Here is a 57,671-nt window from a genome sequence, read left to right as displayed (position 1 = left end):
AGCATCGACCGGCTTTTGAGACCCGGTCTAAGGAGTGTATCCCCATACAGAAGACGGTCAACGTTAACCCTCCCCCGTTAGCAAGCAAACCACGGCGCAAGGGTTCGACACAACGCACGAATTTATCGATTGCAACATGGGAGGGTGTACCGGCAATTATTTTACAGACCTTGCTGGGAGGCCCGTTCTTAACCGGGTTTCTGCTGTACCTTGGGGCCGGGTCGAGACATATCGGCTTTGTGCTCGCGATTACGACGTTTGTAAACATTGCCCAGATCGGAGCAGCTTACTGGATGCAGCGTATTCGCAGCCGTAAACGCATGCTGCTGTTATTTGTGGGCACTCATCGCATGTTATGGAGTGCAACGGGACTGATCCCGTTTATAGTTCCCAAAGAGTGGTGGGTAAGTGTATATATTGGCGTGTATACGGTTGCTTTTATATCAAATACCATCGGCGGTATGATCTGGACTTCACTGATTGGCGATATCGTACCTGCTAAGGTGAGAGGGCGTTATTTTGGAATTCGAAATACGATTCTGAATGCTCTTGGAAGCGTATGTTTATTTGCAGGCGGTATTGTTTTGGATCGTTACCCTGGAGAAATGGGCTTTCTGATCCTGTTTATTCCGGTGTGGATCTGTGCTATTGCCAATACAGTCATCTATTTTTTCTATCCGGACGTTCCCTTTGAACGTTCTACCGAAAAGGTTTTCTGGCGCATGTTCATCAAGCCGTTCCAGGATCGTTCTTTCCTGAAAGCAACGCTGTTCCTGGCTTCATGGTTATTGATCCAGACCTTGATTGTTCCGCTTTATTCCTATGTTATGCTCGATTTATTGAACATCAATTATCAGACGGTATCCCTGATCACGGTAATCCAGACGCTGGTTATGATGGCTGGTTTCTATGTTTGGGGCAATCTGAATGCCAGATTCAGTAACAAAACCCTCCTATTTTGGACATTGCCAGTCATTGCACTCTCCTGTTTGTCATGGGGTTTAATGTCGTTCATGCCCGTATTGATCGCACTATTTCTATCTCATATTTTCCTTGGGATCGGGGTAGGTGGATTCAACCAGCTGGCGTTTAACTTTACGATTGGAGACACACCCAAAAGTGAAAGACCGATGTTTGTCGCGGTGTATTCGGCTCTGACCGGAGTCACTTCGTTTCTCGGGCCGTTGTTGGGAGGCTGGTTGTATGAAAAGATGGAAACCTGGTCCGATGCGCTGGCCTGGATCTCAGCCTATGGATTTCAGATGGGGGTTGGTGTCGTGATGCTGATTCTGACATTTACCCTTGGACGTCGTGTACTGTTAAAATAGAAACGATATAATTTCAACTAATGAATATTTACACTGGCACTTCGATGACAGAACAACCTTCCGATCGCTGTTATCCCCAGATTTTTTTGATTCCTTTTAGAAAAGGGAAAATCCGGGGATAAAGGCGAACACTTCGCTTCTTCAGGTTATTTCTGTCCTCTCCGTTATCGTGTAAATGATTAGATTGATCATATCTATCTGGTATGACTTCAAAAAAGATGGCGAAGTGGAGGGATGTATTTGAATCGTCTCGAACGGAAAGCCATGGTGATTGGAGCCACCGGGCTTGTAGGTGAATTACTGGTTCATAATCTGCTGGAGCACCCAGCATACAGCTTGGTTCGCGTTCTGGTTAGACGTCCGCTTGAGCTGCAACATCCCAAACTGGAACAGCATGTGGTGGACTGGGAACAGCTGGAGAGCCAAGACCACTTATTCGATGGAATCGATGACCTGTACTGTTGTTTGGGGACAACGATCAAAAAAGCAGGCAGTCAGGACAATTTCCGTCAGGTGGATTATCATTACCCGGTTCGTGCAGCTACGATTGCGAAGCAACATGGTGTATCACAGATGCTGGTGATCTCCTCCATGGGAGCGAGTGCAGATTCCCGGGTCTTTTACAGTCGGACCAAAGGGGAAATGGAGGATGCATTGTCCGATATCGGTTTTCCGTCACTGCATATCTTCCGCCCTTCCCTAATTCTGGGAGATCGAAACGAGAAGCGGTTTGGTGAGCAGATGGCTGCCTATGCCATGAAGTTTCTGGATCGCTGGATGAAAGGCAGAGCGGACAAATACCGGGCGGTCCACGCCGCAACTGTTGCACAGGCCATGACCAATATTGCACTGGTGCAAGCCAAGGGAAACCATGTGTATTCAAATGAAGTCATTCATGTCCTTGGTGTGGACGGGGGCTAAGAAACCTTTGAACAAGCTGTTTACTTCATGTGGCTAGTGAGGAGCGTTTCTCGCTTGAGGTAGATCGTGGTATAATAGGCAACAAAAATGAGTTCGAACCCTGACTCCATGCGGCAGCAGGATAACGAACACAAAGGAGAACTCGTCCATGAAAAAACCAATCTCTACCGATCATGCGCCAGGCGCCATTGGTCCATACAGTCAAGCCGTTGATGCAGGCGATTTCATCTACACTTCCGGACAGCTTGGTCTGAATCCCCAAACAGGAGAGTTCGGCGCAGATGTACAGGAGCAGACACGTCTGTCTTTGAGCAATGTGAAGGCTATCCTTGAAGCAGCAGGTACAAGTATGGATAAAATCGTGAAAACGACGGTGTTCCTGAAGGACATGAACGACTTCGTTCCTGTGAATGAAGTGTATAGCACGTTCTTTGAACAGCCGTACCCTGCACGCAGTGCTGTGGAAGTTGCTCGTTTGCCAAAAGATGCACTGGTGGAGATTGAAGTTATTGCCCTGAAATAGGACAACCTTACTCGTTCTTTTATACATAAACAGCCGATTTCAGGTCGAAGACCAGAATCGGCTGTTTGCTTTTATGTTTTTTCGTTATATTTAAGCGTTATATATGATGGAAACTACTCAATCGCGATCCTGATTCCGGGCGAAGAACAACCATACCGCGTAGATGGCCAGTACGATCGCAATGATGATTGCCGTATAATATACGGAAGTGACATCCTTTTGTTTAAGTGCAATGGCGATATACGCCCATGTGAATACAAGTGGGTATATGCTATCGCGATAACGGAAACTAACGAGGACAGCCAGCACCATACCGACAATCAGCATAATGATCGTCCAGGTTGGTTCGCTGATACCAAAACCATCCCAGCCAATTTTATATAACAGTACAGCTGCATTGACAATCGTTGCCACGCTAATCCATCCGAGATAGATGCTGAATGGCAGCTTCACAAGCCAGATCTCAGCAGTGGTTGGAACCGTAATGGTACGTGTTTTTACATACAGCATGATCAGGCACAACAGAAGCAGTACAATAATCAGTAAAGCGAGACCGGTCTGCAAGTTTTGAAAAGCAAAAATCCAGGCTACGTTGAAGGCACAGCTTGCCAGAAACCAATACCCGAGACGGGTAATCGAATCCCTTTTCCAGGAAGCGGGCACGAACTGATAGATCACAAACCCTGCTAACAGCAAGTAGATCAGACCCCATATAGAGAAGGCATAGCCAGAAGGTGTGAGCAGCACAGGGTACATATCCGATACTTCTTTATTGGTCTTGCCTCCGATCGGCAGCGCGTTGGAGAGGTAGTTCACGATAATTACAGCGATAAAACCAATGGCGTTTAACCACTTGTACGGATTGTTACGTGACATTGTGTTTCCTCCTTGGTTTAACGATTGAATGAACCACGGGTCAGTCTACAATGAATATACCCAGTTCTTGCACATTCTAATAACAGCCGCAAAAAATTCACAAGTTGATCCTTCAGATCCTTGTGCTCTGCCGCTTATGTTGGAACGGCACTCTGTCCCAATGTACGCGAAACGAAGCAGAAATATGTCCATGCCCACGATGTCCCACTAGAAGAGGAGGAAGAGAAATGCTCACAAGAGAAACGATGGAGCAACAGCAAACCTGGTTCTATGTAGTTGCACTGTTCGTAGGGGCAGCGATAGGGCTGAGTAATCCGGTATGGGGGAATGTTTTACACTACACTGTGTCCCCGGTTCTTGCCGTTCTGTTATACAGCATGTTTGTACAGATTCCCTTTTTACAGTTAAAAGAGTCCTGGTCGAATCTTCGATTTATGGTGGCGCTACTGGTGGCTAATTTTATCGTAGTACCTGTAGTTGTATGGTTGCTCACACTTGTCTTTCCGCAATCACCAGGCGTTCTGATCGGAGTCTATCTGGTACTGTTAACTCCCTGTATTGATTACGTCATTGTGTTCACACAGCTCGGCCGGGGCAATGAGAAGCTGATGCTCGCCGCAACACCTTTTTTATTTGTTATACAAATGATCCTGTTGCCGTTTTATTTATGGTTATTGATGGGTACCGAGATAGCGCAGATCATGCAGGTAGGGCCGTTTGTAGAGGCTTTTTTGTTCCTCATCGTTATTCCACTGCTGCTCGCTGTTGTTACACAAGTTTTCTCCAGAGGTAAAGCGAGCGGGGAGCGGGTCATAAATGCGACGGCATGGCTCCCGGTTCCGATGATGGCACTCGCGCTGATCGTGGTTGTCGCTTCCCAGATTGGCAAAGTCTACAATGATATGGCGATTATCGTAAACGTGATCCCGATCTACATTGCTTTTCTGATCATTATGCCTTGGATATCTCGGATCATTGCTAATTGGTTTGGATTGAATACAGGCGCAGCGCGTGCGTTAATTTTCAGTTCAGCCACAAGGAATTCGCTGGTTGTTCTGCCGCTGGCGCTGGCACTCCCGCCAGAATGGGCAACTATCGCTGCGGCTGTTATTGTTACACAGACGATGGTGGAGCTTGCAGGGGAGATAGTCTACATTCGACTTGTACCTGCGGTGATTTTGCGGGATCGGTGAGCGTACTAGGGTGTATCTATGTTATGATCTAATATAATGAATAAAACCATTTTTGGTAAATAAAAGGGGGTTATGAGTATCCTTACTTACCGGAAGATCATGTTCTATCTGGATATTATACTTGTACCGTTCATCATTATCTTCTTTTCCATAGCAGCTCATACAACGGGAAATAAAGTTTATTATCTCTACTTTGGTGTAGCTGTAGCCGCAATCTTTCGGAGCGTATCCTATCTTAGAAAAGAAAGAGCCAACAAATCGTCATGATATAGGTTATTTTCTGTAAAAGTAAAATTAAAAAGAGTACTTCCGATGGGTCATGCCAGGAGTACTCTTTTTGATTCGATCAGGTACTCGTTACGTACCCGCCTCCAATAATGTTTTACGATATTCCGCTGGCGTGATGCCTTCCATCTTTTTGAACACTTTGCTGAAATACTTTTCGTCCTGAAATCCAACCATCTCCGAGATTTTGGCGACACGCAGGGAAGGATTTTGCAGTAACAGCTTGGCGTTGTTGATACGCAGTTTGCCCAGATATTCCGACCAATTCAGACCAAATTGCTGTTTGAATTTACGGGAGATATACTCCCGGCTCAGATAAAAACGTGCGGCAATCTGCTGTAAGGACAGGTCCTCCTGATAATGGGCGTCCATATAACGTGCAATCTCACTCATGGGATCAGGATTGGCGTGGTGATGAGCGGTGAGCGCCTTACCGGCCGCAAGCAGTCGTTGTTCCAATGATGAACGAAGCAGGGGGAAGGATAACAGTCCTTCAGCGTCCAAAGGTAACTCGGCAAAGGGAATAGACTGTTCCCCCGTCACTTCTTCCTCATGGAATGACGAACCTGCCGTATCATCAAGCCAGCGGCTCAGCATCCATTCCAGCTCATCGATCCATTGCTGGATCTGCTCAGCACTGACAACCTCAAGATCAGTAATCGGGTCAAGCCACTCGGCGACCGCAGCAGATACACTGGAAGCCCGGCAACTCATGGCTGCCATACGCAGGGGTTCTTCATGGGCGGTTAAACGCCTGATTTTATTTCCATTTGATGATTCCACTGAGGCATGGATTCGCTGTTTAATTTGCACAGCATTACGTCGCCACAGCCTTGAACTTGCTTCCAGATAGGCCGCTGAGATTCCGCCAGGATAAGACTCACAGGTGGAGATCCCAAAATGAAGCCGGCGCTGAATCGTCTGCTCCAATCCATAATTGACCTTGTCCAGAATATGTTCCAATGAAGTGGATGGACCCCAATGCAGCAGAACAATCTCGTCCGGTTGATCCAACTGGCGAAACATTACGCCTTCGTCTGGTGTGGATAACATCTCGGCACAGATATTGAGTACCGAGAACACAAGCAGGTCCGGTTGACTGCGGTATTTTGCCAGACAATCTGCATCCAGATGGGACAGGCTGGTGACAGCGACACTACAGACAGGGATTAGACAGGGGAGATTTAACTCATCCTGCAATCGCTGCATGTGTGAAGGGCTGCTGCCTCTTCCGACGGCAAGTTCGGTGAGCAGACGATCCTGGTAGTGGGGGCGCATTCGATTAACAACAATGGATTGCCTGGTGGATTGTATCCGAATGGCGTCTTCCTCTTCCCAAGCTGTAACGGCCTTTAATAGAGATGCATTCAGCTCATCTGCTTCCACAGGTTTCAGGAGGTAGTCCATGCCACCATGTCTGATTGCATGCCTCACGAGTTCAAAATCATCATATCCACTGATAACCAGCACCTTGCTGTGCGGGGTATGAGCCGATATCCATTCAAGCAATGCCATACCGTCCTTGCCCGGCATACGCATGTCACTGAGTATGATTTGAGGTTGATGTGCCGTGATGGCGGCGATGGCTTCATCCCCGTCTGCTGCTTCAAGTAATGTATCAATGCCAAACTCTTCCCAATGACCAAGCAACCTTATGGCATCGCGGACATGTTTTTCATCATCTACAAGCAGTGCCTTCATGTTGTTCACTCTCCCGCGTATAGTTTAACCGTGATCTTCACACCATTGGGTTCCCGATTGTTGATCTCAAGCCTGGCTGAGTGACCGGGATGTGAGTTCAATTGAAGTCGGCGTATTACATTTCGTAGACCGATGGATTCAGACTCGTCGGATTCTTGTGTGGATAACCCGGTTGTTGTATGACTTTGATGTAGCCATCCGCAGATCTCCAGTAATTTTTCTTCAGGTATGGAGGGACCGTTATTATTCAGTTCGATTTCAATCCAATGATCGTTGATCCGGCGGCTGGATAGGGATATTTGACCTTTGCCAGGCTGAATATCTGCTCCATGTTTGAAATAGTTTTCAATTAAAGGTTGTAACGTCATTCTTGGCATTTCGACAGACAGGGTATCTTCGGCAAAATCCAAATCCACCTCAAGGCGGTCACCAAACCGCTCCTGCTGCAGTTCCAGATATAATCGGGCATGCTCCGCCTCTTCGCGTAAGGTCACGCAGGTCTGATCCCGCATGCTGTAGCGCAGCATTTTGGACAGGCTAGAGAGTAGTGTATACGCCCGTTGTCCTTGCTGTTGAAGGGCAAGTGTACCGATCGATTGCAGTGTATTATACAGAAAATGCGGATGAATCTGCGCTTGCAATGCTTTGAGTTGATTCGTTTTATTGGCGATTTCGAGTCGATATTCCCGCAAAATAAGATTGTTTACCGTATCCATCATATCTCGGAAATGACGAGCGAGTACCCCGAATTCATCTCGGCTGGATAGATGGATATCCACATGCAGACGCCCGGCTTGAATCTGGTTCATATACCGCATGAGTTGCTTGAGCGGACCGGTGATTCGTATGGAGATGAACAAGGTTGCAACAATGACCAATACAAGTGCCGCAATGGCAATCATCGCGTTATTCCACGTAAGTGTGGTGGCTCTGGCATATAACGTCTCATTTGGGATCTGTTTGACGATGGTCCAATCGGCGTACGTGCTGCCAAGTTGCTGGTATACATACATGGAACGATCCTGTTCAAAATGCCCTGCAACATTCTGGGCTGTACCTGCGCTAGATCGCGCGATATTCAGTTCACTAGCCGTTTCCTCTCGTAGTGCATCTGTATGATTGACCTCGGAACGTCCTTGGTAAATGATCTGATTCTGACCATCCACCACATAGATCTGTTCCTTAGCCGGATCATACAGCCTGCTACAGATTGCTGCAATGGTATTCATATTCAGATCAATGGCGAGTACACCCAGACGCTCAGTGGACGGAATATCCTTGATCACCCGATGCAGGGTAATGACCGTTCTGGCAGGGTCATCGGGGGAGGCAGCCTTGAATCCGTACGTGTGACTCATATGGGCCGATTCCACCCAGATATCCGGGCTGTCACCGCTTGTTTTTCCATGAAGCGAGCCGGAATAGGCCTGTTTGCGTTCCTCCCGCTTCGGAAAGGGATTTGTAATTAAGGTGGATTGATTGGCGGCAAAAGAGTGCAAATACAGCTGGAATACATCCGGCACAGCCGCGCGTATTGTCTGCAAAGTGGTATACACTTCGGCCACCGCACGATAATCACCAGGAATTTTTGCCAAGTTACGCAGAAAGTTCGGGTCGTTATACACAGCGAGCGACGCTCTGGCCACGTTATCCACATAGTTATTGAGATTGGTGGACGCTTGGTAGATCAGGCGTTTGTTCTCTTCCACAGCCTGTTCCCGTAGGGCCGTTTTGGTCTGGATAAACGTCATGCTGATCGATGCGAGCAGCGGAAGGGTGGTAGCAATGAGCATAAAGGCAATCAATTTGGTGCGTATACTGTAGTATTTGGACATCGGAACACCCCTTCTGGTTGCAGGTTTAGAGAGGACAATATTTTACCCCCAACTGTTCACAAGGGTCGGTGTTTCCCTCGGCGATAATGGGGTTTAATAGAAAAAGAGACCAATTTCATCCATCTATAGAAGGGGAGAACGATATGAAGCATCGCAAATCTTCACAGCTGTTACAGCAGCTTGTGTTCGTGGGTCCCTCCATCGTGTTTTTTATTCTCATCATCGTGGTCCCTTTCCTGCTTGGCATGGTGTATTCCTTCACGGATTGGAACGGGGTATCCGAGAACATTAATTGGGTAGGGTTTGATAACTTCGTGCATGTGTTTGCGAATGATCCCAAGTTCCAAACGGCGTTTTGGTTTACGGTGCGCTTCACCGTGGTTGGTGTGGTACTGACCAATGTGATTGGCTTTTTCCTGGCGTATTTTCTGACCAAACCGCTCAAGACGAGAAACATTCTGCGTACGATCTTTTTTATGCCTAACGTGATCGGTGGGTTGTTGCTCGGCTTTATCTGGCAGTTCATATTTGTGAAAGGGTTTTCAGCAGTAGGCGATGTAACCGGCTGGTCCTTCTTCAACCTTCCTTGGCTGGGAGACGAACCAACCGCCTTCTGGGGAATCGTGATTGTGTTTGTATGGCAGACCGCAGGATATCTGATGGTCATCTACATCTCATCTCTGACAAATGTATCCCCTGATCTGCTGGAAGCCGCCGAGATTGATGGCGCAAGTCGCTGGCAGGTACTGCGGAGCATCATTCTTCCGCTCATTATGCCAGGTGTAACGATCTGTCTGTTCCTAGCGATCTCCTGGTCGTTCAAAATGTTCGATCTCAATCTGTCACTGACCAAAGGTGGACCGTTCGGATCGACAGAGTCGGTTGCACTTAATATTTACAATGAAGCCTTTGTAAATAACAGATATGGCATCGGAACCGCCAAAGCGCTCGTGTTCTTCGTAATCGTTGCCATCATCACCATGATTCAGGTACGTCTGACGAAGAGCAAGGAGGTAGAAGCCTAATGGAGACGACAAAAAATTACCGCTTCAGTACCATTGTAACCGAGATTGTCATGGTACTCCTTGGACTTTTATTCCTGGTTCCGTTTTACTTCCTGTTCGTGAATTCGGTCAAAACCTTCGGTGATCTACTCACCAATTCGGCTGCATGGCCGGAAGTATTTCAATGGGGCAACTATGCGAACGCCTGGGAGAAAATTAACTTCCCGTCCGCGCTGATGAACTCGCTTATCGTTACTGTGGTCAGCAATCTGTTGCTTGTGCTGATCAGTTCCATGGCCGCGTACCGAATGGTCCGCAGCGATACCCGGTTCAACCGTATTTTGTTCGGCATGTTCATTGCCGCGATGGTGATTCCGTTCCAGTCTATCATGATTCCACTTGTTACTGTAACCAGTAATCTGGGATTGATCGACAGCCTTGGCGGCCTCATTATCTGTTATCTTGGTTTCGGGGCACCGATGTCTGTCTTCCTGTTCCACGGATTCGTAAAATCCGTCCCACTGGAGATTGAGGAAGCGGCTCGGGTGGATGGAAGCTCGGTCTACGGAGTGTTCTTCCGGATCGTATTTCCACTCATGAAACCGATGTATGTAACCGTCATCATTCTGAACACACTCTGGATCTGGAATGATTATCTGCTTCCATCGCTGATCCTGCAAAGCTCCAACCTGCGTACGATCCCAATTGCGACCTTTGCACTCTTCGGTCAATATACGAAGCAATGGGATCTGGCTTTGCCGGCACTTGTGCTCGGTATTATGCCGATCATTATCTTCTTCCTGCTGATGCAGAAGTATATCATTCAGGGGATTACCGCTGGATCAGTTAAAGGATAAGGTGCGAGGGCAGGGTCGCTGTGGCGGAGTGCGAGTGCGAGTGCGAGTACAAGGTCGCTGCGGGCTCAAGTTGCGCTTTCAGTCGCTGTTGCTCCTCGATGGCCTGAATGGATTAGGGCAAGGAAGCCACCGAGTATCAAAGGCGAACGCTCCGCTCCTACATCGCATCCTGATCCCTTTGCTCCCACCTCGCATCGAGGTGGGCAAAGGGAGCATGCCCGTATAGCTTGGGCATGACTCCTAGGGAAGGGAAAGCGTCGATAAAGAGAAAGGAGCAATAATGAAATGATTTTAAGACCAGGTTCGATAAGGCAGAAGGTGAGTGTATAAGGGCAGGGTCGCTGCGGGATCAAGTTGCGCTTTCGGTCGCTGTTGCTCCTCGGTGGCCTGAATGGATTAGGGCAAGGAAGCCACCGAGTATCAAAGGCGAACGCTCCGATCCTGCAACGCATCCTGATCCCTTTGCACACCTCGCACGGAGGTGTGCAAAGGGAGTCATGCCCGCATAGCTTGGGCATGACTCCTGGGGAAGTTCGAATAGCTTGGGCATTCCTTCTAGGAGAAAAGATAAACTCGGATCAAAGCGCTAACGAATCCACCGCATCTTAATAGGTGGATAATCAAGGAATACAAATTGTAACGAATCTCTGAAACGTTATTCGGTTACAAAACAGCGTTAGAGGCTTAAAATTCGACCAAATCGACGAAATAACGTCGCTGTGATTCGTTAGAATGGGAACCTGTGCAAATAGGTGCGAATAACGTGCGCTCGGTTCGTTAGAATGAAAACACACTTCAATGGAAGGTTATTCTGTCATCGGAGTGCCAGTGTAAATATTCATTAGTGGAACGGTTATACTGAAACTACTATAGGGAGAGTGTATGTATGAAAAGAATGACCAAGTTGACGTTGCTTATGCTGATTGCTTTTTCGGTAATGCTCGCGGGTTGTGGCAATGGGGACAAGAGTGGCAGTCCGGTCAACACGGATGCTCAAGGTGGTGGCGAGGCTGCTGCTGGAGATAAAACCATTAAAATCTTCCAATTCAAAGTCGAAATTGCGGAAGCGCTCAATCGTCTCAAAGCGGAATATGAATCCTCCCATCCAGGCGTCAAACTGGACATTCAGACTGTAGGTGGCGGTAGTGACTACGGTGCTGCATTAAAAGCCAAGTTTGCCGCTGGCGAACAACCGGACATTTTCAACGTAGGTGGTTATCGTGAATTGGATACATGGCTTGAATATCTGGAAGATCTGTCTGGAGAATCATGGGCCAAGGATGCACTCGAAGTAGCCAAAGAGCCAATGACCAAAGACGGTAAGCTCTACGGACAGCCGCTCGCGCTGGAGGGTTATGGTTTCATTTATAACAAAGACCTCTTCCAAAAAGCAGGTATTACCGAAATTCCAACGACACTGGAACAATTGGATCAAGCTGCACAGAAACTTCAAGCTGCGGGCATTACGCCTTTCTCGAACGGATATCAGGAGTGGTGGGTGCTGGGCAATCATAACGTAAACGTCGCATTTGCAAATCAGGCAGATCCGGTGAAATTCATCCAGGGACTCAACGAAAGTACGGAGAAAATTCCTGGCAACCAAGTGTTCGCCGACTGGATCAACTTGCTCGACTTAACGCTGAAATACAGCAACAAAAACCCGCTGACAACCGACTACAATACGCAAGTTACGTTGTTTGCGAGTGGAGAAGCGGCGATGATGCAACAAGGGAACTGGACTCAAGTACAGATCGATGGAATCGATCCGGATCTGAATCTGGGTATCCTGCCAATGCCAATTAACAATGAACCTAATGACAAATTATTTGTCGGTGTACCGAACTATTGGGTTGTGAACAAGAACTCTCAAGTGAAACCGGAAGCAAAAGAGTTTTTGGAGTGGCTCGTAACTTCGGATATCGGGAAACAATACATGACGAAAGAATTCAAATTCATTCCGGCTTTCAGTTCCATCACGGCATCCGAAGAGGATCTGGGTGACCTCGCCACAGAGATCATGAAGTATAGCCAGGAAAATAAAACACTCAGCTGGAACTTCAACCGTTTCCCTGAAGGGGTTCCACAAGAGTATGGCAGCACGATTCAGGCTTACGTTGCAGGCAAATCGGATAAAGCCGGATTGCTCGACGCATTGCAACAGAACTGGGATAGTCTGAAAAAATAATCCGGATCATGGACGGTATCCACAGGTTACCAAAAACGGTTCAGAAATTTTTGGATAGAAAAGTTAGTCTATTAGATAAATAAGTCAATTGGAAACAGGTTTGCCAGAAATCTTATTCTGGCAAACCTGTTTTTGTTTTCCGAGGAGCCAATAGCGCTCTCTGAAAAGTTCAAAGTCAGCTATATTCCTGAAATGTGGATAACCCAAAAGCAGTTTAACGATCTAATGACATATTTAACACAGAGTTAATACTATATGTGGATATCCTGTGTGTATAACACTCTAAATGTGGACAAGTATGGAGTAGCTGGATTGGGAGGTCCTCTTTTGTTAACAGAAATACTTGTTTTCAACTGATTAGTACTGTATAGTTCTAAATATGACAAATCCAAAAATGAATACGGGACCCGCCAAATCCAAAAGTTCCAATCCGGTGAACCGGACCAAGGCAGTTGAAGTGGCGGCACAATTATTTCTGCGTCAGGGGTACAGCTACGTCAGCATGGATGAAGTCGTGCGCGTGAGTGGGGTATCCAAGTCAAATATTTATTATCATTTTAAAAACAAGGAGGAGCTGCTCCAGGCCGTGGTACAATACTGGATTGCCCAGTATGAGTCGGAGCTGTATCTGCTGCTCAGTCAGCGTGAGCGAGGAGTGGAGGAGCGTATCTACTCATTCATGGCATTGTTGTCGGCAGGCATTGAGGGCCGAAATTACGAAGGGAGCTGTCCTTTTGTTACGTTATATATGCAGACACCGGACAGTGCACCCCAAGTGAAGGAAAGCATATCCAGATTCTTTCGTGAGCTTAGACCGATGGTGGAGAAGTTGTTTCAGCAAGGTTTGGATCGCGGTGAATTTCGCAAAGAGATCGAGCCGGGACCGGCTGCGTTGTTGTTTATTGCAGCACTGGAAGGTTCGCTAATCCTAGCGGGAACTGCCCGTGATGTTGGGATTATAGAACAATCGGCACGTACGTTTTGTCAGATGCTTCGTTAATCGAAGCTCTTTTTTTGAATATAACTAGTACTATATAGTACTAAAAGGAGCCGTAACGGAATGAATATACATTCAACAAACATGAATCAGGTAATAAGCAAGTCTGATATTGCAGCCACGACCATTTTTATGACAGGTAGTACAGGTTTTATTGGCAAAGAAACGGTCAAACAACTCACGCAGGGAGACGCACCATTGCTCTTGCTGGTTCGTTCGGAACAGCGAGCCAGAACTGTGCTGAAGGCTTATGGAGTGAAGGATTTTGACCGAATTACCTTTATTAAAGGTGATTTGTCCATGTCAGGTCTTGGCCTTACCGCAGCAGATCGGGAACGTGCTCTTGAAGCGAATGTGATCATTCACGCGGGTGGAACGATGGACGTCACTTTGGAACGAAAAGTAGCCGAGCAGATATTCATGAACGGGGCCAGAGAAGTGGCACAGCTAGCGCAGGAAATCCACCGTACTCATGAATTGAGACACTTTATCCACGTTGTTGGTTATATGAGTCCTTATGGAGAGCGGAATGAACAGGGGAATTATCTACAGGTTGAGCATGTGGATAACAATGAAAGTGCGTATGAAGAGATGAAGTTCCATGCCGATCTTCATATTCGCGAGCATGCTGAACAGCATCACTATCCCTTATCCGTTGTAAATCCGAGTACAGTGGTTGGACCACGCCCGACAGGTGAAACCGAGCAAACGGGTGGGATTGGACTGCTCATTCAGGCGATTCAGAAAGGACTTATGCCAGTAGTACCGGGAGGTTCATCCTATTGGTTACCGCTTGTGGAGAATGACCTTGTTGCACAGACGCTTGTTTTTCTATCTAGGGAAGCTGCTCCAGTCGGAGGAACTTATCCACTGTTGGCGCGGAGGGAAGACAGTCCCAATATGAAGGAACTGCTGCAACTCTTGGCGCAGCAATTGGACGTACCCAAGCCCAAAGGGGCTTTGCCACTACCATGGATTCAATGGATCATGAAATCAGGTGGTTCACGCATCAGTGGTGTTCCAGCGGAGTCGGTTGCTTTTATTACCAACAGGTCATTCCCGGTTGAAGAGACGGAGGCTCTGTTCACACGTATGGGGCAAAACTGGCCGGACATCCGGGAACAGCTTCCGCTGGTTACAGCCGATCTGGACTATCGTCTTCGGTATACGCCGTTACCTGAGGGTTTTCCGACAGATTATATTCGGTCGCGGAGCGGAAATATGGCTATGCTTGGTTGGGAGGGCGAGGGAGAGCCTTGGATTATTGTACATGGTTTGCTTCAATCTGCGGATGAGATGTTACCGTTAGGAAAACAGCTTAGGGACCGGACTGGGAACCCGGTATGGTTAATCGATCTCGCTGGATTCGGACGGTCCCCGGTGCATCAGGGAGATGAAACATTTGAAGGTCAGGTGGATGCACTGCTTACGGCTCTTGGTGAGTTTGAAGGTCCGGTGAAGCTGGTTGGTCATTCGATCGGGGCTGCTATTGCAGCTGCGGCACAGATGCGTAGCGGGCGGACAGACATTCGACTGGGGTTGCTTCAGCCAGTAGCTGACAATTCGAATCCGAATGTGCTGAGATGGATTTCTCGTTTACCAAGAGGAGTGATGCGCTCCCTGCTGCGTGGCAGATCGGAGAAAAGTTGGAATCAAATGTTCAGTTCACATAGCGGCGTAGGCGACAGAAGTGTTATGGCCGATACCATGGGCAAGAGAATACGCTCCAGTCTCCAGTCCCCTCGCATTGCAGGAGCACATGCAGACTTGTTGCGCTGGATCCACTCGGGTCAGAGGAAAGGCGCCAGATCAACGTTGTGGGCGAAAATGGAAAGTCAGCATTATGCCAAGAATGTATTAGTTGTATGGGCCAATCAAGATCAGGAATATCACTATCCCCAGGATATGAACTCACAGGTCAAACGGATAGATGTACCCTATGGACATTACTTTCCGACGTTTCAGTATAAGGAAACAGCTGCAATTCTCGCCGAATGGGCCGATACCTTAAGGTGAGTTCAGGTTTGGACATGCAGGAATCCCGTGCCAATTGTCGAAAGGGTCAAGTCGACTTTTGAGAGCTGAACCAAAGACAGGAGAGATGAATGTATGAGCAAGCAACGTGTGGAAATCAGTAAAAATGTGCTAACCGAATGTCTCGGACTGCGTAGCGGAGAGAATCTGGTAGTTATCGCAGACGATATGAAACGGGATCTGGCTGAATCCATCTATGAGGCAGGCAAGGCACTTGGAGCAGAATCAGTCCTGTTAATCATGGAGGAACGCAGCAGATCCGGCGAAGAGCCACCTGCGCCAATTGCAGAGGCCATGATTCGAGCAGATGTAGCCGTGTGTGTAACGAAATATTCATTAACACATACTCAGGCACGCAAAAAAGCCGCTGCTTCAGGGACCCGAGTGGCAACCATGCCCGGCATGACAGAGGATATGTTTGTGAACGGAGCCATTACAGCTGAATATTCGCAAGTAAAGGCGTTGACCGAGAAGGTAACGGCTCTATTAACCGCAGGTCGCCATGTGCGAATAGAGAAGCAGGGCCATAGTCTTTCCTTTTCCATTGAAGATCGTAACGGTGTACCAAGCACAGGTATGTATTTGAACCCTGGTGAATCGGGCAACTTGCCGTCAGGAGAAGCCTATATTGCTCCCGTTGAGGGCAAGGGCGAGGGCAGTATTGTTGTAGATGGTTCCGTTGCTGGAATTGGGGCACTCCGTGAACCGATGTTATTAACCGTTAGTGAAGGACGGTTGGTGTCAGCTGAAGGACCTGATGGGGCTCAATTACTGGAAACGCTGGGTGAGGGGGATGGTCGTTTTCTCGGCGAATTCGGGATCGGTACCAATAACAAGGCACGAATCACGGGTGTGGTGCTGGAAGATGAGAAGGTGTACGGCACAATTCATGTGGCCTTTGGCAGCAATAACACATTTGGTGGAACGATTGCCGCAGGTGTTCATATTGATGTAGTTGTACAAAAGCCGGACGTGTACATCGATGACAGGCTGATCATGCGTCAGGGTGAATTAGTCGAATAACTACAGCGAAGGAAATTGGGCATGTCCACAACGTGTCCACAGTAATGGATAACTGAAGCGGAAATTCGGATTTTACGTCAGATTTACAAACAAATACACAACATGTCCACATTAAATTAATGAATATCCACATGAAACGCCAAAGATATCCACAGCATGTGTGCAATATGTGCACAACTTATCCACAAATCAGGTATAACTCGTGTTTTCATCCGATAAAACAGTCGTTTTGGAGTAATCAAACAAGTTATCCACAGGAATAACGCTTTTTTGTTCCAAGTATTTGAAAACATAGAAACAGATCCATAATATATGGGGATAAAAAAGACCCGAAATCGGCATAAAGCTGATCTTGGGTCTTTTTTATGAATATAATTTTTCAATCCTATGTCAGGTTACTTACGCTCAATTCTAAAACGACTGACTTCCACCACCCTCCACAACAGGGCAAATGAGCAGAGCGGAGACAGCAACCGTAATGCAACGTCTGTTGAAGTTGGCAAAATTGATCTGAAGCCTAAACATTTGATCAAAAATAACCGATACACCAAAGTAACATCTAATGGGACGAAAGTAGTCTGATTATACGGAATGAGAGGATATGGGGATAACTATGGACGAGGGAATGCAATATATTAATTTTTCGGTAGGAGACCAGATCTTTGCACTACGAATTGATGAAGTTCATGAGATCATCAGAATGGTGCAGGTGACAACAGTTCCATTTGGAAGCCCGGAGATCCGAGGTTTTGCTTCGCTGTACGGTAAGGTCGTTTCGGTGGTGAGTCTTCGTGTATTGTTAGGCATGCCAGACCAGGAGGATACCTCTTCTACACGTATTATTGTGGTGCCTTACAAAGGTGGATTTGTACCGCTGATCGTAGATATGGTCGATTCTGTCGTAAGTTACGATCGTTTCGAGGAACCAGCTGAGGAACACCGTCGTTTCATGCTTGGCGTTTTTGACAAAATCGGGTTCTGTGAAGATCATCGTGCAGGTATTTTGAACCTCGATGTATTACTGGGCAGCTTGATCAGATCATAGGAGTATAACGATCCGTAATTCTTTCAATATTCAGTATTATCCTTCGGTTTACCCAAATGTTCCTCATCCGCTTTTCGGGAGAAGGGACATTTTTTTGTGCCGCTAGGGCGTTTTCAGACACGCCCTAACCATCGAAATAACCACTTTTTATGGGCAAAGGTTTTTAAATCCGGTCATTTTCGTATATGATGGAGAGTAACAATGCGAAGGGATGACGGGAGACTTTAATGATGCAATCGCTGTATGGAGTATGGCTTGGTGACGTATTTTTTTGTTTTTCCGGTGAAACATCGGAACCACGTGTGGATGCATGGAGCCACGTGGTAAGAAGGTTGAATTTTGGCGACGGGGGTCGTCTGTTTCAGCCTGCCGCTCTGCGTCTTGCGGAGCTGCGCTGGCCGAATCCGCTGAGGAACACGGCTGAAGCGAAGAACACGAAGCGGCGTCAACTGCTGGGACGCACATTGGAAGGATTGGCAGTCTCGCCCAAGGATGCCTTCAGGCTGCTGTTGCAATGGGATGACCGTTTGTTAAATGCAGCCGGAATTCAGGTTGGAGAAGAGATGCGTTACTGGATCAAGGCGGCGCAGTTCACACAGGAGCTGCTGTTGCGGGGAGCAATTGCTCCATCGGCTGAATTCGCAGCAAAGACCGGAGCACGGCGACGGACCGGGCAAGAGACATTAACAGGCGTATGGCGGCCACGTTTGCAGCAGGAGGAGGACATTGAACGCTTCCGCGATCTTGCTGAAGCGATGCCTCCGATTGGATTGGCTGCTCCTGGAGCTTATGCTTCATTGGAACCGGAAACGCGTGAAGAAGCAGGGGCTGCGGTATTATTTTCATTCATGAGTGGCATGATTCATGCTGTGGTGACAAGTGAACTGGAGGGCATGGACAGTGAACTGTCCCGTTACCGCACCCCATATCGACGTGGATCTTCGCCAGTAGCCGAACTCTGGTGGAACAGTCTGATCTCGATGTTCCGTCCTGTGACGGTGCAAGGGCCGACGGACGATATGACAGCGTTTATTCATACGTTGCAAGAAGTTGGTGGAACGTCAATGCCAATTGTGGGAGCAGAAGAGATGGCGCCTGCTGAAGGCCAATTGAAGCTGGTGCTCCGCTTGGAGCCGCCGCTGGGCGAACATGAAACGATCTGGGGGATCAGCTTTTGGGCGGACAGTGAGCAGGAACCAAGCTTGAGGTTGCCTGCACGGACTATCTGGGCACATCCAGAGCGAGATCTGGACCGAGGGAAGGTGTTATATACCTCGGCGGCAGAGCAATTATTGATGGCACTCGGGCAAGCAGCAGAACTGGCACCTGAACTGGAGACAGCGCTGCTTACCGCTCGTCCGGAGGAAATTAAGCTGGAGCAGCAGGGTTTCTTTGAATTTCTCACGCATGCGGTTCCACGTTTGCAGAAGGCCGGGATAACTGTTCTCATGCCTTCAAGGTGGAGTCGTGCCGGGAAACGTCGTGCGGGACTGCGTCTGCAGATGTTGAATCGGGGAACAGAGCGGTTGCCTGGAGCCACATCGGCACTGGGCATGGAACAATTGGTTGCTTTCAAGGCGGAACCTATGCTGGATGGTAAACCGGTCACGGCGGAGGAACTGGCAGCATTGGCTGAATCCACAGTTCCGTATGTCATGTTCCGTGGTGAATGGATTGAAGTGGATACAAAAGAGATTCGTCAAGTTCTGCGTTACATGAAAAAAGAAGAAGAACAATATATGCCTCTCTCCGAATGGCTGCATCTGGCAGCGGATGAAGGGGAGGATTCCGCATGGAAGGGCCTCTCCGTCTTTGGTGCCGAATCTGATGGGATGCTTGCTTTCCTGCTCGATGGACAGGTGCTTCGCAGTATTGAGCCTCGTCAGGTTCCGGCAGAATTGCATGGTGAACTAAGACCTTATCAGGAACGAGGTTACCAATGGTTATCCGCGATGCGTGAGCTGGGCTTTGGCGTATGTCTGGCGGACGATATGGGACTTGGGAAGACGATTCAGGTAATTACCTGTCTGCTGGACCGCAAACACGAGGAACGCCAGGCCGCTGAAGAGGAAGCCCGTGAGAATGAGCTGTTGAATGGATCAGATGATTCATTCCCGGCGGATCAGCACACGAATGAACAGCCTGTTCATCTGCCTGCACTTATTGTGTGTCCTACCTCGCTGCTTGGAAACTGGCAGCGTGAGCTGAAGCGGTTTGCCCCGGATCTGTCGCTATATATTCATCATGGCGGACAACGGCTGCACGGGAACGAATTCCAGGCAGAAGCGCAGACGCATGACATTGTACTGACGACCTATCATCTGGCAGGCAGAGATGGCCCGGATCTGGCTTCGTTGCACTGGTCCACCATTGTGCTGGATGAGGCACAATATATTAAGAACTACCGTACCAAACAAGCGCAAAGCGTAATGCGCCTGTCTACACTTCATCGTATTGCGATGACGGGAACGCCTGTAGAGAACCGGCTGAGCGAACTTTGGTCGATTTTCCAGTTTCTCAATCCGGGGTATCTGGGCACCGCTTCATCGTTCCGTCAGCGTTATACGGGACTGGGGCCATCCGAAGAAAATGCAGCATCATTGCGTGAGCTTCATCGTTTGGTATCTCCATTCATGTTGCGCAGGCTGAAAAGTGATCCGGATATTCGCAAGGATCTGCCAGAGAAGCTTGAACTGAAATCGTATTGTTCTCTGACGCCGGAGCAGACGGTGTTGTACCAGCGTGTGGTGGATGATCTGATGGGTGGTCTGGATGGCAGAAATGGCATCGCCCGCAAGGGAATTGTTCTGTCCTCTCTGACCAAGCTCAAGCAGATCTGTGATCATCCGGTGCTGGCGGACAGCAATCGGAAAGACCACGGCAAGGCTGAGGCATCCGGTAAGATGGAACGATTGCTTGAACTGCTGGACGCCATCCGTGATAACGGGGAATCTGCCTTGATCTTCACGCAGTATGTTGCCATGGGAGATCTATTAGTGTCGAGGTTGAAACAGCGATACGAGGAAGAACCTTATTTCCTGCATGGCGGTGTATCGAAGTCGCAAAGAGACGATATGGTGGAGACTTTCCAAAAAGGAGAGGGGCCGTCCATGTTTGTTCTATCTCTTCGTGCCGGAGGTGTGGGTCTGAATCTGACACGGGCGAGTCATGTCGTTCACTATGATCGGTGGTGGAATCCCGCGGTTGAGAATCAGGCAACGGACCGTGTATTCCGAATCGGGCAGAATCGCAATGTGCAGGTGCATAAGCTGATCTGTCAGGGAACGCTGGAGGAACGGATTGATGAGCTGATTGAGAGCAAGAAAGCACTCTCCGAGCAGGTCGTTGGTTCGGGTGAGAACTGGCTGACCGAGATGTCGGATGATGAGCTGCGTGGTCTGATCTCTCTTCAGGGTGAGACGTGGCTGTGACCTTGAACATTCAGGAGAATATAGATGTGGAGAAAGGGGGATTATTGTGAGCGAAAAATGGAAGATCGAGCTGCATATGTCCCCCGGTGGATGGACAGCAGAAGTAAATACAGCAGCGGATGCGGACCAGGAAGTTTCCGTTTCCGCTTCCGCTGCTGAGGGCAAGACCGGATCAGCCGCAGGCATGTTCACGGTCACGGGAACGCCCGCGCGACTGAGCGAAGCCCAGCGCGAGGCTGTACTGGCTCAGCTGCGCAAGCGCCCGCTGACGCTGTACGCCCTGCTGCGCGGCGGCCCGGCGTCCGAGGAGCTCGCCGGGCTGCTGCCGGCTGCGCAAGCGCCCGAGGGCTCGCCAGGTTCAGCAACGGCCAGTGCGGCCGTGGCATGCACCTGCGGCCGCCCCAGGCTGCGCGCATGCCGCGGCCGCTGAGCGCGCCGTAGCCGCGCGCCTCGCGGCCGAGCCGCTGCTGCAGGCGGCGCACGCCGGCCTGCCACGCGAAGCGCTGCTCGCCGGCGTGCTGGGGGCATGGGCGGAGGAACTCGCCCATGATCCCAGCGGCCCCGGCCGCGCAGCGGAAACGGCTGGCCGCCCGCAAGTGCGGGGCGGCGAAGGCGGCGCTGCCGTCGGCGAATGGATCGCCGAGGCCGCCGCGGACGGCGCCATGCACCAGCCGGGGCCGGGCTTTGGCGCCGTTGAGGTGCGCCTCGCGCAGCCGGGCAAGCCGCCGGCCTTGCCGGAGCTGACGGCGCTGCTGCCGGGCGTGCCGGCCACCGCAGGGCTGGATTTGATCCGCGAGCGTGTAGCCGCGCGGATGTGGCAGGCTGTCCAGAAGAAGACGGACAGCCCGGCAACCAAATGATGCACCAATCAGAGCGGGGGAGATCTCAGATCACCCCTGCTTGTTTTTATTGCAGCATGTTGCATTATTTGATTTAATTCATTTCCCGGTACAAGATGAATTTTGTCTTTATCCAACAATGCTAATGCTCATTAATAAAGTGCATCTCGGTATAATCAATTTTTTGCATATTGGATATATGAAGGTATATTCCCATTTCAATTCTATTGTGTACAGTACGGGGATGTTGCTCTAAAAGTCCAAAAAACGATCATACAGGCTGTACAGCCCGTATAAGTTCATTCGGATCTCTTCTAAAGGAGGTCTTTACCGGTGGAGCTTCGCTCCCAATTAAGGTATACTGTCGCAGGGAACATTGCACGCTGAGAACTATATAACATTTATATTATTGCGATAGGAGTTTTTACATGAAATCAACTACAGGAAGACAGCGCCGCATGGTGGTTATGCTGTCCTCATTGATGATATGCGGAGCATTGCTTGCCGCGTGCCAGAACGGTTCAGGCACAGAGGAGAGTCAGAATCCGAATGGAACAGGTAACACACAACAGGAGACGGACGGCACAACGGTTCATTTTACGGAGGATAAAGGAACGGATGGCGACAATGCTGGCGGGGATGACACATCATCTTCTGGCAACAATGATGGAGATACAGGCAGTGAGTCAGATAATGCTTCAGCGGGCGGAGAGCAGGGCTCTTCGGACAATGGGAATGGCGCGACAGCGGAAGATCCATTGCTGGAGAAACGCAGTATCAGCGCACTGCAAACGACGATTGATGCACAAACTGTGGTGACCAATGCCGAGTCTATGACCGTCATTGTGAACAAACAACGGAGTCTGCCCGACGGGTACGAGCCGGACGATCTGGTGGAGCCGAATGTACCGTTCTCCTTCGACGAACCTCACGAGAAGCGGCATATGCGCAAGGAAGCTGCTGAGGCACTGGAGAAGTTGTTTGCAGGTGCAAAAGCAGATGGTATTGAGCTTCGTGCGGTGTCTGGTTATCGTTCATATCAGCGTCAGGTATCCATCTATAACAATAATGTCAAAACCAAAGGTCAAGAATACACAGATCGTGTGAGTTCTGTGCCAGGCCGAAGTGAACATCAAACGGGTCTTGCCATCGATGTATCCAGCCCGAGTGTGGGCAATGTGCTGGAAGAGGTATTTGGCACATCGAAGGAAGGCCAGTGGTTGGCTGAACATGCTGCAGAATACGGATATGTCATCCGTTATCTGCAAGGTGAAGAAGATACCACAGGTTACGTCTATGAGCCTTGGCATATCCGGTACATCGGTACAGATTTGGCACCTGATGTGGCGAAGAGTGGGTTAACTCTGGAAGAATACTTCGATGAGGCTAATATCAAGTTGTAATTTGGATGTTTCATCCTTAAAGAAAAAGACAAGATACTATTTCTCATAAATCCCCGAATGAACCGTCCTTGATCTAACCAATGGGCAGTCATTCAGGGGATTTTTTTCTATGCAAAAATGTTAATGGAGTTAAGATAGAATTAAACTTGATTCCATTGTCTGAGATGATGGGGGACTGATATAATTCATGTTTAATCTGAAGAGACAAATACAACCAAAGCGAGGGACGAGAGAATGAGCAGACAGCAGGTTTTTACGGGCTCCCCATGGGAACCATTGGTGGGATATTGCCGTGCCATCCGTGTAGGGAACCGAATTGAAGTGGCGGGTACAACCGCGATGCAAGATGGTGTAGTTGTTGGGGCAGGTGATCCGTATGCACAGACAAGGTTCGTTTTGCAGACGATCGAGAATGCACTGAAAGAACTGGGGGCTGACATGTCGCATGTGGTGAGAACCCGGATGTTTGTGACCGATATCTCCAGATGGGAGGAAGTTGGCAAGGCGCACGGTGAATTTTTTGGACAGATCCAGCCTGTAGCCACCATGGTTGAAGTTAGCGCACTCATTGATCCCTTGTTGATGGTTGAGATTGAAGTGGAAGCGATCGTTGAAGATGAAACCCAAGCCGATTGATTCTGACCGTTATCCAGAAGATATCTAAGGAACACAGGACGTCTTATTTGGTCATCAGGTCCTCTTGCTAAAATGTAAAGAACTTCAGACACGTTATTTCCCAAATTCCTCTGATAAAAATGCTATAAACAGCTATTTATTCAAATTAGCGTGCCTGAGATTCCTTAGATTTCTGCGGGTGCTTCAAATCCATGAATAAGATGCCTCAGATTCGTTAGCGTTAACTCCGCTTGCTCTTACATTCGGTAAGCAACGTATTTCGTATGCAGCGCACATCGCACGTGTCTGCTCCGGACAAGTTTCAGATACCCTTCGGTTTGAAGCAGTTTGTAGACACACTCTAAAAAACCAAAACTAAAAACCAAAACAAAAAAACAACCTTATCCATGCCTGTCAAAAGACAAGCGGATAAGGTTATTTTGAATTGACTTCGCCGCCTGGCCACACGGCTGAGTTCTTGATGCGCCAAACTCATTACACCGCGCGTCAGGAGCTACATGCGGATGGCTGGTCATTCTGATGCTCCACACTCATGACCCCGCGCTAAGCAATGCACACGGTCGTCTGCAACAACATATAACATGTGTTTCAGTCAGACGTTTTTCTAACCGTATTATTTCGCTTCCAGCTCTGCTGCAGGTGTTTCAACAACCACTTTCCAAGCTGTTCCGATTGGAGGCAGGCTGCGTGTCAACATAGGGCTGTAGAACCCAATGACTTTAGCGCCTTTGGTGAGTTCTTCAGCTTTCACCGTTTCACCTTCGTGGTTCACGATCAGCGTGTCTTTAGCAATGTTCAGCACGACATGGTCAGGAGCTGTTTCTGTTAACCGTGTACCTGTAATCTCAATCTGTGAGATGCTGCCTTCAGCTGATGTTACATTTTCAATCGTACCAGCTGTCCCCAGAACGTCTTTCAATTGTGATTCCGCAGCGTCATCCAGTACAGTGACTTTATAGGTCGGCGTTTGTGGTGGCAGACTGCGGGTGGTGATCAGGGAATGCTCAGCTTCCACGTTCATGCCAATGGCCAGATCAGTCAGTGCAATCTCTTTTCCCTCAACTGAGATGAATTTTGTCTCATCGCTCAGATTGAGCACTATACCATCCGTACCTGCACCGCCAATCTGGATGGACTGATATTTATCTTGGTTCGAGATTCTGGTAATGACACCACGTTCAGTAACCGTCTTCACGTCCTCTTCACTCGAGATAGTCACTTGATTGCCCGTTGTGTTCACTTGTCCATGCAGTGCTTTCTCAGCAAAAGAAACCGGTACATACAATTTGCCGCCTGTGATTTCGGGCGCTGTACCCAGCGTGAGCGACATTTTATTCACGGAATATTGATCCTTGCCTGTGATTACCTGTGTCCAGAGAGCACCACGAGTCAGCTCTGCAGTTTTAGTTTCTTTATTCCATTCTAGTTCAATACCCAGTGCGTCGGTAAGATCACGCAGCGGGATCATGGCTACTTTGCCATCTTTGTTCCAATAACCATCAGAGATGGCTGCACCATTTACGGATACGTTTACTACACTCGCTGCGTTACTATCTGCTGAAACGGATGTTTGATGGACTGGTTTTGTGTTGTCCAGTGTTGCTGCATAAGCGGCTCCACCACCCAATGCCATGGATAGGGCCATCAGTGCACTTACTTTTTTCATGTTGTTGTTCATCAATATTCATCCCTTCTAATCTGTGTACTGACGCGGTAAAATCTTCCTTAGGGCCGCGCTTCAAGTTAATAGACGGGACAAATCGTCTAAGTGTTGCAGTTGAAATGCAATGAATGTAAGCGGTAGGTTAGTTTAAATTAGAAATATCGCTTGTATTGCAGGTTATCCGCAGCAGGATCAGGTTAATTTCAGGTAAGTGGCCAAACCTTTGTCCTATTTCACATTCGAGTACGAGGAGGAACGGATTAGATGAGTGATATGTTGGTAGCGCTCTATCGTTTGCCGGAGCAAGAGAGTGGACTGAGAGCGCTGGAGGAATCCTCCATTGTGATTCGAAGAGCCATTGCCCCAGAAAAACAGCTTGTACTGGATTGGGTGAGGTCACATTTTAGTCAGGCTTGGGTGGATGAATGTGAGGTCGCTTTTGCGCGTCAGCCAGTGTCCTGTTATATTGCGGTTGAGCATGGGAAAATGATTGGATTTGCCTGTTACGAAGCGACATGTCGCAACTTCTTTGGACCGACAGGTGTGAGCCAGGATGCACGGGGCAAAGGTGTAGGCACAGCCCTGTTACTGGCCTGTATGCATGCGATGAAGGCGGACGGTTACGGGTATGCCATTATCGGATCAGCGGGACCTGTGGATTTCTATGCCCGGACGCTGGGTGCCGTGAAGATTGAAAATTCAACGCCGGGTATTTACGAAGGCATGCTGCGGGCAGACTAGAAGATAATGATGTTCTGGAAGCTGTGGAAAAGGAAGGGAGGACGATGATGAGCACGAAACAAATGTTGCACATCGGAATGATCGGTACGGGATCAATCTCGGATCTTCATATGAGGTGTTATGCCAAAAACGAGGATGCCGTCATCTATGCGATCTGCGATCTGAACGAAGAACGGGCTAAAGCTGCGGCACAGAAGTATGATGCTCAATCCGTGTACACCGATTATCGGGAGATGCTGGAGGACCCGCATGTGGATGCTGTCAGTATCTGTACCTGGAATAATACACATGCGGAATTTGCCATTGCTGCATTGGAGGCAGGCAAGCATGTGTTGCTGGAGAAACCGGTCGCAACCAATGTGGAAGATGCACTGCGGATTGAAGAAGCGGTGAAGAAGAGCGGACGTACGTTTATCGTTGGTTTTGTGCGGCGTTATGATAACAATATGCAGATGATGCGCAGATTCATAGATGCCGGGGAGTTTGGTGAACTGTATTATGCCAAAGCCTCCATTCTGCGGCGTCACGGCAATCCAGGCGGTTGGTTTGCTGACAAAAGCCGTTCCGGCGGTGGCCCCCTGATTGATCTCGGCGTACATATTATCGACCAATGTTGGTACCTCATGGGCAGGCCGAAACCTGTTTCGGTCAGTGGTAATACGTATCGGAAGTTGGGCAATCGTGCCCATATTGAACATCTTTCTTTTTACAAAGCAGCCGACTACAGCGCAGCTGTGAATGACGTAGAAGATATGGCGAATGCGCTCATTCGGTTTGAAAACGGGGCTTCGCTGGCGGTGGATGTGAGCTTTACCCTGCATGCACGCGGAGATGAATCTTCGGTGAAATTATACGGCGAGCGTGGTGGGTTCGAACTGGAGCCGGAGACACTGATCGTCACGGAGAAAAATAATACCATCCTGAATATTGAACCCCAGACGGACAATACGGGTCTCCATATTCATAGTGCATTCCAGAACCAGATTGACCACTTTGTGGATTGCTGCCTGAACGGTACAGAGCCGATCAGCCCAATTGCGGATGGTGTGGCTTCCACGCGCATGTTGTGCGGAATCTACGAATCCGCTGAGAAAGGGCAGGAGATTCGTCTGGATTGAGTTCATTTTACATGGCAGTTGTCCTTCGGCATATTAAAAAGCATGCGTCTTCCGCGTGATCTGCGGTTACGCATGCTTTTTGGCATCAGGTCATTTATTCAGTGGTGAATTCTCGTATCCAGGGTCATCATAATCCGTATCCTGCAGCCTTGGAAGCACGTTCATGGTTTCAATTGCCTGCCGGGTATCCGGCGTGCCGTGGTCATACAGAAAGGTGTACAGCAAGGTCATGCCATCCGAAAACTGCTCCGTTGCCTCATCATGGTCTGCCGATTTGTAGGGTACCGGAGCCCGTTGCAATGTATAGGCATCGTCATCCTCCAGCACCTTCATCAGATCTTTCAATCGGCCCAACTGTTCGTCATCCACCAACACCTCAAAGGGTGTAGATTCGTTCTTTGTTTGCTCAATAAGATTATGTGTTACCGATACATACAGATGTTGTTTGCCGTCCTGCATATTCCAACCCCCATTCTGAAATGGAAAAAAGACGCTTCTACTGTTAATAAACAGCAAAAAGCGCCCTGAAACGAGCTACTATGCTCGTGTGTTATTTACTCATCCACATGTTCAGTCACATATGACCAGCCATTACCTTTTCCTTTGAGTTATTTCCCAAATCTCCCCGTTACAGGAACCTGGCGGGTACCGGCCTCCATTGATCCTGAACACAGGGGACAGGCGGGAGGGCCCGATGAAGCTTTCTTGTTTGTTTTTGAAGAAGGCACAGCCGGCTTCTGTCTTAGCCACGCTTTACAGGTGGATGAACTGCACTTCCATACCGCAACGGTCTCCGTACGCTCAGCATTACCTGAACCTGAAGTGTGCGACTGCGAACTGGAGGAACTCGCAGCTGTCTGACTCACACCCGGAGTGCTGAATGCCTTATGGTTGCGAATTTCACCACTGCCACGCCGTTCACCGAGGCGATCCTCATCACGTTCGTTGTGGACCTCGTAGTCTCGACGGTCACTGTGGCTGATGGCACGACGCTGTGCCACATCCCGACCTTCGGAACGGGCACCTGAGCCGGACGAGCGGGCATACTGTCCGTTGCCTTTACCATATGAAGCCTGACTGCTCGTCCGGCTCTCCTCACGAGGTTTGCGTTTGTCCGGTACTTCCATGCCGAAGGCTTCAAGCAGGAAACGGGACACATCCGCTGGTTTTCCGTGATGGCTCGCCGGTGAGGTGACATACAAGTACTGCTTGGCCCGTGTGATGGCAACGTAGGCGAGCCTGCGTTCTTCCTCCAGCGCCATGTCCAGTTCGGCATCTGTCTGCTGCACAGCAAGCGCAGCTTTCTGATCCTCAGGAATATCCTGACGCAGTGCGGTACTGTGAGGCACAATGCCTTCACTGGCTCCGATCCAGTACACACAAGGGAACTCCAGTCCTTTGGCCCGGTGAATGGTCATCAGCTGTACCGCGTCACTATCCTGCGCACGACGCAAAGATTCCATCTCACGGTGTCTGCGGGACAGCTCATCCGCGAATTGGATGAACTCTTCTACCGTTTCGAATTTTTTGACAGCAGCTTCGAATTCATCCAGAGTTTCCAGCATCGTTTCCTTATAGTGGGTGAAGATGCTGGGATCACCACTTTCCATATACTTGTCGTAGAACTGCCTGCGCATCTCCTGAATGGCGATGATGGGTTTTAGTTTGTGCAGTGATTTGATCAGTTTGATGCGTTCTTTGACCTGTTCCTGCTGAAATGGTTTCAGCTTTTCCCATTTCACCAGATGGATGAGCGGATATTTCTTCGCCTGTTGTTGTTCACAACGCTGTATCCATTCCAGACCCGCATCGCGTGAGACGTAGAGCGGACCCAGTGCACTTGGAAGAGCATCCATGGCTCGTGGGTCAAGGGACAGACGCAGATGATCCATCAGGGGTCTGATGAGAGACTGGTCATAGAACACCGGAGAAGCACCATGCTGTACAAAAGGTACATCTTTCAGCACAAGCTGCTCGAATACAGCCCGGCTGCTGCTGGCTGTCCGGTGAAGAATCGCAATATCGCGATAGGTGTGTTGTCCTTCTTCAACCTGCTGGCACAGCTGGTTTACGACCCACGCTGCTTCTTCCTCCGCATTGGAGGGTGTAGCGAAACGGGGGGCATCGCCGCGGTTTCCAGCGGCACGTAGCCGTTTGTCACGTCTGCGTTTATTGCGGGCGACCAGTTCACTTCCGAGTCCCAGAATGCGTGCATCACTACGATAATTGATATCCAGCGTCACGATGCGTGCACCGGGGTATACTTTATCGAATTCCAAAATTGATTCCTGGCGTGCGCCATTAAAGGTATAGATCGTCTGGTCATCGTCTCCCACAACCATCAGATTGCGGTGAGCGGAAGCCAGTTTTTGCACAATTTCATACTGCAGATGGTTGGTATCCTGGAACTCATCCACCATAATGTACTGGAAACGCTTCTGAAGCGGCCCCAGAACAGCAGGATCACGAAGCAGCGCGGCTGCCCGTAGTAATATATCATCAAAATCCATTTTGCCGCGATCCTGCTTCCAGGCTTCGTAACCAAGCAGAACACGCTTGGCATCGCGTTCTTCCTGCGATTTTTCAGGCAGATCGGTTGTTTCCGATCCTTGCATCTTCCATGCGGACAGCATGGCCAGCAGACTTTCAGGCTGGAAGGCTTCACTCATGCGATTTTGGCGAAGAAGCATCTTCAGTACGGTATGTTGGGCTCGCGACTCGCCAAAGATCTCTTCCTGCACACCGTAATGACGCAATAATGTCAGCGCAAAAGAGTGGAAGGTGCGAGCCTGTACGGCTCTCGCGGCTGTCGGGCGTATGCCTGGCAATGCGGCGATCCGGTCTTTCATCTCGGTGGCGGCTTTGTTCGTGAACGTCACCAGCAGGATACTGCCTGCATGTACGCCACTGACCTCTATGAGGTAGCCGGCTCTTGCAGCCAGTACAGTTGTTTTGCCACAACCGGCTCCGGCGAGCGTCAGAATCGGTCCTCTGCCGTGACGGACTGCCGAGATTTGTGGTGCGTTTAACTTGATGCCGGCCTCTTCCAGAGAACGAAAATAAAAGGCATCCTGTTGCTCATTACCCACGAGTTGCCGACTGGTCTCCAGCGGAGCAGACGGGGACTGGGGCAGGGACGCCGCCGGGGTAACCCCGAGCGGACGGGGGTAGAACGTTGAGTTCGGACTTAACATGTTTCATCCACCTCTGTATGCATTCAGGGATAGGACTATCCCGGCTAAAAGTAAACCATTTGCCCTTTTCACAATCGCATTGTAAATTGGTATGATAGAGTTAGTCGCCTAATCAGGCGGTTAAGTATGGTCAAAGCTTCATTATACCCGAACATATGGTCTTGACGAAAGCCCCCGATTTCATCCAGTATCGGTATAAAACGGGCACCTGCACGAGATTACGCAACTTTTTGGCATGATATCGTATAAGTTATATGCCTGAGCATTTTGCATGAAAGATGTAATATGCTAATTTACTACTAAATAGAAATGATAATATTGGTTTTGACGGGACAGAGGAGGAATGGTCATGAAACTGCTTCAGCGCATCAAAGACGGAGCGAACAAAGCAACAGAGCGTGCCCAACACGCCGTTGAGATTGGGAAACTGAACAACCAGATTGTGGGCTTGCAACAGGAACAGGAAGTCCATTTTACAGATATGGGTCGCATCTTCTATGAGGGTTATCGGGCACAGGATATGACGCGTGCGGAAAAAGAAATGGTGGATCTGTCGCAGCTCTGCGACGAATTGCAGGACGAGATTGATAGTCTGCGCAACAAGATTGCACAACTCAAGAACGAACGGTTGTGCGAGTGTGGACACGTCGCTTCCCTGGATGCCAACTTCTGCCCTAAATGCGGACGCAAGTTGGGTGAACTCAAGACAGCAGCGCCTAAAGTAGCAGCAGGAGTCGCAGGAGCCACCACAGCCACCACAGCCGCAAGACAGGAGGCAGCTGTAGCTCAGACCCCAACTCCAGAGCCGGACTTCTACGATGCGCCACCTGAGTTGGAACTGGAGGAAGACGAGCCGTACCATACGGTCATTCCGTCCATAGCGGATCTGGAAACGGAATCGGAATATAACAGTACGGAATTTACTCAGGAAGAAAAGGAAGCGTTTGATGCCGAGTGGGAACGTCGCAGAGATGAAGAGATGCAACGGGAACGTGAGCGTCAGCAGGAACTGGACGAACGCATCCGCTACTGGAAAGAAAACAACCCGATCGTGAACACGGTGGACGTACAGACCGAAGTATCACGCGAAATGGTGAATTGTCAGATTTGTGCAGCCGAGCTGCCCAAAGGGTCGAAGTGGTGCCCGCGCTGTGGTGCCGAACAGATCTGATCTGATGCAGTAGAAGCACTGCCGCATCAGTGTGAGGCAGTGCGGGTTGCTGACAGCATGGGGGGACGGGAATATGGACCAACTGCTGCATCATTTGCGTCATCTCGGATTTACCGAGATGGAATCTAAAATTATGGTGGAACTCGCCCGTCAGGGATCAGCCTCAGGATATGAGGTTGCGAAGCGGCTGGGCGTGTCCCGTTCCAATGTATATGCGACCCTGCAACGGCTGGAACAGCGTGGATTCTTGCGGTGTAGTCCTGGGGAACCGGCGAAGTATAGTGTGCTGAAGCCAGAGGAGATGACACGTATGATCTCCGATCAAATGCGTACCTCGCTGGATTATGTTCAGAGCAGCATGCCCAAAAGTGAACCGGAGAAGCCTGTCTTCTATAACGTCGAAGGTGACAAAAATGTGTTTGAGAATCTGAGCCGTGAATTGGCCGAGGCTCAGCATGAGATTGTCGTAGACGTTTGGCGTGAAGAGGCAGAGCTGCTGCGTAATGACTTACAGCAGGCTGAAGCTCGGGGTGTGCGGTTGTTATGGTCGTGTGATGGTGGCGAAGGCATGATCGATCAGCCTGTCCCTTGGCCGGGTTTGCCTATGTATGGTACAGGTAATGGTCGGAAATTTTCCCTGGTGGTCGATCGCCGCTGGTGCATGTTAGGCATGCGCGGTGAATCATGCGCCACACAGGCACTAGTTACGGAGCATCCGGTAATGACCGGACTGCTGCTGAATCATTTTGCTCAAGAGCTGGTGTTGTACGAATTGGAACAGGATATGGGGGATGAACTGGAGTCCTGCTATGGGCACCGGTACGAAGAACTCTCTGCGCGTTATTGGTCTTCTCCTTCAGGAGAAGGTGACCAGAGCTAGACAGATCGGCGACTAATCACCTCTGATGGAGTGAACATGCCAGCACATAGGTACCTATCTTGACGAAACGAATACGTGTGTACATAAAGCAGGCGCTGCCCAAAGGCAGACGCCTGTTTGTGCTGGTTTGAGATATGACAGTGATGTTCGTCACAGCATCTGTTTCCAGTCAAGTCGATAGTAAAGGTATGAAGTTACGCTATTTTTGAGAAAATGAAGCTATGAACATTCGATTGAACTGGATCGGGTTGAACAGGATCGCACATGATCACTCTTTTGGCACGTGATATAGAGCTTCGAGCACATCCGTATAATAAGCTGTACCATGGGGTACAAATTCCGTTGCCCGAATCTCGCGAACGATACGTTCCGCTTCATCAGCTGCATGATCACTTAATGGGTCCTTATGACCGATGGAATGTGGCGGTGATGTCAACGGCTGAGTCTGAACTCCGGTAGCTTGAATGACGTCGATCTCATTACGAAACAAAGCGAGTAGATCATCCAGCGGCACTTCATACAGGCTATCCACCTCGCTAGGCTGCAGAACGTAGGCTTCGAGCGGCTGGTTCAGACATAATCCATAGACGGCGCTGAATTCCCGATCTATGAATGGGACACCACGCACCTCTCCTTGGAGCTGCTGTGTAGCCGTGAGTAGATAGGTTAGTGCCTCGAATGGAGTATAAACACCCAGTTCTTCCTCCAGCTCACGACTGGCGTCTTGCAGTTGTTCACCTGCGGTAAGATGACCTGCTGCTGTAATGTCGTAACATCCGGGGAAGGTATCCTTAATATCACGCCGCCGCTGAAAAAGAACCCGTCGTTGCTCGCCTTCGTCACGCACGATCCAGCAGTGGAATGAACGGTGCCAATATCCTTTGGCATGGACCTCGCTGCGTAGTGAAGTGCCGATCCAATTTTGCTGATCGTCATAAATGTCGAAACGTTCTGGGGTCATGAAACGTATCTCCTTATATAGCAGATTTTAAAGTTCAAAATTTCACAAAGTATGTTTTAAACGAAAGGGGAACCATCGTATGGAATGCATTGTACACTTTCAGGTGATTTATCCGCAACCTCAGGAACGTAAAAGTCTTAGAGGACTTATATTTGTAGGGCAAGGTCAGGAACCGGCTAACAGTCAGTTAAGCAGCATGTTTAAGGATATGGGATTTAATGTACGTTTGGAAGATGAGGCCCAATTGTTGTTCAAGCCAGTGGATGCTTCGGCAAACTTTGAATATATTCGTGTGACAGAGCTTGATACTGGGGAAGAAGTTTACAAAGAAGATAAAGATCTGAAGTCGATCCTGGAGCATTTGTTGCCACGCCGCTTCTAATTCATGAGCATGGCCGCAAATGAAATTCATGGGGGAGCATATGTAATACATGTATGTTAGGCACAAAAAAAGGCCCCACCTTTACGGTGGAACCTTCAAACCTTTAAGCTACGCAACCCATAGTTAATGAAGCCCATATGGCTAGCTTTTCATACATAAACCCTAGCACGTAAGAGGTTGTCCCCCGCATCAGGATTTATATCCGTAATTCAACTCGGTGCGTCTTTAAACCTTCATCGTGATTATGCTAGAGTACCGGTGCCTTCAGCTTCGAGCTCTGAAGTACAGTGCGAGCAGCGGGTGGCCGCGGCTGGAATTTCTGATAGGCAATACTTGCAAGCCTTGGTCGTTTTTTGCGGCTCGGGCTTTTTGTGTTCTTTGCTTTTGATGTAGTTGATGCCCTTCACAAGCATGAAGATACAGAACGCAACGATAAGAAAATCAATCATGACGTTGATGAACTGACCATAAGCAATCACGGTAGCCCCAGCTTCGTTGGCTTGAGCGAGGGTGGTGATGTCCTGTCCGTTTGCTGTTTTAATATCCCCGTCCAGGTTGATGATTTTCTGACTGAAGTCGATTCCACCCATCAGTTTTCCAACCGGGGGCATGATGATATCATTCACAAGGGATGTGACGATTTTACCAAAAGCAGCCCCAATAATGACACCGACCGCCAGATCGATGACGTTGCCGCGGACGGCAAATTCCTTGAATTCGTTAAGTACGCCTTTCATGTTTGCATATCTCCTTTGATCATTCAATTCAAAATGTAGGCCGCGTTTCCATCCATTCTCCGTTCAGATCCGCGCTTCCGTTCTCATATTGTACATAAAAAATAGATTCCAATCACCCCCTGTTTGCAAATTAAGACAAGTTTCCGCAACTTCCATGAAAATACTTCTTTATTTCACGCCGTCGATTCGGTATACTTCTAACATTGTCAGTTATGTTTAACCTTTTACATTCAGGTTCGCGATCATACATTGTAACGAATCATGGAGCCAAAAAATTAAATATGCCGTTACTCGTATATGTGCAGGAATAGGCCTGCATGTCTCTACCTGATCACCGGAATGATCGGACTACGGGAAAGATGTTGCAATGTTTTGTATGGTTGGCATGAGATCATTCTCAGACAGTTTGACTGAAGAGCAGGTTCAAGTGGCTTTTATCTGTTTCTGATTACACTGTTTGAGGTTTCTCAGAGCAGGATTGAACTCCTGTCATTCTGTCCATCCAGTACACTTGCGGCATCCATACGGCTTGTCCATATACGTACAAGTCCGTCTTTCCCGTCTCCGGTTATTCCGCAGCGTGTGAAAAGGCGGGCTTTTTGCTTTTTTACCATGCGATTGGAAGAGCGTGTGAGCTTCTGTGCGGAGGGCATTCAGGGGGAAGAATTACAATGCAATTGTTAAAAGACAAGGTAAGACAGGAAGGTATTGTCCTGTCCGAGCAAGTACTCAAAGTGGATTCATTCCTGAACCACCAGATGGACCCGGTTTTGATGAAGGAAGTAGGTAAAGAATTCATTCGCCGCTTTGAAGGTGAGAATATCACACGTGTGCTGACAATTGAGTCGTCAGGGATCGCACCGGGCATCATGACTGCGTTGGAGCTGAACGTGCCGCTGATCTTTGCACGGAAGCAGAAGTCGCTCACACTGACGGAAGACATTCTGGTGGAGAAGGTCTACTCCTTCACGAAGCAAGAGACCAATGAAATTACCGTTGCCAAGAAGTTCATGAAGCCTGGTGATCGCGTACTGATCATTGATGATTTTCTGGCGAATGGCGAAGCAGCATTTGGTCTGGCTCGCATTGTGGAGCAGGTTGGAGCCGAAGTGGTGGGTATCGGTATTGTTATTGAAAAAGCTTTCCAGCCGGGAGGTCGCTTGCTGAAAGAAGCAGGATACCGTGTGGAATCATTGGTTCGCATCGGGGCACTGTCGGATGGACAGGTTACATTTGCGGACGAGGAGGGCACGAACTAATATGGCACGCGAACGTATTTTTCAACGTCATCGGCATCCAATCAAAACGTTCTCCCTCGGACTACAGCACGTGCTTGCGATGTATGCAGGAGCTGTTGTTGTCCCATTGATCGTTAGTAATGCATTGGGTTTTACACAGGAACAACTAACCTATCTCATTGCCATTGACTTGCTCGCATGTGGTGTGGCTACACTGCTTCAGGTATGGGGAAATAAATATTTCGGCGTAGGGCTGCCTGTCATGCTCGGTTGTGCATTCCAGGCCGTGTCTCCGATGATCCTAATCGGGATGAACAGTGGGGTATCTGCCATTTACGGAGCGATTATTGCCTCAGGGCTGTTCGTATTGATCTTCTCCGGAATCTTTGGAAAGCTTATTCGGCTCTTTCCACCCGTGGTTACGGGTTCGGTGGTTACGATCATCGGTTTAACCTTGATTCCCGTTGCTTTCCACGATCTGGGCGGCGGTCAGGGATCAGAAGATTTTGGCAGCGGAGTTAATCTCATGCTCGGTTTTGGCGTGCTGCTCTTTATCATTCTAATGACTCGTTTTACAACCGGTTTTATCCGTTCCATCTCAGTATTGATTGGTCTGCTTGTAGGTACGATTGCGGCAGGGTTTATGGGCGAGGTTAATTTTGCCCCTATTCGCGATGCAAGTTGGTTCCACGTTGTTCAGCCGTTTTACTTCGGTACACCGACATTTGAGATTGTACCGATCCTGACGATGATTCTGGTGGCGATTGTCAGCGTGGCCGAGTCCACAGGTGTATTTATGGCTCTGGGCAAAATTCTGGACAAGGACTTGTCCTCCAAGGATCTGGCGCGCGGTTATCGCGCAGAGGGTCTAGCCATTGTGTTAGGTGGTATTTTCAACTCATTCCCGTATACAACGTATTCGCAAAATGTAGGACTGGTACAGATGACACGTGTGAAGACACGTGATGTCATTGTAGTAGCTGGTGGAATCCTGGTGGTCATTGGATTTGTACCAAAAATTGCAGCCCTCGCACAGCTCGTTCCAGGGGCAGTACTTGGCGGAGCCATGGTGGCCTTGTTTGGCATGGTGGTATCATCAGGCATTCGGATTATCGGCAGTCAGGTTGATCTGAACCGACATGAGAATCTGTTTGTCATCGCTTGTTCTGTAGGTATGGGGCTTGGGGTTACCGTTGTACCTGAGTTGTTCGCAGGTGCACCGGCCTGGGCTCAGATTATGCTCGGTAATGGTATCATTGCAGGCAGCTTCACGGCGATCTTCATGAACCTGCTGTTTAATGGTCTTGGTACCAAGGAAACGGCTGCCAAGATGGCTGAACAACAGGCAGATGCCATCCTTGGAGAGACGGGCAAGTCAGCTTAATTAACCGAATTAGGCTAGGCTTATTATCCAGCAGTATTGTTATGTTAACTGTTATAAATAGACGATTCACAAGATAAATAATGAATCAGGTTAATCATGGTGATATACAGCATGAATGGTTTATGACATACATCATTTATGCTATGAATATGAATATTCAATCCCATGAACAAGCCCTCTTTATATTTGAAACACCGAAGATACAGGCTCAACAGAGTCGTGTTTTCGGTGTTTTTTTTTATCATCAGCATAGCGTCCAATGTGCCGCTGTACAGGAACAATACAGGAACAAGACCTTATGCCGGATGTAAGAAGTTATTCACCTAATTCGATGGCAAGCCATGTTGTATGAAGGATAGACTGTTATCATGCATGGGGATATACACCAAAGAGATAAGCGATCCAATCGCTTTTTGATTAGATAACAATAATTTCACTGGGAGGAACGATGAATTATCAACCTGTATCAAAACAAGATCGAATGAAGTTTCTGGATTTGTTTCGAGGGTTTTCCTTGATAGGCCTACCATTCGTAAATATATTGGCATTGTGGGTTATGTTGAAGCCGGATACTCGTGTAGATTTTTGGATCCAACGAGCATTATATTTTTTGGTGGAGGCACGTTTTTACGATATCTTCTGTTTTTTATTTGGCCTTGGATTTTATCTTTTTCTAAGCCGGTCAGCTCCCAAAGGTCAAACCAAGCTGTTTCTCTATATCCGCAGGATGCTTATTTTATTAGCGCTGGGATATATTCATCAACAGTATCAGTCTGGAGAAGCTTTATTTCTTTATGCCATCATAGGGTTGGTTGTCATTCCGTTATATTGGGCACCTCGAACTGTGAATTTGGTGCTCGGTGTGGTGGGATTCAGTGCGGCCGCCGCGATAGGTGTCAAAATGCTAACGATTCCTTTTTTAATTATACTGGGATTGTCAGCAGGCCAATATCAACTGATGGAGAAGATCCAGAAAGGACTCCCGTATCTTGGCAGAATCTGGTTCATTTCATTCATCGCTTCTACGGTGGGGATCGGTATCATGTGGTGGGTTGCTCCTCCGGATGCGATGAGTCCGTTTCTATACGAAGTGATTGGTGCGAGCCTGCCTGTTGCTGAGCAAGCCAATATGGATGCTGCTTTTCGATTAGAACATATCGGTGTGGCAATTGGTCCGGTGGTATCCATCTTTTATCTAAGTACATTACTGAGATTGAACCAGAACATGACCTTTTCCAAAATGTTAAGTCCCCTGCATGCATTCGGACGAATGGCCCTGACCAATTATGTTGCACAGACCATCATTTTGTTAGTGGTATACCAACTTATATTTGCAGATGCTGCTGTATCGTATATGGTGTCTACCCTTGTGTGCATTGGTATGGTTATTTTACAAGTCATCGCCAGTAATCTGTGGATGCGCTGGTTCCAGTATGGGCCGCTGGAATGGGTATGGAGATGTGGTACCTATCTAAGTTTCATTCCGATCCGTAAAAAGCATTCTGAGCCACGTGTTCATGATACAAGGGCTAGAGGTTGACTCGTTTCCCTCGTTATAATCAAAGACGATCCACATCCAGTTGAACGGAAACGGATCGTCTTTTCTTTTTGGAACACGTATACCTTTTGTTTGAAGTTACAGATGACGCAGCTGTTTTTCTGCAAAATCGCCAACCCACGGCAGTTTTAGCCATTTCCCCTGTAAGCTGGTAACGACCATAATAAGCCAGACCACTACACCAAGCAGGGATAACAGCGATGCCACCAGTGGTCCGAACAACGGAAGGAAAGCCGATAATACATGCCCGACCATAATGATGCCAAAGACCGTTACAGATTGCAGCGCATGAAATAACACGAACCGGCTCCGCTTCTCCACAGCGAGAAAGACAATCCCACCTACAAAGGTAAACAGATAACAAAGCATACCGGCAATATTTTCATCCAGACCGCTAGACGATTTCATGGGGGACATCCGGTCCAGCCTCCTTTGACCTTTTTAACTAGGTTATGAGAGAGAGGGACAGAACTGAACCGATGAATTAATTTGCCTGTGACGGATGGGGATGTAACACATAGGAAAAAGCAAACAGAGGCAGAGAAAGCCATTGTACAGCTTGCTCTGCCCCTATTGTCGTTTACGATTAATACGTTGCACGAACGAAATCGTTATCCGCCCTCGATCTGTCTGCGAGGGTTTGTAATCTTGCCCATTTTATCGGTGTCATTTTCTTTGGGAACCAACCGCTCATCGGTTTGTCCTTCGTGGTGATTATCATATGCATATTCAGTCAGTTTCCATTCCGACTTGCCAAGAACGGGATCGGCCGGGAAATGTTGCCCCCGGTGCAGATGTTCCTCACGTCCGGCTTCATTGATGTAAACTCCGTCTACTTCCACCTTTTCATGCGAAAGGGGCAGCATATCTTGTTCTTTGCGGTCCATGAGACGACGCCTCCTTTGGATACCAGTAATTTAACTGTATGGGTTGTCCGTGATAATATCCCCCGAATAGTTCAGTGTTATGCTGGATATATTAATTCCGTATAGAATGGTGGCAATCTTAACATATGATTCGGAATTAAACTTTTTGGGCATGAAAACCGTTATATTTATTAGAGGAAATCGTCAAGTCGTAAGATACTTCCGAATATGCTACAATAAGATTATGATTCATTCCGAATCATATCGGGTATTTATTGTGTCAGGTACTTGCTTTCTAGCGAGGTTCCCGACCTAAAGCTTGCTTTAAGCCGCGCACACAACTTCATGGATGGCATTTAAGACTTATTCGGCATTCTCTAAACGGAGCATTCACTTTCAACGTTTTGGGAGGGAATTACAATGGCAACGAAAGGTCACAATGAGGTCAAAGAAAGTTTGAGGGAAATGACTCGGATTTTCCGTCCTAAAGATCCAAAAAAATTCGTGAAGGAGTACGTGAGAAAATACCGGATTACGGGTGGATATGAGGAAGAATTGACTTCTGTGGTTGAGCATGAGCTTGTCAAGATGGATTCTTCCGTGTCCTGAAACAACACACAACTCTGATTATACTGTTCCGATAATGAATAGAACCGTCTCCCGGGCGATAAGCTCCGGCAGGCGGTTTTTTTTGCGTTCCTGCTGCATATATATGGGAGTACACCTACAGCGGGAAGGATGAATGCATGTGGACCCTATTTTGAAAACCAAAGAAGAGATTGGCTACATGCGGGAAGCTGGACGAATTTTGCGAAGTTGTCACCAGCATATTGAGCAGTGGATGATCCCCGGTATCACGACAGCAGCGATTAATGAGCGGGTGGAAGAGTTTCTGGCAGCACGAGGAGCCACACCGGAGCAAAAAGGGTATAAAGGATATCCGTACGCAACGTGTGCCTCTGTCAATGAAGTGGTCTGCCACGGATTTCCGGGGGAAGAGGAGCTGGCGAGTGGGGATGTAGTGACCATCGATATGGTGGTGAACAAAAACGGCTGGCTTGCTGACTCGGCCTGGACATATGGAATTGGTGAAACAAGCAGATCCATTCGCAAGCTGATGAGACGCACGGAGAAGGCACTTGAGCGGGCGATTGCCCAGGCAGTTCCAGGGAATACACTCGGAGATATTGGAAGTGCCATTGAACGAACTGCCAGACTGTATCGGTACGGGATTGTGAAGCCTCTCATCGGTCATGGGATTGGTCAATATATTCATGAACCCCCAAATGTTCTGCCTTATGGCAAACGTAGAACGGGCACGATGCTCACCGAGGGCATGGTTATTACGATTGAACCAATCTTTACAAAAGGCAGTTCTGGGGCCGTTGTCTGGGATGAAGATGGATGGACGGTAAGGACGGTAGATGGCAGCTGGGGGGTCCAGTATGAGCATACGGTTGCGATTACTGGGAATGGCCCCTTGATTCTGACCGATGGCACGTGAGATGAAGTCAGTGAATAAGAGGACTTGAGTTGAACTTTCTCCCAAATGCTCCATGCTGTTTTGAGCTTAAAGATAGCGGTATGGAGCGGTAGGCATGTCTTCTGAATGGATATGGAAGAGGTTTTCCATATATTCTGATCTTTCTTTTGCATAATAGCACATGTTTTCAATGTGAGAAAAATCACCAATAAATCGAGTTTTATCACCGAAATTTGGCAAAAATTTTCAAATGTAGAGTGTAATACTTTTAACTGAAATCGTTTGCAAATCAAGTTGTAGAGCGGTTTTTTACATAAAGTGAACAATTTGTGAACATGTGTCCAAAGATTGACAAAATCATACCCTCAACTTATATTTAATAAGTGATTGAAGCATATAGAATGAATTGGAAGAATGCGCAGACATGCCCTGAGCAGGAAATCACGGGAGTACTGGAAGCGTTATTTTTCTAAGCGTTCTGTATGATGAAGAGGATTATGCGTATCGTGCTGAAACGTACCTTTTGTTGCCTTTCTACCGAACGACAACGGTAATCTACGAAAACGTAAAAAAGTGGGGTAGATCAATGATGAAACAGTGGCAGGTTGCAAAGCGAATTCTCCCCTTGCTGGCGGTGTTCTCTTTGCTGCTATCCGCATGCGGGCGGGAAGACTTGTCGGTAATGAAACCTCAGGGTCCTGTAGCGCAAGGCCAATATGATCTGATGAAGTTATCCATCGCGATTATGATCGTGGTGCTCATCATTGTATTTGCCATAGCGGCCTATGTTCTGATCCGGTTTCGTAGACGAGCCGGGCAGACTGAGATGCCCGAACAGGTTGAAGGTAATTTCAAGCTGGAAGTAATCTGGACAGCCATTCCGTTATTGCTGGTTATTGTTCTGGCAGTACCGACGGTCCAAACGATTTTTGCCCAAGGCGAAGATCTGTCCAATGACAAAAATGCACTTAAGGTCCAAGTCACCTCGCATCAGTACTGGTGGGAATTCACTTATCCTCAATATGACGTAACCACCGCTCAAGATCTCATCATCCCGACCGGAACAAAAATTGCATTCGAATTAAAAACCGCTGACGTGCTTCACTCCTTCTGGGTGCCGTCACTTGCGGGCAAAATGGACACAAACCCGGATGGAACACTTAACAAGTTCAGTTTCTCTGCACCGAATGAAGGCGTTTACCGTGGTAAATGTGCCGAATTATGTGGCAGATCGCATGCTTTCATGGAGTTTAAGGTAAAAGCAGTGAGTCAGGAATCCTTTGACAGATGGGTGAACCAGATGAAAGCACCCGCAGTCCTTCCTGAAGACACTCAATTGGCTGAAAAGTTCAAAACAAACTGCCTTTCTTGCCACGCTGTTGGTGATCAAGGTGGACCGGTTGCACCTAACCTGACGGGAATCGGCGGCAAGGAATCTGTCGCAGGCATTTTGCTGAATTCTCGCGAGGGACAGGAAGAAGGTAGTCCGGTACTGGATAACATGAAAGAATGGCTCCATGATCCACAATCCGTGAAGCCGGGCAATACCATGCCGAATCCCAAAGATCTTGGGTTGACGGATGAAGAAATCGACGGAATTGCCGAATATCTGGCCAACTACAAATTGGACTATGAATAGAACAGCAAGGACGAAGAAGGGGGTACACAACCTTGGCTCATGCGCATAGCGTCAAGAGGTACAGGGGCTTGATGGATTGGATCACCACCGTCGATCACAAAAAAATTGCCATTCTCTATTTGGTTGCGGGTGGATTTTTCTTTGGAATCGGCGGCATTGAAGCCATTTTGATTCGGATTCAACTGATGAAGCCTATGAATGATTTTGTATCGGCACAGGTCTTCAACGAATTGATTACAATGCATGGAACAACGATGATTTTCCTCGGTGTCATGCCACTTATTTTTGCCATTATGAATGCTGTTGTGCCTTTGCAGATCGGGGCACGGGACGTTGCTTTCCCGTTTCTTAACGCGTTGGGTTTCTGGACATTCCTGTTTGGTGGATTGTTGCTGAACCTGAGCTGGGTTATGGGCGGAGCACCGGATGCGGGCTGGACCTCATATACCCCGCTTTCGGGCAGTGAGTATAGTGGAACGCATGGTGTGGATTTCTACACCATCGGCCTTCAGATCGCGGGTCTGGGAACGCTCATCGGGGGCATTAACTTTCTCGCAACAATTATTACAATGCGTGCTCCAGGCATGTCCTACATGCGGATGCCGATGTTTACATGGACGACATTTATTACATCTGCCATTATCCTTTTTGCTTTTCCTGCCATCACGGTAGGGCTTGTACTTTTGACGTTTGACCGTATACTGGGAGCGAATTTCTTCGATGTCGCAGGTGGCGGTAACCCCGTACTCTGGCAGCACATCTTCTGGATCTTCGGGCACCCGGAAGTATACATTCTGATTTTGCCGGCATTTGGTATTATCTCGGAGGTTATTCCGACCTTCTCGCGTAAACGGTTGTTCGGATACAGCTCCATGGTATTTGCTACCATCCTGATTGCCTTTCTGGGCTTCATGGTATGGGCGCATCACATGTTTACAACAGGTCTGGGTAATGTAGCCAACGCGCTTTTCTCCATCTCCACGATGTTGATTGCCGTACCTACCGGGATCAAAATCTTTAACTGGCTCTTTACGATGTGGGGTGGACAGATCCGTTTTACAGCGGCAAACCTGTTTGCTGTTGGATTCGTCCCAACCTTCGTTATGGGTGGTGTTACAGGCGTTATGCTGGCATCTGCTCCGGCAGACTTCCAGTTCCATGATACGTACTTTGTTGTAGCCCACTTCCACTACGTTATTGTAGGGGGACTCGTACTTGGATTGTTCTCGGGACTGCATTACTGGTGGCCGAAGATGTTCGGACGTATTCTCAGCGAAACACTGGGCAAATGGACGTTCTGGACATTTATGATCGGTTTCCAATTAACGTTCTTTGTACAGCATTTCCTCGGTCTGATGGGGATGCAGCGCCGGATCGTTACATACTTGCCGAATCAGGACTTTGACCTGCTCAATCTGGTCAGCTCCGTCGGTGCGTTTCTAATGGGTGTTGGGGTTATCATGTTCCTCGTGAATATTGTAATCACAATGAGAAAACCGGCTGGCGCGCCAAACGATCCGTGGGAAGACGGCCGTACACTGGAATGGTCTATTCCATCTCCGCCGCCGGAATATAATTTCAAGCAGACGCCGCTGGTACGCGGAATTGATGCATATTGGAAGGAAAAAATGGCAGGACATACGGAGATGACACCGGCAGAACCTGTAGGTTCGATTCATATGCCTTCAGCAACGCCGTTGCCGTTTGTAATGTCAGTAGGTATCTTTATCGCCGGACTTGGCTTGATGTTCAGCAATGATGAATTTGGTAATGCATTTATGAATGTCATTTTCAACAATTATATTGTAGTTATTATTGGTCTCGTAATCACATTTGGAGCAATGGCACTTCGTTCACTTTATGATGATCATGGCTGGCATATTGAACCGGAGGATCAGGATGAGAAGGGGGCTAGAACATGACAACCTCACATGCCGAACCGGTGAACGACAAATTGCCGCATGAACCGGAGAAAGCAACGCTGGAAGGCCGTAACAAGCTTATCGCCTTCTGGTTGTTCCTTGGCGGCGAAACGGTACTGTTCGGTACACTCTTTGCTACCTTCCTGGCTCTTCGTGGCCAAACCAATGATGGACCTACGGCGAATGAACTGTTCCACCTGCCACTTGTGGCCGCTGCAACGTTCATTCTCCTGGTCAGTAGTTTGACGAGTGTATTTGCGATTCAGGCCATGCATAAGGGCAAGCGAGATGCACTAGCGTTGTGGCTTGGCATCACGGTAGTACTGGGTATGGGATTTCTCGCACTGGAAATTTACGAGTTCTACGAGTATGTGAAACATAAAGAGTTTGGCATGACCACGAGTGCATTCAGTTCAGCATTCTATACACTGGTCGGGTTCCACGGAGCCCACGTTGCTTTTGGTATTGTGTGGATCGGAATCATTATCGGTCAGCTGTTCAAAAAAGGATTGACGGTCGTAACCGCACCTAAAGTATACGTCTCCGCAATGTACTGGCACTTTATTGACGTGGTATGGGTGTTCATCTTTACGGTCGTGTACCTGCTCGGAAAGGTGGGGTAGCACATGTCGGCACAGGATAAGACAGATCAACAGCCTGTGAAACACCGTCACCGGACGGAAGGGCCACAGAAACACGTCGTGGTGTTTATCTTCTCCATTATTCTTACGCTGATTGCGTTTGCGGCTGCTTCTGCCGGAGGGGTCAACACAACCTTTATCATTATTATTTTGCTCGTCATGGCTATTCTTCAAGTATTCGTTCAATTGGGTTATTGGATGCACTTGAAGGACAAAGGGCACTTGATGCCGATTCTGTTCATGGCCTTTGGCTTTTTCGTAGCCTTTACGTGCATCATTATGGCACTCTATTGGGTCTGGTGGTAAAAGAGATGGCGGCGGCGCATTGCCGCCGTCTTTTCCCCTTTTTGCCGAATGAATCTTCACAAAGTAATGAAGGCAACAATCAAATCAGGTCACGGGGAGGTTTCCCGTATGCTCGGGTTGCAATATTTTAGCTTTAACGACTTATGGAGTCCGCTTATATTGGCTTTATTTCTGATCATTGCTGCGGCTTATCTGGTGCTTGTGGGACCGTTAAGCGAACAAATAAAGGATGCAGAACCTGCGACTGCTGCACAGAAAATCATGTTTATTACAGGGCTATTTGTCCTATATCTGGCTCAAGCTGGACCCTTTAATCTGCTTGGTCACGTGATGTTTAGCTTCCACATGGTAAGTATGGCGTTCTCCTATCTGGTAGCTCCGCCGCTGATGATGAAAGGTTTGCCGATCTGGGTATGGCGCAGAATCGTACGCTGGTTGCCTACACGCCAGCTATCGTTCCTGGCTCATCCGATCGTTGCGGCAGTGCTCTTTAACGGGCTGTTCTCGCTGTATCACCTACCGATTGTACATGATTACGTCATGCTGAATTTTACCGTTCACCGGTTGTATTATATTGCACTGTTCATCACCTCGATGCTCATGTGGTGGACATTGCTGAATCCGTTGCCAGAAGGCAGACAAGCATCGGGGTTATCCAAGATCGGTTTTATTTTTCTGAATATGGTACTGCTTACGCCTGCGTGTGGATTGATTATTTTTGCGTCCGAGCCGTTGTATCAGACGTACAGCAACCCGGCAGTATGGGCTGAAGCCATGCGGTATTGTGTGTCTGGAGATTCTACGGCGTTACTTCGCTCATTCGGTGGGCCTGCGTTCTTCAACTTCCTGTCTTCCGCGAAGGAAGATCAGCAGGTCGGTGGCATTGTAATGAAGTTTATTCAGGAAGGAATCTTCGCCTCGATGTTATCCTATGTCTTTTTCCAATGGTATCGGAAAGAGAAGCAGGAAGATGATGATGATTCTTATCCTGCAGGAGGCGCAGGGGGGCCGCTCAATCCGGCTGCCAAATAATGAAGTAATGTTCTGACAAGAGGGGGAACACACGATGGATATGTATTTTTGGCTACCAACGATCAGTACTTCTTTCATTGTGATTAGTGCAGTACTGGTGGGGATTGGATGGGTACTGATTATTCGGGGGAAACGTGAGGCTCATCAGTCCGCCATGGTAGCAGGTGCGATTGCAGCTCTAATCTTCTTTGTGATCTATATGTCTCGTACAGTGTTCGTGGGCAATACAGCTTGGGGCGGGGACCCGGATCTGGAGATCTTTTATCGGATATTTCTGATCTTTCATATTATCCTGGCTACCGTGGCAGCGATATTTGGCATCTCCACACTAGTGCTGGGGTTCAAAAAGAAGTTCGGAAAACATCGCCGCTGGGGTAAGTTCACGTCCATGATCTGGTTCGGGTCAGCGCTAACAGGTGTTATCGTGTATGTTCTTCTATATCTCTTATATCCTGGTGGTCATACACGTCCGGTGTGGGAAGTTATCCTCGGCGTATAGAAGTAGAGATATAACCTCCGGTTACTCGGACGTGCTTCACTACTCTCTTCTGAAAATATGAAAATGGACGAATCTAGCAGATCATTCGTCCACGCTTCCTCTCTCATTCATTCATAGAATGAGTTCGAGAGGGGGAAACAAAATGAAAAAAACAGTCAACGTCAGTCAGACGTATCCACGTCTTACCGTGTATTCAGAAGAGAACTACAGAGGGAGAAGCCGCATCTATCGTGGCAACACGGGTCTTCGTAACCTTGACAATATTTTGGATGGGGTGGAGAGCCTGCGCTTTTTCTCAACAAGTTCCAATGCAACACTGGTTGTGTTTACACGTCCTAACTTCCAAGGTGGATTCCGAGTCTTCCGAGGCAACACCAACTTGAGAGATTTGGATGATCTGATCCGTGGCAATGATGTGGAATCCCTGATCTCCACCAATCAACGGTTAACGCTGGCTCAGATTCGCGCAATCCGCAGGGATCGCAGTCTGCCTAGTGGTTATAACCTCGTTTAATCGTAAGTCCTCTTCTTCTAACAGGTGCTAGAGAGCGGCAAAGGGCTGTACCCGAATTGTGTTTACACAATAACGGGTACAGCCCTTCTTTTGTGATTGGGGAATGATGTTTAATCCCCGCCACCCCCACTGTCTCCGCCGCCACTATCTCCACCGCTGTCATTGCTGCTACCACTATCGCTGTTGTGATGAGAATGTGTGCCTCCTGAAGAATCCGAATCATGATGTTTGTGATCCGGTGTGTGTCTAGCATGTCGATCGTAGGAGTCATCTCCCATAATGACCGGATATCCCGAAGCAGAGTCGGTATAACCGTTGTTACGGCGGATGCGGTGTCTGCCTTTTTTGGCAGAATGACGATGAGGCTCATCCCGGAGGACCAACCAGATTACGACGATAAGGAAAAGGAGGACAAATCCGATCTCTACCAGCCAATCCATAGCTGTAACCTTCCTTTCTAGGGTTCGTTACTATAATTTATTTTAACGTAAATTCGTACTGTGTCCCATCCCGTCTTCCTGATTCAGGAAAATTAGGGGTTGACGGGATGAGAAATAGGTCTGTATACTGTGTATATTGATATATACAGTAATCACAGTAAGCAACATGAGTGAATGACAGGTGAAAGGCAGGCATGCATATGAACGAATGGAAGCAGGCGTGGTGGTTGACCCGCAGCCAGATGAGTAAGGATAGGCTCCAATGGCTATGGTCTGCATTATTCATGATATACACTGGCGGTATGAGCGGTGTGATGTTTTTAGGACAACAACAGACAGATATTATTAATCCAGTAGTGGATTCCTTCTTTTTAATCATGTTGCCATTTCAAGGGTTTATGTTCTGCAGGCGCTCCTTCCGTTACATACAGGAAGATTCTTATACGCAGATGCTGGCCTACTATCGTAGAATTCCCATTCCTGAACAAGTGGTGATGTGGTCCAGGCTACAGCAGTCTCTGATGGCGTTTACGTACAATGGAATCTTTTTCTACGGATCGTTATACGTGGTTAACCTTCATGTCGAAGGATTCCGATGGGATCAGTATCTGGCCTTTAGCCTTACCTGTACAGGTTATGGCCTTTTGGTAACAGGGTTCTATATTTACGGAGAGTTTCTGAACAGTGGCAAGAAATACTTGCTTCTCAGTATGCTTTTTATACCATTCGCCATTGGCATATCCATACTGATTCGAATATCAGGCAGTTACGGATTGCGGATTGTAATGGATGGAAGTAAATCATGGGGGCTGCTTTCCCCGATCATGTGGATTTCTCTGGTGGCTGGCGTAGCGGGATTATGGCTGTCTAGTCGTTTTACGCTGAAGAAGCTGGTTCATCGGGATTTGAATTAAAATGAGAATTGAGCTTATGTACGAATACAGGATGAAACCGGCACGGTCAGGTAACAGACTGGAGTGTACCGGAGGGCGAGGTGCAAGATGTGAAAATACCCATTCAAATTAATGAAAATAGCGCTGAACCTTTATACCACCAAATTGAAAATCAGTTAAGATCGTTAATTATTACGGGTCAGTTGGGGGAGGGAACACATTTGCCGTCCATTCGTGAGTTCGCCGGAGCACTGAATTGCAGTGTTATTACGGTTAGACGGGTCTATCAGGATCTGGAGAATGAAGGCTTGCTTCGTACGAAGCAGGGGACAGGTACATTTGTGGCCCAGGTAGAAGCCGGTGACAGAGAAAATTATAGATTAAAGGCCGCACAGGAAGCGATGCAGGCAGCGGTGCAGTCCGGGAAATCGGTAGGCTGTACGGAAGAAGAGATGGAGAGCCTATTCCGGGAAGTCCTGAAGGCTATTTACGTGAAGTAAGGGAGTGATTCATACGTGGAACCCATAGCAATCCAGTTGAACGGCGTATCCAAAATGCGAAAACGCAGAGTTATCGGCCCAATTGATCTGACCATCCCGGAAGGGTATATAGTGGCTATTCTCGGTCACAACGGTTCAGGAAAAAGCACCCTTCTTAACATGTTACAGCAAGTGGTGCTGCCAGATGCTGGGCAGATTATATGGTTTGGTCAGGAACATGATGGGCCACTTCCCATTGAACTGAGACAACAGATTGGTTTTGTGGCAGATAACGCTGGTTCAGAAGAGAACCGGATAACAGCACAAGAAGCGGCCCATTTCCGGGCGTACTGGTACCCACGTTGGGATATGAAGTTGTTCGACCAACTGATTCAGGATATGGAAGTACCTGTTGATGTGAAGCTGAACAAGATGTCCAAGGGAGAAAGGCGAAAATTTGAGATTGCAGCTGCAATTGCAGCTCGCCCAAGACTATTGCTTTTGGATGAGCCTTCATCAGGATTGGACCCTTTTGCCTGGAAAGTGATGGTTGAGCAGTTCCGTACCTTCATGGCGGGGGGAGACACCACGATTCTGATTGCCACACATATTGCAGACGAAGTCAAAAGGCTTGCGGATTACATCGTATTGATGCACCGTGGTCAGTCACTGGGGATGGCCGAGAAAGATATGGTGCTCGATCAGTGGAAAGAAGTCTGGTATGAAGGAGATTTAAGGCCAGAAAGTATTCCTGGTGTTGTGGAATCTTCTATAGAAGAGGGAGGTCTGGTTCGCGTAATTACAACCCGGGTCAGCGAGGCGCAGGAGAGGCTGGAGCTGTCCAATAACCGGGTATTGAAAATCCGTAACTTGGAATTGGATGAAGTGCTGGCATTCTGGATTGCCGGGTATGCACCCGTACAGTGGAAATAACCGAAGGGAGACGATAAATGATGAACCGATTGGAATTGAAGCAAGTCGTCAAGCAATATGCAGACAAAACAGCCGTTAATGGAGTCACGCTCAATGTAAAAGAGGGGGAGATTTACGGACTGCTCGGAGCCAATGGTGCAGGTAAAACAACCACAATGCGTATGGTGCTTGGACTGATTCACCCGGACGGAGGGAATATCCTGTACAACGGCAAGCCCTATAATACGGAGCTGCAACAGATTATGGGTTATCTTCCGGAAGAGCGCGGATTGTACCCGAAGGTGAAAGTCAGCGAACAGATTAATTATCTGGCACGACTTCGTGGCATGAATGGTAAGGACGCAGATCAGAGCCTCAAGTACTGGCTGAATCGGTTTGAGGTACCTGAGTATTACGATAAGAAGATCGAGGAGTTATCCAAAGGTAATCAGCAGAAAATGGGCTTTATCGCGGCTGTAGTGCATAGACCGCAGATTCTCATTCTGGATGAAGCGTTCAGTGGACTGGATCCTGTGAACGTGGAATTACTCAAGTCCACCGTCAAGGAATTGCGTGATGAAGGCACGGCCATTCTGTTCTCAACACACCGTATGGAGCACGTTGAAGAGTTGTGTCGTCAGATCACCATTCTGCATCGTTCCAACACGGTGGTACAAGGAGAGATCAAGGAGATCAAGAGCCGGTATCCGCGTGAACAGGTATTCCTGGGTACGATTGGTAGTGTGGAAGGACTTGAACAGTTGCCTGGTGTGAAGAAAGTCGAGCGAAATGAGCGTGGTTACCTGATACATATTAGTCAGGTGGAAGCGGCTCAAGAGATTCTGAGAACAGCCATGACTCAGACGACAGTGGAACACTTTGAACTGAAGGAACCAACGCTTAACCAAATCTTTATTCGTGAGGTAGGTGAGTCGAATGAATAAAATGGGAACGATTACGGGTTTTACATTTAAAAACAAAGTTAAAACGAAATCATTCATGGTAACGACCATTGTACTTGCACTTTTAATTTCAATCGGACTCAATGTTCCGTATTTCATTACCTTATTCAACGGGGGTTCCATTGGTGGAGCTTCAAGCAGTAATCCTGTAAATATCGGTCTTCTGAGTACAGGGCAGCCTGAAGTTTCCGAGAAACTGGAGAGCTTCTCTGCGGCTCAAGGAGATCAGGCCTATCGATTCATTGCCAGTGGAGACAAGGATGAGGCGGCCCTTAAAGCAGATGCGGAAGCTGGGCTTACCGATGGTTATCTGAAGTTTGAAGCAGTATCCGGGCAAGAGTTCCCGCAGCCCATTCTATATTCAGCAGAAGACGTATCACCTCAGATCATTGCATCCATTGAAGCAGCGTTGCAGAGTGTGAAGCTGGATGTGGTTGTGAAGGATGTACTCACAGCGGAGCAGAAGGAACTGATTACAACACCTGTGAAGCTCACTGAGCAAAGTTTGAGTACAGATGAGAGCGGAGCAGGTACTGAGTCTGAAGGTAAAATGAGCCCGATTAACTATATTGTGGTGTACTTGCTGATCATTCTGCTGTTTACCTCAACGATGATGACAGGTAACATGATTGCCTCTGAGATCACAGCTGAGAAGAGCTCACGTATTATGGAAATTCTGATTACGAGTGTATCACCGCTCAGTCAGATGTTTGGTAAAATCATCGGGATTTTCATGGTGGGGATGCTGCAAATCGGGATCTTTGGAGCGGTGGTTGCCGGAAATATCTTGCTGCCGCATAACCGTGCAGTATTAGGTGATTTCAATATGAGTGTAAGTGATGTGAATATTGCGGTTATTGTGTACGGACTCATATTCTACATTCTGGGTTACTTCCTGTATGCCGTGTTGTTTGCTGCCATTGGTTCAATGGTAAGCCGTACTGAAGAACTCGGTCAGGCTGTTCTGCCGATTACGATGTTGTCGCTTGTTTCCTTCTATATTGCGATCTTCAGTATTTCTACGCCGAACATTCTGTTGTTGAAAATCGCAAGCTTCATTCCATTCACGTCGCCGACCGCGATTCTGGTACGAATTGGCGCAGGAGTTGCGCCAACTTGGGAGATTCTAACGTCCTTAGCGATTCTCATCATATCCATTATCATCTTCGGATGGCTTGCAGCCAAAATCTATCGCACAGGTGTGTTGATGTACGGTAAACGTCCAACCTTTAAGGAATTGTTTAAAGCCATGAAGGCATATAAGATCTAGGTTGAGTGTTTTTTAATAAAAAAATGTGTGTTGTCGCAAATAGAGATATGCGTATTTATCCATAAATACGCATATCTCTATTTTAAATTAGCTTGTAGCCATTGGTGGCCAATTTAATGTTGAACGCGCTACATGTTGTTTAATGGTGTTCGATACAAACAGTCAAGAACGAATAATTACTTAGAAGTTATATTTAATTTGGGATGGTTGATTTTTGTATAAACAAGCTAAATTACATTCCGTAGGTCGAATTGACAATAAGTTAAGTAAATTACCTTTGTTTGTTACTAAATTTATTGAAAGTAAGAAGCATAGGCTTTTAATTGGCTGATTACAGAGAAATTTACCACAGTTCAACAAAGAACAGAAATTGAATTATCCATGCTAGAAAATATTAACGATATGTGAAAAAGAAAGCTTCCTTTGGAACGATAATCTAAGAAAAATTAAAAGGATATAAGAGGGCTATAATCTATAAAGCTTTATTTTAGGGTTGACAATATATAAAATTTCAAACAAAATATATGCTATAGCATATATAAAATTCATATGCATAACTTTATGAAAGAGGGGTAGATATGTTCATTTTTATCACAGTTTTACAGGTTCTATTAGGTGGTTTTTTCCTTTTTACAGGAAGCAAAATTATTTCCGGTAAAATGGCCAATGAGTTTAAACGTTTTGGACTGCCATCGTTCTTTAATGTTTTGACTGGTTCGTTCGAGATTGTGGGGGCAGCTGGTATGATCGTTGGCATCTGGATGCCTGTCGCAGCAATTTTAGCTGGTTTGCTTCTAGCCGGAACAATGCTTGCTGGAGCGTTTACTTTAATAGTCTTAGCTAAAGATCCGATTCAGAAGGCCATTCCAGCACTCATTTTGTTCATACTTAGCTTGATTGTATCCATGTATCATTTTTTCTAAACGAAATTAACGAATTTTTGACGGATTTCATGTGTAACCTTTGAGAGATCGACTATATTTGATTTAAGAAAATGATAAATGAGGGTACTGCAATGGACTTATATAATATTACCGGCTTCTTGATCCATCGTACAGATGTCAAGCTTACAAACTATTTTACGAAACAATTAAAGCCCTACAAGGTGACACCGGAGCAGTGGAGCATTATCTCCTGTCTTGATATAGATAAAGCTATGACTCAAAAAGAGCTGGCGGAGGCCATCGATCGGGATCAAACAACGGTAGTGAGAATGATACATTCTTTAGAACGCAAGGGCATGGTTCGACGTATTGTTCATGATCAGGATAAGCGCTCACATTATTTATATTTGTCCTCTAAAGGTCAAGAGGTTAAAGGAAAGCTGTTGTTAACAGTTAAAAACGCGCATGACTATGTTACACGAGGTTTGGAACACGATGAATTAAATCAGTTAAAAACGATATTAGATAAACTGTACCGAAATGTGCAAAAAGATTAGTTAGACTCTATACCAGAGGATGAATCATGACAACTACATGCCGAAGCACAAAATTTGTGAGATTTTTTCCGAATGAAGCGGCAAGAATAAGGATTCAGCTTCTACTTACTTTAGAAGGAGCTATCAGAAATATATGGTCGAATATCATCGTTCACTGAATATTTAATTCCATCAATTCGATTATCCCAGCAATATTTTTAGTTGTACTCAAGCTGATAGGAGCTGCTTGATGTTTTCCTGAACATATTACTAGAGAAAGAAGGGGAGGAAAGATCACTGGATTATGATTCTAACTGGTTTTGAGATAGCGGCAATTCGCATACGATTAAGTATTTATGTTTCTGTAGAAGAATAGAAGACGGAATGATTTTAATTTAAATGAATAAAGTATTCTAAAATGAGACTGTTATCTAATACTAGATAGTGGTCTTTTTGCTATGTATAATTAAGATGAAATATCGCAAAAATCCGTATACATTATCATTTATGAAGATGCAAAATGAGTTTTGCGCTTTTTCCTACTTATCATGAAAATATGTCCTGATAGATAAGCTTTATTGATGACTTTTTCTCACTATTATGACAAGTGGTGTGCTGTGTCGGTGGTCATATTAAATCGAGTTCAGAAGAGGGTCGATGATCATGCAGCAGTTAAAAGGGTTCTATATACAGTTTTTGAGGGAACCTCTGTGGTTTAAAGCATTGTTCGATCCTGACTACAACTACTACTTTCAATTGTATTTAGCAGTTAAGCCTTTTCAGAGCAGGGCAACTACCAAAGCATCTCCAAATTAGCTATCGCTATTTTCTTCGTCGCATATGGAGTGAAGCTGTGGGGCAATCCGAAGGTTTCTATAGCCTTTTTTTCCTAGCGCTGATAAGTATCTATTTATCTTGGCATAGCTTAGACTTTGCGAATATCTAACATTGAACCTATATGATTGTTTCCTATTTATTGTTTCTTATCTAATGAGAGTAATGAAGGGAGAAAGTGCTGCTCCGTTTGCGGAGTGGCACCAATTCCCATCTTTAACCGTAGTATCTAAGTATGTCTATTCTATTAAAAATTGGATTGGCAACTATATTCCTTAAAGGAGGATACATAAGTATGAAGAATTGGAAACGCATGCTCTTATCTCTTACAATCTCGGTAGGGTTGCTCGCATCTGCAGTACCAGCTATGGCTGCTCCACAAGGAACTTCCGTCAAGGTTAATGACGAAGCTGTGAAATATGCTACAGGAGCGCCGATCCTGGAGAAAGGTACAACATTGGTTCCACTGCGGACTACGCTGGAAGCTATGGACGTGAAGCTAACAACTGCGACAGATGATACGATCACGGCTGTAGTAGATGGCAAAACGATTACACTCAAAAGCAAGCTTACACGTATCAACGGTGTAACGTATGCGCCAATCCGCATCGTCGGTGATGCAGCGGGTTATGAAGTTCGCTGGGATGCTGCAACGCGCACCGTGCTGTTGGTATCCAAAGGTGGAGCAACCGAAACTGCTCAAACCGGTGGACGTGGATTCATGTGGGAAGTTGAAAGCAATGGCAACACGGTCTATCTGGTAGGGTCCATGCATATTGCGGATGAGAGCTTCTATCCATTGCGTCCGGAGTTTGAAGAAGCCTTTGCGGAAGCTGACTATCTCGGGGTAGAGATTGATATTAGCAAAGCCGCTGATGAAGAGCAGCAAAAGCTGGTTCTAAGTCTGGGTTCGTATCAAGATGGAACAACACTGAAAGACCACATTTCCAGTGAAACGTATACTAAGCTGGGTGATGTTTTGAAGAAAAATGGTCTGGAGTCTAACACCTTGGATGCATTTAAGCCTTGGGTAGTAGAGAGCACACTTGCAAGTTTGAAGTCCACAACGGCAGGATACGAAGCGTCAGCAGGAGTGGACCTGTATTTCATCCAGAAAGCGATCGAGCGCAAACTTCCAGTTATTGAGTTGGAGAGTTATCAATCTCAACTTGGCATGTTTAACGACTTTTCCAAAGAAACACAAGAGGAAACACTGAAAGCGACAATCGAAAACTTCGACGTGTTGGATAACAGTGTGAAAGAAATGGCTGAGATGTGGAAAACGGGTAATGATGAGCAACTGCTTGAACTGACAAACAGCTTCTCCACTAACGAGGAATATAACAAAGCAATGCTGGTTGATCGTAACATTGGTATGGCGGACAAAATCGATGGTTACTTGAAAAACGGCAAAGGTGAGGAATATTTCATTGTTGTTGGTGCGGCACACTACTTGGGCGATCACGGCATCGTGAAACTGCTTGAGGATAAAGGATATAAAGTAGAACGTAAATAAATATAGATTACTATAGAAGGTAACCCTTTCGTCTCGAATATAAGAGTTGAGAGGGTTACCTTCTTATATATAGAAGAAAGACAGATTAAATAAAGAAGATCAAGCTGCAGGATAATACAATTGAACCTAAGAGTTCATTGTAGATTGCAGGTCCTTAATATGGTTAGATCGTGGATTTGATATGTTTTGAAATTAACTCTTTACAAGTGTGTGTTCTACATGGTATATTCTATTTCCGGCCAAAAAAACACGAGATACACGGTGCGGCAAGCGATTGAAATAAGCTTCGAAAGAAACTTAAAAAAAGAGCTTGCAAAGTTGGTTCGGACATGATATTATATAAGAGTTGCTGAAGAGAACGACATTCGGTAACAAAATAAGTTTGATCTTTGAAAACTGAACAACGAGTGAGTAAACATTCTGCTTGCAGAATGAACGCGAAAGTTTGAGACAAGCCTTGGCTTGAATCGACTGGAGCACAAATGAGATTTTTAATCTCGTCAGATTCAAAATGAGCTTATCGCTCTTTTCAATACTTTATTGGAGAGTTTGATCCTGGCTCAGGACGAACGCTGGCGGCATGCCTAATACATGCAAGTCGAGCGGACTTGAAGAGAAGCTTGCTTCTCTGATAGTTAGCGGCGGACGGGTGAGTAACACGTAGGCAACCTGCCCTCAAGTTTGGGACAACTACCGGAAACGGTAGCTAATACCGAATAATTGTTTTCTTCGCCTGAAGGAAACTGGAAAGACGGAGCAATCTGTCACTTGGGGATGGGCCTGCGGCGCATTAGCTAGTTGGTGAGGTAACGGCTCACCAAGGCGACGATGCGTAGCCGACCTGAGAGGGTGATCGGCCACACTGGGACTGAGACACGGCCCAGACTCCTACGGGAGGCA

The 57,671-nt window shown here is 47.5% G+C and carries 53 protein-coding genes, 1 rRNA gene and 1 riboswitch (1 of these 55 only partly in view); of the genes, 43 read left to right on the top strand and 11 right to left on the bottom strand.

Annotation, left to right across the window (positions count from 1 at the left end):
* Positions 1-170: 170 nt before the first annotated feature.
* The 3 genes from MHB71_RS22315 to MHB71_RS22305 all read left to right on the top strand — a co-directional run bounded on the left by MHB71_RS22315 (position 171) and on the right by MHB71_RS22305 (position 2,772).
* On the top strand, positions 171-1,328 hold the full coding sequence (locus MHB71_RS22315) for an MFS transporter (protein ID WP_340027735.1): 1,158 nt from the start codon (positions 171-173) through the stop codon (positions 1,326-1,328).
* Positions 1,329-1,568: 240 nt separating this feature from the next.
* Complete coding sequence (locus MHB71_RS22310) at positions 1,569-2,249, top strand: oxidoreductase (RefSeq protein ID WP_340027734.1); 681 nt, start codon at positions 1,569-1,571, stop codon at positions 2,247-2,249.
* A gap of 148 nt (positions 2,250-2,397) precedes the next feature.
* On the top strand, positions 2,398-2,772 hold the full coding sequence (locus MHB71_RS22305; RefSeq protein ID WP_127551150.1) for a RidA family protein: 375 nt from the start codon (positions 2,398-2,400) through the stop codon (positions 2,770-2,772).
* Positions 2,773-2,889: 117 nt separating this feature from the next.
* Here MHB71_RS22305 and MHB71_RS22300 read toward each other — a convergent pair whose 3' ends face one another.
* Complete coding sequence (locus MHB71_RS22300) at positions 2,890-3,648, bottom strand: tryptophan-rich sensory protein (RefSeq protein WP_017690869.1); 759 nt, start codon at positions 3,646-3,648, stop codon at positions 2,890-2,892.
* 227 nt (positions 3,649-3,875) lie between these two features.
* Between MHB71_RS22300 and MHB71_RS22295 the strand changes: the two genes are divergently transcribed.
* Both MHB71_RS22295 and MHB71_RS22290 read left to right on the top strand, forming a co-directional pair.
* The gene (locus MHB71_RS22295) at positions 3,876-4,841 is read left to right on the top strand and encodes a bile acid:sodium symporter (RefSeq protein ID WP_340027733.1); all 966 of its coding nucleotides are present in this window, start codon (positions 3,876-3,878) and stop codon (positions 4,839-4,841) included.
* Positions 4,842-4,913: 72 nt separating this feature from the next.
* A complete protein-coding gene (locus MHB71_RS22290) occupies positions 4,914-5,108 on the top strand; it encodes a hypothetical protein (RefSeq protein WP_340027732.1) in 195 nt (64 codons plus the stop codon).
* Between the two features lie 90 nt (positions 5,109-5,198).
* Here MHB71_RS22290 and MHB71_RS22285 read toward each other — a convergent pair whose 3' ends face one another.
* Together MHB71_RS22285 and MHB71_RS22280 are read right to left on the bottom strand one after the other, a co-directional pair.
* Positions 5,199-6,827 (bottom strand): response regulator, encoded by a 1,629-nt coding sequence (locus tag MHB71_RS22285; RefSeq protein WP_340027731.1) that lies wholly within the window; start codon positions 6,825-6,827, stop codon positions 5,199-5,201.
* 5 nt (positions 6,828-6,832) lie between these two features.
* Entirely contained in the window at positions 6,833-8,662 is a 1,830-nt protein-coding gene (locus MHB71_RS22280; protein ID WP_340027730.1) for a sensor histidine kinase, read from the bottom strand.
* A gap of 143 nt (positions 8,663-8,805) precedes the next feature.
* On the opposite strand from MHB71_RS22280, the gene MHB71_RS22275 reads away from it, so the two are divergent.
* The 12 genes from MHB71_RS22275 to MHB71_RS22220 all read left to right on the top strand — a co-directional run bounded on the left by MHB71_RS22275 (position 8,806) and on the right by MHB71_RS22220 (position 24,116).
* On the top strand, positions 8,806-9,687 hold the full coding sequence (locus tag MHB71_RS22275) for a sugar ABC transporter permease (protein WP_036607341.1): 882 nt from the start codon (positions 8,806-8,808) through the stop codon (positions 9,685-9,687).
* Complete coding sequence (locus MHB71_RS22270) at positions 9,687-10,523, top strand: carbohydrate ABC transporter permease (protein ID WP_036607337.1); 837 nt, start codon at positions 9,687-9,689, stop codon at positions 10,521-10,523. The genes MHB71_RS22275 and MHB71_RS22270 overlap by 1 nt, the downstream gene beginning before the upstream one ends.
* A gap of 886 nt (positions 10,524-11,409) precedes the next feature.
* Positions 11,410-12,708, top strand: a complete 1,299-nt coding sequence (locus tag MHB71_RS22265; protein ID WP_036607334.1) for an ABC transporter substrate-binding protein — start codon at positions 11,410-11,412, stop codon at positions 12,706-12,708.
* Positions 12,709-13,141: 433 nt separating this feature from the next.
* Entirely contained in the window at positions 13,142-13,708 is a 567-nt protein-coding gene (locus MHB71_RS22260) for a TetR/AcrR family transcriptional regulator (protein ID WP_036607516.1), read from the top strand.
* 60 nt (positions 13,709-13,768) lie between these two features.
* Positions 13,769-15,721, top strand: coding sequence for an alpha/beta fold hydrolase (locus MHB71_RS22255; RefSeq protein WP_340027729.1), 1,953 nt, complete (start codon positions 13,769-13,771; stop codon positions 15,719-15,721).
* 93 nt (positions 15,722-15,814) lie between these two features.
* Entirely contained in the window at positions 15,815-16,762 is a 948-nt protein-coding gene (locus MHB71_RS22250) for an aminopeptidase (RefSeq protein ID WP_340027728.1), read from the top strand.
* 613 nt (positions 16,763-17,375) lie between these two features.
* Positions 17,376-17,807: a chemotaxis protein CheW gene (locus tag MHB71_RS22245; protein WP_017690859.1), complete on the top strand. Its 432-nt coding sequence runs from the start codon at positions 17,376-17,378 to the stop codon at positions 17,805-17,807.
* Between the two features lie 227 nt (positions 17,808-18,034).
* Entirely contained in the window at positions 18,035-21,238 is a 3,204-nt protein-coding gene (locus tag MHB71_RS22240; protein ID WP_340027727.1) for a DEAD/DEAH box helicase, read from the top strand.
* A 46-nt stretch (positions 21,239-21,284) separates the two neighbouring features.
* Positions 21,285-21,668 (top strand): hypothetical protein, encoded by a 384-nt coding sequence (locus MHB71_RS22235; protein WP_340027726.1) that lies wholly within the window; start codon positions 21,285-21,287, stop codon positions 21,666-21,668.
* Complete coding sequence (locus tag MHB71_RS22230) at positions 21,610-22,098, top strand: hypothetical protein (RefSeq protein ID WP_340027725.1); 489 nt, start codon at positions 21,610-21,612, stop codon at positions 22,096-22,098. The genes MHB71_RS22235 and MHB71_RS22230 overlap by 59 nt, the downstream gene beginning before the upstream one ends.
* Before the next feature lie 407 nt (positions 22,099-22,505).
* A complete protein-coding gene (locus tag MHB71_RS22225; protein ID WP_340027724.1) occupies positions 22,506-23,480 on the top strand; it encodes a M15 family metallopeptidase in 975 nt (324 codons plus the stop codon).
* 234 nt (positions 23,481-23,714) lie between these two features.
* A complete protein-coding gene (locus MHB71_RS22220) occupies positions 23,715-24,116 on the top strand; it encodes a RidA family protein (RefSeq protein WP_047840278.1) in 402 nt (133 codons plus the stop codon).
* A 613-nt stretch (positions 24,117-24,729) separates the two neighbouring features.
* On the opposite strand, the gene MHB71_RS22215 is transcribed toward MHB71_RS22220, so the two are convergent.
* A complete protein-coding gene (locus MHB71_RS22215) occupies positions 24,730-25,794 on the bottom strand; it encodes a copper amine oxidase N-terminal domain-containing protein (protein ID WP_340027723.1) in 1,065 nt (354 codons plus the stop codon).
* 249 nt (positions 25,795-26,043) lie between these two features.
* On the opposite strand from MHB71_RS22215, the gene MHB71_RS22210 reads away from it, so the two are divergent.
* Entirely contained in the window at positions 26,044-26,520 is a 477-nt protein-coding gene (locus MHB71_RS22210) for a GNAT family N-acetyltransferase (RefSeq protein ID WP_017690853.1), read from the top strand.
* A gap of 47 nt (positions 26,521-26,567) precedes the next feature.
* The gene (locus tag MHB71_RS22205) at positions 26,568-27,638 is read left to right on the top strand and encodes a Gfo/Idh/MocA family oxidoreductase (protein WP_047840275.1); all 1,071 of its coding nucleotides are present in this window, start codon (positions 26,568-26,570) and stop codon (positions 27,636-27,638) included.
* Between the two features lie 90 nt (positions 27,639-27,728).
* Here the strand turns inward: MHB71_RS22205 and MHB71_RS22200 are convergent, their stop codons facing one another.
* Together MHB71_RS22200 and MHB71_RS22195 are read right to left on the bottom strand one after the other, a co-directional pair.
* Positions 27,729-28,097 carry a hypothetical protein gene (locus tag MHB71_RS22200; RefSeq protein WP_036668594.1) on the bottom strand — a complete coding sequence of 123 codons (369 nt, stop codon included), beginning with the start codon at positions 28,095-28,097 and terminating at the stop codon, positions 27,729-27,731.
* Positions 28,098-28,246: 149 nt separating this feature from the next.
* A complete protein-coding gene (locus MHB71_RS22195; RefSeq protein ID WP_340027722.1) occupies positions 28,247-30,832 on the bottom strand; it encodes a UvrD-helicase domain-containing protein in 2,586 nt (861 codons plus the stop codon).
* 349 nt (positions 30,833-31,181) lie between these two features.
* Here MHB71_RS22195 and MHB71_RS22190 point away from each other — a divergent pair, with 349 nt between their 5' ends.
* Together MHB71_RS22190 and MHB71_RS22185 are read left to right on the top strand one after the other, a co-directional pair.
* Positions 31,182-32,003, top strand: a complete 822-nt coding sequence (locus MHB71_RS22190) for a zinc ribbon domain-containing protein (RefSeq protein ID WP_340027721.1) — start codon at positions 31,182-31,184, stop codon at positions 32,001-32,003.
* A gap of 73 nt (positions 32,004-32,076) precedes the next feature.
* Positions 32,077-32,883: a helix-turn-helix domain-containing protein gene (locus MHB71_RS22185; protein ID WP_340027720.1), complete on the top strand. Its 807-nt coding sequence runs from the start codon at positions 32,077-32,079 to the stop codon at positions 32,881-32,883.
* Positions 32,884-33,151: 268 nt separating this feature from the next.
* On the opposite strand, the gene MHB71_RS22180 is transcribed toward MHB71_RS22185, so the two are convergent.
* Positions 33,152-33,844: an NUDIX domain-containing protein gene (locus MHB71_RS22180; RefSeq protein WP_340027719.1), complete on the bottom strand. Its 693-nt coding sequence runs from the start codon at positions 33,842-33,844 to the stop codon at positions 33,152-33,154.
* A gap of 79 nt (positions 33,845-33,923) precedes the next feature.
* Here MHB71_RS22180 and MHB71_RS22175 point away from each other — a divergent pair, with 79 nt between their 5' ends.
* Positions 33,924-34,226, top strand: a complete 303-nt coding sequence (locus tag MHB71_RS22175; RefSeq protein ID WP_017690846.1) for a hypothetical protein — start codon at positions 33,924-33,926, stop codon at positions 34,224-34,226.
* Positions 34,227-34,468: 242 nt separating this feature from the next.
* On the opposite strand, the gene mscL is transcribed toward MHB71_RS22175, so the two are convergent.
* Complete coding sequence (mscL, locus tag MHB71_RS22170; protein WP_340027718.1) at positions 34,469-34,963, bottom strand: large conductance mechanosensitive channel protein MscL; 495 nt, start codon at positions 34,961-34,963, stop codon at positions 34,469-34,471.
* A 271-nt stretch (positions 34,964-35,234) separates the two neighbouring features.
* A riboswitch (purine riboswitch) is annotated at positions 35,235-35,334 on the top strand.
* A 300-nt stretch (positions 35,335-35,634) separates the two neighbouring features.
* Here mscL and MHB71_RS22165 point away from each other — a divergent pair.
* From MHB71_RS22165 to MHB71_RS22155, 3 genes are all read left to right on the top strand, one after another.
* Positions 35,635-36,222, top strand: a complete 588-nt coding sequence (locus tag MHB71_RS22165) for a xanthine phosphoribosyltransferase (RefSeq protein ID WP_036613196.1) — start codon at positions 35,635-35,637, stop codon at positions 36,220-36,222.
* Position 36,223: 1 nt separating this feature from the next.
* Complete coding sequence (locus tag MHB71_RS22160; RefSeq protein ID WP_076329702.1) at positions 36,224-37,585, top strand: nucleobase:cation symporter-2 family protein; 1,362 nt, start codon at positions 36,224-36,226, stop codon at positions 37,583-37,585.
* 448 nt (positions 37,586-38,033) lie between these two features.
* Entirely contained in the window at positions 38,034-39,125 is a 1,092-nt protein-coding gene (locus MHB71_RS22155) for a DUF418 domain-containing protein (protein WP_340027717.1), read from the top strand.
* Positions 39,126-39,221: 96 nt separating this feature from the next.
* Here MHB71_RS22155 and MHB71_RS22150 read toward each other — a convergent pair whose 3' ends face one another.
* Both MHB71_RS22150 and MHB71_RS22145 read right to left on the bottom strand, forming a co-directional pair.
* Positions 39,222-39,560 carry a membrane protein gene (locus MHB71_RS22150; RefSeq protein WP_047840268.1) on the bottom strand — a complete coding sequence of 113 codons (339 nt, stop codon included), beginning with the start codon at positions 39,558-39,560 and terminating at the stop codon, positions 39,222-39,224.
* A gap of 194 nt (positions 39,561-39,754) precedes the next feature.
* Positions 39,755-40,030, bottom strand: a complete 276-nt coding sequence (locus MHB71_RS22145) for a transposase (protein ID WP_340027716.1) — start codon at positions 40,028-40,030, stop codon at positions 39,755-39,757.
* Between the two features lie 399 nt (positions 40,031-40,429).
* On the opposite strand from MHB71_RS22145, the gene MHB71_RS22140 reads away from it, so the two are divergent.
* The 9 genes from MHB71_RS22140 to MHB71_RS22100 all read left to right on the top strand — a co-directional run bounded on the left by MHB71_RS22140 (position 40,430) and on the right by MHB71_RS22100 (position 48,045).
* The gene (locus MHB71_RS22140; RefSeq protein ID WP_017690840.1) at positions 40,430-40,618 is read left to right on the top strand and encodes a hypothetical protein; all 189 of its coding nucleotides are present in this window, start codon (positions 40,430-40,432) and stop codon (positions 40,616-40,618) included.
* Positions 40,619-40,751: 133 nt separating this feature from the next.
* Positions 40,752-41,513: a type I methionyl aminopeptidase gene (gene map, locus MHB71_RS22135; protein ID WP_340027715.1), complete on the top strand. Its 762-nt coding sequence runs from the start codon at positions 40,752-40,754 to the stop codon at positions 41,511-41,513.
* A gap of 565 nt (positions 41,514-42,078) precedes the next feature.
* The gene (coxB, locus tag MHB71_RS22130) at positions 42,079-43,131 is read left to right on the top strand and encodes a cytochrome c oxidase subunit II (RefSeq protein ID WP_047840266.1); all 1,053 of its coding nucleotides are present in this window, start codon (positions 42,079-42,081) and stop codon (positions 43,129-43,131) included.
* A 32-nt stretch (positions 43,132-43,163) separates the two neighbouring features.
* Positions 43,164-45,053 carry a cytochrome c oxidase subunit I gene (ctaD, locus tag MHB71_RS22125; protein WP_047840265.1) on the top strand — a complete coding sequence of 630 codons (1,890 nt, stop codon included), beginning with the start codon at positions 43,164-43,166 and terminating at the stop codon, positions 45,051-45,053.
* Positions 45,050-45,676: a cytochrome c oxidase subunit 3 gene (locus MHB71_RS22120; RefSeq protein WP_047840264.1), complete on the top strand. Its 627-nt coding sequence runs from the start codon at positions 45,050-45,052 to the stop codon at positions 45,674-45,676. The genes ctaD and MHB71_RS22120 overlap by 4 nt, the downstream gene beginning before the upstream one ends.
* 3 nt (positions 45,677-45,679) lie before the next feature.
* Positions 45,680-46,000 carry a cytochrome C oxidase subunit IV family protein gene (locus MHB71_RS22115; protein ID WP_036613178.1) on the top strand — a complete coding sequence of 107 codons (321 nt, stop codon included), beginning with the start codon at positions 45,680-45,682 and terminating at the stop codon, positions 45,998-46,000.
* A gap of 108 nt (positions 46,001-46,108) precedes the next feature.
* Positions 46,109-47,032 carry a cytochrome c oxidase assembly factor CtaG gene (ctaG, locus tag MHB71_RS22110; RefSeq protein ID WP_340027714.1) on the top strand — a complete coding sequence of 308 codons (924 nt, stop codon included), beginning with the start codon at positions 46,109-46,111 and terminating at the stop codon, positions 47,030-47,032.
* A 34-nt stretch (positions 47,033-47,066) separates the two neighbouring features.
* A complete protein-coding gene (locus MHB71_RS22105; protein WP_076329706.1) occupies positions 47,067-47,531 on the top strand; it encodes a DUF420 domain-containing protein in 465 nt (154 codons plus the stop codon).
* Positions 47,532-47,673: 142 nt separating this feature from the next.
* A complete protein-coding gene (locus MHB71_RS22100; protein ID WP_036613171.1) occupies positions 47,674-48,045 on the top strand; it encodes a hypothetical protein in 372 nt (123 codons plus the stop codon).
* Positions 48,046-48,155: 110 nt separating this feature from the next.
* Here MHB71_RS22100 and MHB71_RS22095 read toward each other — a convergent pair whose 3' ends face one another.
* Positions 48,156-48,485: a hypothetical protein gene (locus tag MHB71_RS22095; protein WP_100526983.1), complete on the bottom strand. Its 330-nt coding sequence runs from the start codon at positions 48,483-48,485 to the stop codon at positions 48,156-48,158.
* A gap of 200 nt (positions 48,486-48,685) precedes the next feature.
* On the opposite strand from MHB71_RS22095, the gene MHB71_RS22090 reads away from it, so the two are divergent.
* From MHB71_RS22090 to MHB71_RS22050, 9 genes are all read left to right on the top strand, one after another.
* Positions 48,686-49,399 (top strand): hypothetical protein, encoded by a 714-nt coding sequence (locus tag MHB71_RS22090; protein WP_036613234.1) that lies wholly within the window; start codon positions 48,686-48,688, stop codon positions 49,397-49,399.
* Between the two features lie 89 nt (positions 49,400-49,488).
* Positions 49,489-49,878: a GntR family transcriptional regulator gene (locus MHB71_RS22085; protein WP_036613231.1), complete on the top strand. Its 390-nt coding sequence runs from the start codon at positions 49,489-49,491 to the stop codon at positions 49,876-49,878.
* 15 nt (positions 49,879-49,893) lie between these two features.
* On the top strand, positions 49,894-50,790 hold the full coding sequence (locus MHB71_RS22080; RefSeq protein ID WP_211084178.1) for an ABC transporter ATP-binding protein: 897 nt from the start codon (positions 49,894-49,896) through the stop codon (positions 50,788-50,790).
* Between the two features lie 20 nt (positions 50,791-50,810).
* Positions 50,811-51,713: an ATP-binding cassette domain-containing protein gene (locus MHB71_RS22075; protein WP_036613228.1), complete on the top strand. Its 903-nt coding sequence runs from the start codon at positions 50,811-50,813 to the stop codon at positions 51,711-51,713.
* Positions 51,706-53,001 carry an ABC transporter permease gene (locus MHB71_RS22070; protein WP_340027713.1) on the top strand — a complete coding sequence of 432 codons (1,296 nt, stop codon included), beginning with the start codon at positions 51,706-51,708 and terminating at the stop codon, positions 52,999-53,001. Before MHB71_RS22075 ends, MHB71_RS22070 begins: the two co-directional genes overlap by 8 nt.
* A 578-nt stretch (positions 53,002-53,579) precedes the next feature.
* Positions 53,580-53,924 (top strand): DoxX family protein, encoded by a 345-nt coding sequence (locus MHB71_RS22065; RefSeq protein WP_036668601.1) that lies wholly within the window; start codon positions 53,580-53,582, stop codon positions 53,922-53,924.
* Between the two features lie 92 nt (positions 53,925-54,016).
* Positions 54,017-54,442, top strand: coding sequence for a MarR family transcriptional regulator (locus MHB71_RS22060; protein ID WP_076329710.1), 426 nt, complete (start codon positions 54,017-54,019; stop codon positions 54,440-54,442).
* A 1,108-nt stretch (positions 54,443-55,550) separates the two neighbouring features.
* Positions 55,551-56,771 (top strand): TraB/GumN family protein, encoded by a 1,221-nt coding sequence (locus MHB71_RS22055; protein ID WP_340027712.1) that lies wholly within the window; start codon positions 55,551-55,553, stop codon positions 56,769-56,771.
* Between the two features lie 537 nt (positions 56,772-57,308).
* Positions 57,309-57,671 (top strand): 16S ribosomal RNA (locus MHB71_RS22050); it runs 1,191 nt beyond the window's last position.

Source organism: Paenibacillus sp. FSL H7-0940 (assembly GCF_037979415.1).
Lineage (GTDB): Bacteria > Bacillota > Bacilli > Paenibacillales > Paenibacillaceae > Paenibacillus > Paenibacillus amylolyticus.
The sequence above is the reverse complement of the archived record's forward strand: the minus strand, read 5'-3'. Positions and strand labels throughout refer to the sequence as shown.

What these genes read in the sequence shown, in the direction of transcription:
- MHB71_RS22205 (WP_047840275.1), top strand. Translation starts at nt 26,568, where the DNA reads ATGAGCACGAAACAAATGTTGCACATCGGAATGATCGGTACGGGATCA.
- MHB71_RS22275 (WP_036607341.1), top strand. Translation starts at nt 8,806, where the DNA reads ATGAAGCATCGCAAATCTTCACAGCTGTTACAGCAGCTTGTGTTCGTG.
- MHB71_RS22070 (WP_340027713.1), top strand. Translation starts at nt 51,706, where the DNA reads ATGAATAAAATGGGAACGATTACGGGTTTTACATTTAAAAACAAAGTT.
- MHB71_RS22190 (WP_340027721.1), top strand. Translation starts at nt 31,182, where the DNA reads ATGAAACTGCTTCAGCGCATCAAAGACGGAGCGAACAAAGCAACAGAG.
- MHB71_RS22240 (WP_340027727.1), top strand. Translation starts at nt 18,035, where the DNA reads ATGATGCAATCGCTGTATGGAGTATGGCTTGGTGACGTATTTTTTTGT.
- MHB71_RS22185 (WP_340027720.1), top strand. Translation starts at nt 32,077, where the DNA reads ATGGACCAACTGCTGCATCATTTGCGTCATCTCGGATTTACCGAGATG.
- MHB71_RS22285 (WP_340027731.1), bottom strand. Translation starts at nt 6,827, where the DNA reads ATGAAGGCACTGCTTGTAGATGATGAAAAACATGTCCGCGATGCCATA.
- MHB71_RS22155 (WP_340027717.1), top strand. Translation starts at nt 38,034, where the DNA reads ATGAATTATCAACCTGTATCAAAACAAGATCGAATGAAGTTTCTGGAT.
- MHB71_RS22060 (WP_076329710.1), top strand. Translation starts at nt 54,017, where the DNA reads ATGGACTTATATAATATTACCGGCTTCTTGATCCATCGTACAGATGTC.
- MHB71_RS22280 (WP_340027730.1), bottom strand. Translation starts at nt 8,662, where the DNA reads ATGTCCAAATACTACAGTATACGCACCAAATTGATTGCCTTTATGCTC.
- MHB71_RS22265 (WP_036607334.1), top strand. Translation starts at nt 11,410, where the DNA reads ATGAAAAGAATGACCAAGTTGACGTTGCTTATGCTGATTGCTTTTTCG.
- MHB71_RS22215 (WP_340027723.1), bottom strand. Translation starts at nt 25,794, where the DNA reads ATGAACAACAACATGAAAAAAGTAAGTGCACTGATGGCCCTATCCATG.
- MHB71_RS22180 (WP_340027719.1), bottom strand. Translation starts at nt 33,844, where the DNA reads ATGACCCCAGAACGTTTCGACATTTATGACGATCAGCAAAATTGGATC.
- MHB71_RS22195 (WP_340027722.1), bottom strand. Translation starts at nt 30,832, where the DNA reads ATGTTAAGTCCGAACTCAACGTTCTACCCCCGTCCGCTCGGGGTTACC.
- MHB71_RS22290 (WP_340027732.1), top strand. Translation starts at nt 4,914, where the DNA reads ATGAGTATCCTTACTTACCGGAAGATCATGTTCTATCTGGATATTATA.
- MHB71_RS22065 (WP_036668601.1), top strand. Translation starts at nt 53,580, where the DNA reads ATGTTCATTTTTATCACAGTTTTACAGGTTCTATTAGGTGGTTTTTTC.
- MHB71_RS22305 (WP_127551150.1), top strand. Translation starts at nt 2,398, where the DNA reads ATGAAAAAACCAATCTCTACCGATCATGCGCCAGGCGCCATTGGTCCA.
- MHB71_RS22100 (WP_036613171.1), top strand. Translation starts at nt 47,674, where the DNA reads ATGAAAAAAACAGTCAACGTCAGTCAGACGTATCCACGTCTTACCGTG.
- MHB71_RS22255 (WP_340027729.1), top strand. Translation starts at nt 13,769, where the DNA reads ATGAATATACATTCAACAAACATGAATCAGGTAATAAGCAAGTCTGAT.
- coxB (WP_047840266.1), top strand. Translation starts at nt 42,079, where the DNA reads ATGATGAAACAGTGGCAGGTTGCAAAGCGAATTCTCCCCTTGCTGGCG.
- MHB71_RS22115 (WP_036613178.1), top strand. Translation starts at nt 45,680, where the DNA reads ATGTCGGCACAGGATAAGACAGATCAACAGCCTGTGAAACACCGTCAC.
- MHB71_RS22105 (WP_076329706.1), top strand. Translation starts at nt 47,067, where the DNA reads ATGGATATGTATTTTTGGCTACCAACGATCAGTACTTCTTTCATTGTG.
- MHB71_RS22090 (WP_036613234.1), top strand. Translation starts at nt 48,686, where the DNA reads ATGAACGAATGGAAGCAGGCGTGGTGGTTGACCCGCAGCCAGATGAGT.
- MHB71_RS22245 (WP_017690859.1), top strand. Translation starts at nt 17,376, where the DNA reads ATGGACGAGGGAATGCAATATATTAATTTTTCGGTAGGAGACCAGATC.
- MHB71_RS22300 (WP_017690869.1), bottom strand. Translation starts at nt 3,648, where the DNA reads ATGTCACGTAACAATCCGTACAAGTGGTTAAACGCCATTGGTTTTATC.
- MHB71_RS22175 (WP_017690846.1), top strand. Translation starts at nt 33,924, where the DNA reads ATGGAATGCATTGTACACTTTCAGGTGATTTATCCGCAACCTCAGGAA.
- MHB71_RS22295 (WP_340027733.1), top strand. Translation starts at nt 3,876, where the DNA reads ATGCTCACAAGAGAAACGATGGAGCAACAGCAAACCTGGTTCTATGTA.
- MHB71_RS22140 (WP_017690840.1), top strand. Translation starts at nt 40,430, where the DNA reads ATGGCAACGAAAGGTCACAATGAGGTCAAAGAAAGTTTGAGGGAAATG.
- MHB71_RS22225 (WP_340027724.1), top strand. Translation starts at nt 22,506, where the DNA reads ATGAAATCAACTACAGGAAGACAGCGCCGCATGGTGGTTATGCTGTCC.
- mscL (WP_340027718.1), bottom strand. Translation starts at nt 34,963, where the DNA reads ATGAAAGGCGTACTTAACGAATTCAAGGAATTTGCCGTCCGCGGCAAC.
- MHB71_RS22075 (WP_036613228.1), top strand. Translation starts at nt 50,811, where the DNA reads ATGAACCGATTGGAATTGAAGCAAGTCGTCAAGCAATATGCAGACAAA.
- MHB71_RS22150 (WP_047840268.1), bottom strand. Translation starts at nt 39,560, where the DNA reads ATGTCCCCCATGAAATCGTCTAGCGGTCTGGATGAAAATATTGCCGGT.
- MHB71_RS22095 (WP_100526983.1), bottom strand. Translation starts at nt 48,485, where the DNA reads ATGGATTGGCTGGTAGAGATCGGATTTGTCCTCCTTTTCCTTATCGTC.
- MHB71_RS22220 (WP_047840278.1), top strand. Translation starts at nt 23,715, where the DNA reads ATGAGCAGACAGCAGGTTTTTACGGGCTCCCCATGGGAACCATTGGTG.
- MHB71_RS22165 (WP_036613196.1), top strand. Translation starts at nt 35,635, where the DNA reads ATGCAATTGTTAAAAGACAAGGTAAGACAGGAAGGTATTGTCCTGTCC.
- map (WP_340027715.1), top strand. Translation starts at nt 40,752, where the DNA reads ATGCATGTGGACCCTATTTTGAAAACCAAAGAAGAGATTGGCTACATG.
- MHB71_RS22160 (WP_076329702.1), top strand. Translation starts at nt 36,224, where the DNA reads ATGGCACGCGAACGTATTTTTCAACGTCATCGGCATCCAATCAAAACG.
- MHB71_RS22250 (WP_340027728.1), top strand. Translation starts at nt 15,815, where the DNA reads ATGAGCAAGCAACGTGTGGAAATCAGTAAAAATGTGCTAACCGAATGT.
- MHB71_RS22055 (WP_340027712.1), top strand. Translation starts at nt 55,551, where the DNA reads ATGAAGAATTGGAAACGCATGCTCTTATCTCTTACAATCTCGGTAGGG.
- MHB71_RS22210 (WP_017690853.1), top strand. Translation starts at nt 26,044, where the DNA reads ATGAGTGATATGTTGGTAGCGCTCTATCGTTTGCCGGAGCAAGAGAGT.
- MHB71_RS22145 (WP_340027716.1), bottom strand. Translation starts at nt 40,030, where the DNA reads ATGGACCGCAAAGAACAAGATATGCTGCCCCTTTCGCATGAAAAGGTG.
- MHB71_RS22270 (WP_036607337.1), top strand. Translation starts at nt 9,687, where the DNA reads ATGGAGACGACAAAAAATTACCGCTTCAGTACCATTGTAACCGAGATT.
- MHB71_RS22120 (WP_047840264.1), top strand. Translation starts at nt 45,050, where the DNA reads ATGACAACCTCACATGCCGAACCGGTGAACGACAAATTGCCGCATGAA.
- MHB71_RS22200 (WP_036668594.1), bottom strand. Translation starts at nt 28,097, where the DNA reads ATGCAGGACGGCAAACAACATCTGTATGTATCGGTAACACATAATCTT.
- ctaG (WP_340027714.1), top strand. Translation starts at nt 46,109, where the DNA reads ATGCTCGGGTTGCAATATTTTAGCTTTAACGACTTATGGAGTCCGCTT.